At 62.7% G+C, this 53,835-nt stretch carries 58 protein-coding genes, 1 tRNA gene and 1 pseudogene; 24 read left to right on the forward strand and 36 right to left on the reverse strand.

Annotation, left to right across the window (positions count from 1 at the left end; translation table 11 throughout):
• Positions 1 to 128 precede the first annotated feature (128 nt).
• Complete coding sequence (locus NKJ94_RS25935) at positions 129 to 1,247, reverse strand: CobW family GTP-binding protein (RefSeq protein WP_352529077.1); 1,119 nt, start codon at positions 1,245 to 1,247, stop codon at positions 129 to 131.
• 4 nt (positions 1,248 to 1,251) lie between these two features.
• Positions 1,252 to 2,430, reverse strand: coding sequence for a D-alanyl-D-alanine carboxypeptidase family protein (locus tag NKJ94_RS25940; RefSeq protein ID WP_352529172.1), 1,179 nt, complete (start codon positions 2,428 to 2,430; stop codon positions 1,252 to 1,254).
• Positions 2,431 to 2,700: 270 nt separating this feature from the next.
• Between NKJ94_RS25940 and NKJ94_RS25945 the strand changes: the two genes are divergently transcribed.
• The gene (locus NKJ94_RS25945) at positions 2,701 to 3,864 is read left to right on the forward strand and encodes a M20 aminoacylase family protein (RefSeq protein WP_352529079.1); all 1,164 of its coding nucleotides are present in this window, start codon (positions 2,701 to 2,703) and stop codon (positions 3,862 to 3,864) included.
• Between the two features lie 72 nt (positions 3,865 to 3,936).
• Here NKJ94_RS25945 and NKJ94_RS25950 read toward each other — a convergent pair whose 3' ends face one another.
• The 4 genes from NKJ94_RS25950 to NKJ94_RS25965 all read right to left on the reverse strand — a co-directional run bounded on the left by NKJ94_RS25950 (position 3,937) and on the right by NKJ94_RS25965 (position 5,570).
• Positions 3,937 to 4,083 (reverse strand): glycine zipper domain-containing protein, encoded by a 147-nt coding sequence (locus NKJ94_RS25950; RefSeq protein WP_352529081.1) that lies wholly within the window; start codon positions 4,081 to 4,083, stop codon positions 3,937 to 3,939.
• A gap of 38 nt (positions 4,084 to 4,121) precedes the next feature.
• A complete protein-coding gene (locus NKJ94_RS25955) occupies positions 4,122 to 4,421 on the reverse strand; it encodes a hypothetical protein (RefSeq protein WP_352529083.1) in 300 nt (99 codons plus the stop codon).
• Between the two features lie 170 nt (positions 4,422 to 4,591).
• The gene (locus tag NKJ94_RS25960; RefSeq protein ID WP_352529085.1) at positions 4,592 to 5,122 is read right to left on the reverse strand and encodes a hypothetical protein; all 531 of its coding nucleotides are present in this window, start codon (positions 5,120 to 5,122) and stop codon (positions 4,592 to 4,594) included.
• 121 nt (positions 5,123 to 5,243) lie between these two features.
• Positions 5,244 to 5,570 carry a DUF1330 domain-containing protein gene (locus NKJ94_RS25965; RefSeq protein ID WP_352529087.1) on the reverse strand — a complete coding sequence of 109 codons (327 nt, stop codon included), beginning with the start codon at positions 5,568 to 5,570 and terminating at the stop codon, positions 5,244 to 5,246.
• Positions 5,571 to 5,908: 338 nt separating this feature from the next.
• On the opposite strand from NKJ94_RS25965, the pseudogene NKJ94_RS25970 reads away from it, so the two are divergent.
• Together NKJ94_RS25970 and NKJ94_RS25975 are read left to right on the forward strand one after the other, a co-directional pair.
• Positions 5,909 to 6,600: pseudogene (locus tag NKJ94_RS25970) on the forward strand (winged helix-turn-helix transcriptional regulator).
• Between the two features lie 47 nt (positions 6,601 to 6,647).
• Positions 6,648 to 6,724: transfer RNA gene (locus NKJ94_RS25975), tRNA-Arg, on the forward strand.
• 302 nt (positions 6,725 to 7,026) lie between these two features.
• On the opposite strand, the gene NKJ94_RS25980 is transcribed toward NKJ94_RS25975, so the two are convergent.
• Positions 7,027 to 7,986, reverse strand: coding sequence for a PfkB family carbohydrate kinase (locus NKJ94_RS25980; RefSeq protein WP_352529089.1), 960 nt, complete (start codon positions 7,984 to 7,986; stop codon positions 7,027 to 7,029).
• Positions 7,987 to 8,235: 249 nt separating this feature from the next.
• Here NKJ94_RS25980 and NKJ94_RS25985 point away from each other — a divergent pair, with 249 nt between their 5' ends.
• Entirely contained in the window at positions 8,236 to 9,225 is a 990-nt protein-coding gene (locus NKJ94_RS25985) for a hypothetical protein (RefSeq protein WP_352529091.1), read from the forward strand.
• Between the two features lies 1 nt (position 9,226).
• Positions 9,227 to 10,702, forward strand: coding sequence for an FAD-dependent oxidoreductase (locus NKJ94_RS25990; protein ID WP_352529093.1), 1,476 nt, complete (start codon positions 9,227 to 9,229; stop codon positions 10,700 to 10,702).
• 39 nt (positions 10,703 to 10,741) lie between these two features.
• Here NKJ94_RS25990 and NKJ94_RS25995 read toward each other — a convergent pair whose 3' ends face one another.
• Together NKJ94_RS25995 and NKJ94_RS26000 are read right to left on the reverse strand one after the other, a co-directional pair.
• Positions 10,742 to 11,212: a YbhB/YbcL family Raf kinase inhibitor-like protein gene (locus NKJ94_RS25995; protein WP_352529095.1), complete on the reverse strand. Its 471-nt coding sequence runs from the start codon at positions 11,210 to 11,212 to the stop codon at positions 10,742 to 10,744.
• A 56-nt stretch (positions 11,213 to 11,268) separates the two neighbouring features.
• Positions 11,269 to 11,706, reverse strand: coding sequence for a DUF2267 domain-containing protein (locus tag NKJ94_RS26000; RefSeq protein WP_352529097.1), 438 nt, complete (start codon positions 11,704 to 11,706; stop codon positions 11,269 to 11,271).
• Positions 11,707 to 11,975: 269 nt separating this feature from the next.
• On the opposite strand from NKJ94_RS26000, the gene NKJ94_RS26005 reads away from it, so the two are divergent.
• Complete coding sequence (locus tag NKJ94_RS26005) at positions 11,976 to 12,455, forward strand: Hsp20/alpha crystallin family protein (protein WP_352529099.1); 480 nt, start codon at positions 11,976 to 11,978, stop codon at positions 12,453 to 12,455.
• An 81-nt stretch (positions 12,456 to 12,536) separates the two neighbouring features.
• Here the strand turns inward: NKJ94_RS26005 and NKJ94_RS26010 are convergent, their stop codons facing one another.
• Positions 12,537 to 12,965: a CBS domain-containing protein gene (locus tag NKJ94_RS26010; RefSeq protein ID WP_023677862.1), complete on the reverse strand. Its 429-nt coding sequence runs from the start codon at positions 12,963 to 12,965 to the stop codon at positions 12,537 to 12,539.
• Positions 12,966 to 13,321: 356 nt separating this feature from the next.
• On the opposite strand from NKJ94_RS26010, the gene NKJ94_RS26015 reads away from it, so the two are divergent.
• The 4 genes from NKJ94_RS26015 (at position 13,322) to NKJ94_RS26030 (ending at position 18,118) form a co-directional block, all read left to right on the forward strand.
• Positions 13,322 to 14,074 carry a phosphoribosyltransferase gene (locus tag NKJ94_RS26015; RefSeq protein ID WP_352529101.1) on the forward strand — a complete coding sequence of 251 codons (753 nt, stop codon included), beginning with the start codon at positions 13,322 to 13,324 and terminating at the stop codon, positions 14,072 to 14,074.
• 11 nt (positions 14,075 to 14,085) lie between these two features.
• The gene (locus NKJ94_RS26020; protein WP_352529103.1) at positions 14,086 to 14,769 is read left to right on the forward strand and encodes a dienelactone hydrolase family protein; all 684 of its coding nucleotides are present in this window, start codon (positions 14,086 to 14,088) and stop codon (positions 14,767 to 14,769) included.
• A 127-nt stretch (positions 14,770 to 14,896) separates the two neighbouring features.
• On the forward strand, positions 14,897 to 15,397 hold the full coding sequence (locus tag NKJ94_RS26025; RefSeq protein WP_352529105.1) for a DUF6496 domain-containing protein: 501 nt from the start codon (positions 14,897 to 14,899) through the stop codon (positions 15,395 to 15,397).
• A gap of 189 nt (positions 15,398 to 15,586) precedes the next feature.
• Positions 15,587 to 18,118 (forward strand): NAD-dependent epimerase/dehydratase family protein, encoded by a 2,532-nt coding sequence (locus NKJ94_RS26030; RefSeq protein WP_352529107.1) that lies wholly within the window; start codon positions 15,587 to 15,589, stop codon positions 18,116 to 18,118.
• A 134-nt stretch (positions 18,119 to 18,252) separates the two neighbouring features.
• Here NKJ94_RS26030 and NKJ94_RS26035 read toward each other — a convergent pair whose 3' ends face one another.
• Together NKJ94_RS26035 and betI are read right to left on the reverse strand one after the other, a co-directional pair.
• Positions 18,253 to 19,554: a flavin monoamine oxidase family protein gene (locus tag NKJ94_RS26035; protein WP_352529109.1), complete on the reverse strand. Its 1,302-nt coding sequence runs from the start codon at positions 19,552 to 19,554 to the stop codon at positions 18,253 to 18,255.
• A gap of 76 nt (positions 19,555 to 19,630) precedes the next feature.
• Complete coding sequence (gene betI / locus NKJ94_RS26040) at positions 19,631 to 20,347, reverse strand: transcriptional regulator BetI (protein WP_502896071.1); 717 nt, start codon at positions 20,345 to 20,347, stop codon at positions 19,631 to 19,633.
• Between the two features lie 113 nt (positions 20,348 to 20,460).
• Between betI and NKJ94_RS26045 the strand changes: the two genes are divergently transcribed.
• Positions 20,461 to 20,679, forward strand: coding sequence for a hypothetical protein (locus tag NKJ94_RS26045; RefSeq protein WP_352529177.1), 219 nt, complete (start codon positions 20,461 to 20,463; stop codon positions 20,677 to 20,679).
• Between the two features lie 2 nt (positions 20,680 to 20,681).
• Positions 20,682 to 20,942 (forward strand): hypothetical protein, encoded by a 261-nt coding sequence (locus NKJ94_RS26050; RefSeq protein WP_352529113.1) that lies wholly within the window; start codon positions 20,682 to 20,684, stop codon positions 20,940 to 20,942.
• 54 nt (positions 20,943 to 20,996) lie between these two features.
• Here the strand turns inward: NKJ94_RS26050 and NKJ94_RS26055 are convergent, their stop codons facing one another.
• The 4 genes from NKJ94_RS26055 to NKJ94_RS26070 all read right to left on the reverse strand — a co-directional run bounded on the left by NKJ94_RS26055 (position 20,997) and on the right by NKJ94_RS26070 (position 24,112).
• On the reverse strand, positions 20,997 to 22,055 hold the full coding sequence (locus tag NKJ94_RS26055) for a dipeptidase (RefSeq protein ID WP_352529115.1): 1,059 nt from the start codon (positions 22,053 to 22,055) through the stop codon (positions 20,997 to 20,999).
• Between the two features lie 186 nt (positions 22,056 to 22,241).
• Positions 22,242 to 22,541, reverse strand: coding sequence for a GNAT family N-acetyltransferase (locus tag NKJ94_RS26060; RefSeq protein WP_352529117.1), 300 nt, complete (start codon positions 22,539 to 22,541; stop codon positions 22,242 to 22,244).
• Positions 22,534 to 23,169 carry an alpha/beta hydrolase gene (locus tag NKJ94_RS26065; RefSeq protein ID WP_352529119.1) on the reverse strand — a complete coding sequence of 212 codons (636 nt, stop codon included), beginning with the start codon at positions 23,167 to 23,169 and terminating at the stop codon, positions 22,534 to 22,536. The genes NKJ94_RS26060 and NKJ94_RS26065 overlap by 8 nt, the downstream gene beginning before the upstream one ends.
• Before the next feature lie 10 nt (positions 23,170 to 23,179).
• Positions 23,180 to 24,112, reverse strand: coding sequence for a VOC family protein (locus tag NKJ94_RS26070; protein WP_352529121.1), 933 nt, complete (start codon positions 24,110 to 24,112; stop codon positions 23,180 to 23,182).
• Positions 24,113 to 24,334: 222 nt separating this feature from the next.
• On the opposite strand from NKJ94_RS26070, the gene NKJ94_RS26075 reads away from it, so the two are divergent.
• Positions 24,335 to 25,903, forward strand: a complete 1,569-nt coding sequence (locus NKJ94_RS26075; RefSeq protein WP_352529123.1) for an alkaline phosphatase family protein — start codon at positions 24,335 to 24,337, stop codon at positions 25,901 to 25,903.
• A gap of 52 nt (positions 25,904 to 25,955) precedes the next feature.
• On the opposite strand, the gene NKJ94_RS26080 is transcribed toward NKJ94_RS26075, so the two are convergent.
• On the reverse strand, positions 25,956 to 27,314 hold the full coding sequence (locus NKJ94_RS26080; RefSeq protein WP_352529125.1) for a PRC-barrel domain-containing protein: 1,359 nt from the start codon (positions 27,312 to 27,314) through the stop codon (positions 25,956 to 25,958).
• Positions 27,315 to 27,567: 253 nt separating this feature from the next.
• Between NKJ94_RS26080 and NKJ94_RS26085 the strand changes: the two genes are divergently transcribed.
• Positions 27,568 to 28,488 (forward strand): diacylglycerol/lipid kinase family protein, encoded by a 921-nt coding sequence (locus NKJ94_RS26085; RefSeq protein ID WP_352529127.1) that lies wholly within the window; start codon positions 27,568 to 27,570, stop codon positions 28,486 to 28,488.
• Positions 28,489 to 28,532: 44 nt separating this feature from the next.
• Here the strand turns inward: NKJ94_RS26085 and NKJ94_RS26090 are convergent, their stop codons facing one another.
• The gene (locus NKJ94_RS26090) at positions 28,533 to 28,706 is read right to left on the reverse strand and encodes a hypothetical protein (RefSeq protein ID WP_352529129.1); all 174 of its coding nucleotides are present in this window, start codon (positions 28,704 to 28,706) and stop codon (positions 28,533 to 28,535) included.
• Between the two features lie 146 nt (positions 28,707 to 28,852).
• Between NKJ94_RS26090 and NKJ94_RS26095 the strand changes: the two genes are divergently transcribed.
• Positions 28,853 to 30,379, forward strand: coding sequence for a sensor histidine kinase (locus NKJ94_RS26095; RefSeq protein ID WP_502896072.1), 1,527 nt, complete (start codon positions 28,853 to 28,855; stop codon positions 30,377 to 30,379).
• 58 nt (positions 30,380 to 30,437) lie between these two features.
• Here NKJ94_RS26095 and NKJ94_RS26100 read toward each other — a convergent pair whose 3' ends face one another.
• Both NKJ94_RS26100 and NKJ94_RS26105 read right to left on the reverse strand, forming a co-directional pair.
• Positions 30,438 to 30,917 (reverse strand): hypothetical protein, encoded by a 480-nt coding sequence (locus tag NKJ94_RS26100; RefSeq protein WP_352529131.1) that lies wholly within the window; start codon positions 30,915 to 30,917, stop codon positions 30,438 to 30,440.
• A gap of 10 nt (positions 30,918 to 30,927) precedes the next feature.
• On the reverse strand, positions 30,928 to 31,254 hold the full coding sequence (locus NKJ94_RS26105; RefSeq protein ID WP_352529133.1) for an ElaB/YgaM/YqjD family protein: 327 nt from the start codon (positions 31,252 to 31,254) through the stop codon (positions 30,928 to 30,930).
• 301 nt (positions 31,255 to 31,555) lie between these two features.
• On the opposite strand from NKJ94_RS26105, the gene NKJ94_RS26110 reads away from it, so the two are divergent.
• The gene (locus NKJ94_RS26110) at positions 31,556 to 31,876 is read left to right on the forward strand and encodes a response regulator (RefSeq protein WP_502896073.1); all 321 of its coding nucleotides are present in this window, start codon (positions 31,556 to 31,558) and stop codon (positions 31,874 to 31,876) included.
• 31 nt (positions 31,877 to 31,907) lie between these two features.
• Here the strand turns inward: NKJ94_RS26110 and NKJ94_RS26115 are convergent, their stop codons facing one another.
• Together NKJ94_RS26115 and NKJ94_RS26120 are read right to left on the reverse strand one after the other, a co-directional pair.
• Positions 31,908 to 32,459: a sigma-70 family RNA polymerase sigma factor gene (locus NKJ94_RS26115; RefSeq protein WP_023678544.1), complete on the reverse strand. Its 552-nt coding sequence runs from the start codon at positions 32,457 to 32,459 to the stop codon at positions 31,908 to 31,910.
• 3 nt (positions 32,460 to 32,462) lie between these two features.
• Positions 32,463 to 32,666, reverse strand: coding sequence for a NepR family anti-sigma factor (locus NKJ94_RS26120; RefSeq protein WP_023720919.1), 204 nt, complete (start codon positions 32,664 to 32,666; stop codon positions 32,463 to 32,465).
• 216 nt (positions 32,667 to 32,882) lie between these two features.
• Between NKJ94_RS26120 and NKJ94_RS26125 the strand changes: the two genes are divergently transcribed.
• The 5 genes from NKJ94_RS26125 (at position 32,883) to NKJ94_RS26145 (ending at position 36,382) form a co-directional block, all read left to right on the forward strand.
• A complete protein-coding gene (locus tag NKJ94_RS26125) occupies positions 32,883 to 33,677 on the forward strand; it encodes a response regulator (protein WP_352451151.1) in 795 nt (264 codons plus the stop codon).
• A 236-nt stretch (positions 33,678 to 33,913) separates the two neighbouring features.
• A complete protein-coding gene (locus NKJ94_RS26130) occupies positions 33,914 to 34,078 on the forward strand; it encodes a DUF1328 domain-containing protein (RefSeq protein ID WP_352529136.1) in 165 nt (54 codons plus the stop codon).
• A 191-nt stretch (positions 34,079 to 34,269) separates the two neighbouring features.
• Positions 34,270 to 35,304, forward strand: coding sequence for a sensor histidine kinase (locus NKJ94_RS26135; protein ID WP_352529138.1), 1,035 nt, complete (start codon positions 34,270 to 34,272; stop codon positions 35,302 to 35,304).
• Positions 35,305 to 35,727: 423 nt separating this feature from the next.
• Entirely contained in the window at positions 35,728 to 36,054 is a 327-nt protein-coding gene (locus tag NKJ94_RS26140; RefSeq protein WP_352529140.1) for a hypothetical protein, read from the forward strand.
• Between the two features lie 82 nt (positions 36,055 to 36,136).
• Positions 36,137 to 36,382, forward strand: a complete 246-nt coding sequence (locus NKJ94_RS26145; protein ID WP_006328050.1) for a YMGG-like glycine zipper-containing protein — start codon at positions 36,137 to 36,139, stop codon at positions 36,380 to 36,382.
• Positions 36,383 to 36,478: 96 nt separating this feature from the next.
• Here the strand turns inward: NKJ94_RS26145 and NKJ94_RS26150 are convergent, their stop codons facing one another.
• The 4 genes from NKJ94_RS26150 to xylF all read right to left on the reverse strand — a co-directional run bounded on the left by NKJ94_RS26150 (position 36,479) and on the right by xylF (position 41,676).
• Positions 36,479 to 38,119, reverse strand: a complete 1,641-nt coding sequence (locus NKJ94_RS26150; RefSeq protein ID WP_352529142.1) for a CHASE domain-containing protein — start codon at positions 38,117 to 38,119, stop codon at positions 36,479 to 36,481.
• 122 nt (positions 38,120 to 38,241) lie between these two features.
• Positions 38,242 to 39,042 carry an ATP-binding cassette domain-containing protein gene (locus NKJ94_RS26155; protein ID WP_352529144.1) on the reverse strand — a complete coding sequence of 267 codons (801 nt, stop codon included), beginning with the start codon at positions 39,040 to 39,042 and terminating at the stop codon, positions 38,242 to 38,244.
• Positions 39,043 to 39,161: 119 nt separating this feature from the next.
• Positions 39,162 to 40,493, reverse strand: a complete 1,332-nt coding sequence (locus NKJ94_RS26160) for a sugar ABC transporter permease (RefSeq protein WP_352529146.1) — start codon at positions 40,491 to 40,493, stop codon at positions 39,162 to 39,164.
• Positions 40,494 to 40,635: 142 nt separating this feature from the next.
• Positions 40,636 to 41,676 carry a D-xylose ABC transporter substrate-binding protein gene (gene xylF, locus NKJ94_RS26165; protein WP_352529176.1) on the reverse strand — a complete coding sequence of 347 codons (1,041 nt, stop codon included), beginning with the start codon at positions 41,674 to 41,676 and terminating at the stop codon, positions 40,636 to 40,638.
• Between the two features lie 285 nt (positions 41,677 to 41,961).
• Between xylF and NKJ94_RS26170 the strand changes: the two genes are divergently transcribed.
• On the forward strand, positions 41,962 to 43,206 hold the full coding sequence (locus tag NKJ94_RS26170; protein WP_352529148.1) for an ROK family protein: 1,245 nt from the start codon (positions 41,962 to 41,964) through the stop codon (positions 43,204 to 43,206).
• Positions 43,207 to 43,215: 9 nt separating this feature from the next.
• Here NKJ94_RS26170 and phoB read toward each other — a convergent pair whose 3' ends face one another.
• Genes phoB through pstS form a run of 6 tightly spaced genes read right to left on the reverse strand, consistent with a single transcriptional unit; the run spans position 43,216 to position 48,427 of the window.
• Positions 43,216 to 43,905: a phosphate regulon transcriptional regulator PhoB gene (gene phoB / locus NKJ94_RS26175; RefSeq protein WP_031212149.1), complete on the reverse strand. Its 690-nt coding sequence runs from the start codon at positions 43,903 to 43,905 to the stop codon at positions 43,216 to 43,218.
• A gap of 16 nt (positions 43,906 to 43,921) precedes the next feature.
• Entirely contained in the window at positions 43,922 to 44,629 is a 708-nt protein-coding gene (phoU, locus tag NKJ94_RS26180; protein ID WP_352529150.1) for a phosphate signaling complex protein PhoU, read from the reverse strand.
• A gap of 32 nt (positions 44,630 to 44,661) precedes the next feature.
• Positions 44,662 to 45,465 (reverse strand): phosphate ABC transporter ATP-binding protein PstB, encoded by an 804-nt coding sequence (gene pstB / locus NKJ94_RS26185; protein WP_352529152.1) that lies wholly within the window; start codon positions 45,463 to 45,465, stop codon positions 44,662 to 44,664.
• Complete coding sequence (pstA, locus tag NKJ94_RS26190) at positions 45,462 to 46,313, reverse strand: phosphate ABC transporter permease PstA (protein ID WP_352529154.1); 852 nt, start codon at positions 46,311 to 46,313, stop codon at positions 45,462 to 45,464. The genes pstB and pstA overlap by 4 nt, the downstream gene beginning before the upstream one ends.
• A gap of 3 nt (positions 46,314 to 46,316) precedes the next feature.
• Positions 46,317 to 47,306 carry a phosphate ABC transporter permease subunit PstC gene (gene pstC / locus NKJ94_RS26195; protein ID WP_352529156.1) on the reverse strand — a complete coding sequence of 330 codons (990 nt, stop codon included), beginning with the start codon at positions 47,304 to 47,306 and terminating at the stop codon, positions 46,317 to 46,319.
• 59 nt (positions 47,307 to 47,365) lie between these two features.
• Positions 47,366 to 48,427 (reverse strand): phosphate ABC transporter substrate-binding protein PstS, encoded by a 1,062-nt coding sequence (gene pstS, locus NKJ94_RS26200; RefSeq protein ID WP_352529158.1) that lies wholly within the window; start codon positions 48,425 to 48,427, stop codon positions 47,366 to 47,368.
• Between the two features lie 658 nt (positions 48,428 to 49,085).
• Between pstS and NKJ94_RS26205 the strand changes: the two genes are divergently transcribed.
• Positions 49,086 to 49,439, forward strand: coding sequence for a hypothetical protein (locus NKJ94_RS26205; RefSeq protein WP_352529160.1), 354 nt, complete (start codon positions 49,086 to 49,088; stop codon positions 49,437 to 49,439).
• A gap of 91 nt (positions 49,440 to 49,530) precedes the next feature.
• Here the strand turns inward: NKJ94_RS26205 and NKJ94_RS26210 are convergent, their stop codons facing one another.
• Positions 49,531 to 50,526 (reverse strand): DUF2865 domain-containing protein, encoded by a 996-nt coding sequence (locus tag NKJ94_RS26210; RefSeq protein ID WP_352529162.1) that lies wholly within the window; start codon positions 50,524 to 50,526, stop codon positions 49,531 to 49,533.
• Positions 50,527 to 50,857: 331 nt separating this feature from the next.
• On the opposite strand from NKJ94_RS26210, the gene NKJ94_RS26215 reads away from it, so the two are divergent.
• Complete coding sequence (locus tag NKJ94_RS26215; RefSeq protein WP_352529164.1) at positions 50,858 to 51,073, forward strand: hypothetical protein; 216 nt, start codon at positions 50,858 to 50,860, stop codon at positions 51,071 to 51,073.
• A gap of 146 nt (positions 51,074 to 51,219) precedes the next feature.
• On the opposite strand, the gene tolA is transcribed toward NKJ94_RS26215, so the two are convergent.
• The 3 genes from tolA to NKJ94_RS26230 form a co-directional block, all read right to left on the reverse strand.
• On the reverse strand, positions 51,220 to 51,624 hold the full coding sequence (gene tolA, locus NKJ94_RS26220) for a cell envelope integrity protein TolA (protein ID WP_352529166.1): 405 nt from the start codon (positions 51,622 to 51,624) through the stop codon (positions 51,220 to 51,222).
• 350 nt (positions 51,625 to 51,974) lie between these two features.
• A complete protein-coding gene (locus tag NKJ94_RS26225) occupies positions 51,975 to 52,841 on the reverse strand; it encodes a glutathione S-transferase family protein (RefSeq protein WP_352529168.1) in 867 nt (288 codons plus the stop codon).
• A gap of 27 nt (positions 52,842 to 52,868) precedes the next feature.
• Positions 52,869 to 53,450 carry a VOC family protein gene (locus tag NKJ94_RS26230; protein ID WP_352529170.1) on the reverse strand — a complete coding sequence of 194 codons (582 nt, stop codon included), beginning with the start codon at positions 53,448 to 53,450 and terminating at the stop codon, positions 52,869 to 52,871.
• Between the last annotated feature and the right edge of the window lie 385 nt (positions 53,451 to 53,835).

Here is a 53,835-nt window from a genome sequence, read left to right on the forward strand (position 1 = left end):
AGGCGACCCCCTCTGTCGCCTTCGGCGACATCTCCCCCTCAAGGGGGGAGATCGGCAGCTTCACCGACGCCGCCGGCTCCGGAATGTTTGCGATCAGCGTAGAGCGGCGCCGCGTCCGGAAATTGAAGCTACCGCCCAGCGATGGCCAGCGGATTGTTCTCCAGTGCCGCCCGGTCCGGCGTGTCGATCGACGGCCGGTTGGTGAAGGCGGCGAAAAGCCGGCGGACATAGTCTTCCGGCATGTCGAGCGTGATCAGTACCAGCCTGGTGCGGCGCTGGCTGTCCGGCCAGGCCGGCAGTTGCACTGGCGGATGCAGGATCTTCTGCACGCCATGGATGACGAGCGGCCGCGACGGATCTTCTGCAAGCTCAATGACGCCCTTCATCCGCAAAAGGCGCTCGCCATGCGCCGAGCGCAGCAGATCGAGGAACATCTCGATTGCCGAAAACGGCACCGGCCCGTCATGAACCAGCGAATAGGAGCGGACGCGGGAATCGTGCCTGTGGCCGTGACCATGGTGATCGTGGTCGCCATGGTCATGCCCGTCGTGGTCATGCCCGCCGTGATCATGCTCATGACCGGCTTCCTCGCCCAGCCAGCGCCGCACGTCGGCGGATTTGGTGGCCGGATTGTAGAGCCCGCAATCGAACAGGGTCGCGGTGCTTGCCTCGCTCGCGTCGAGCACCACGGCGCCCGGGTTGAGCTGCCTGAGCCGCGCCCGCAACGTCTTGGCATCGCCCGCATCCGTGGCTAGATCGGCCTTGCTGAGCACGATGCGATCGGCGACCGCCACCTGCTTCACCGCCTCGACATGGGCATCGAGCGTCGCATTGCCATTGACGGCGTCGACCAGGGTGATGACGCCGTCGAGCCGGAACGCCTGGACCAGGGCCGGATGCGCCATGATCGATTGCAGCACGGGTGCTGGATCGGCGAGGCCGGTGGTCTCGACGACGACGCGGGCAAGCCGGTCGATGCGGCCGGTCTGCAGCCTGTCGACGAGGTCGGCCAGCGTGTCGACCAGCTCGCCGCGCACCGTGCAGCAGAGGCAGCCATCGGAGAGCTGGATGATGCCGTCGGAAGCCTGCTCGACCAGGAGATGGTCGATCGCCACCTCGCCGAACTCGTTGATGATGACTGCGGTGTCGGCGAGCGCCGGATCCCTGAGCAGCCGGTTGAGCAGCGTCGTCTTGCCGGCGCCGAGAAAGCCGGTGAGCACCGAAACGGGGATCGGGAAGCCGGCCATGCGGCTAGTTCAGCGCCTTGGCCGGCTGTTGGACCTGCGCGGCGGTGGTCGACCCGGCCACGGCCGGCTCGGCGCCGGCCGGCGGCGCCCGGTCCGGTCGCCATGTCGGCAGCGGCACGTCGGCATATTCCTGCCCGGAGACATCGAGCATCGCCTTCGGCCTCGGCCCCGTGGCGCCGCCGAGGCCGACGGCGATCAGCGTCGGTACATGGTCGAGCTTTTCCTGATACGGCGATTTCGGCACGTCCTTGCCCTTGTCACCGACCGCGGGTGCGGCTTCCGACTGCTCTTCGACCGGCTTCTTCTTGCAAATCTCGTCATGCATGTCGTTGGCCGACATGGTGTCGCCGTAGGCCGGCAGGGCCGCGACCGTCAGCCAGCTCGGCGCCGGTGTTGCAAAGCCCTGGTCGAGCAGCTTTGCCGCCGCTTCGGCGCGGGTGACGGCCGATTGCTCGCCAAGGACCACGGCGACAAGGGTGCGGCCGTTGCGGGTCGCCGAGCCGACCATGTTGAAGCCGGACGAGCAGACGAAGCCCGTTTTCATGCCGTCGGCACCCGGATAGCGGCCGATCAGGAGGTTGTAGTTGGAGATCTCCTTGTTGCCGACGGCGAGCCCTTCGATCGAGAACCACGGGGCATATTGCGGGAATTCCTTGCGGATCGCCATGACCAGCAGAGCGAGATCGCGCGCTGTCGTATACTGGTCCGGCGAATAGAGCCCGTTCGGATTGACGAAATGAGACCCGCTCATGCCGAGCCGGAGCGCCTCGGCGTTCATGCGCTCGGCGAAAGCCGCTTGCGAACCGCCGATATTCTCGCCGACCGCCATGGCGATGTCGTTGGCCGATTTGACAAGCATCATCTTCAGCGCATTGTCGAGCCGCATCACCGAGCCCGGCTTGAAGCCCATCTTGCTCGGCGGCTCGCCGGCCGAATGTTTCGTCATCTTGATCGGCGAATCGAGCTGGACCTCGCCCGCGGCAATCGCACGAAACGCCACATAGGCGGTCATCAGCTTGGTCAGCGATGCCGGATACCAGCGCCTGAACGCCTCCTGATGCTGCAGGATCTTGCCGCTGTTCAGGTCGAACAGGATGGTCGGATTGGGCAAGGCAGGCCCGGCCAGCGCCGGAAGCACAGCTGCGCCCGCCACCAACAGTTTGAGGAAATGCCTGTAGCGCATCATGGAACCCGAAATAGCCTCTTGCCGCAGTCGCCCCTGGCTCCGTAAGATTTCGTTACACGATCGCCAGGATAATAGTCCGGCTCTCTGTTCCCGGACCACAGTCGCGGTGCTATTTACTCTATGTGACGTCAACATGGCAAAGTGCTGCCGATCACAATGTGGAAGCAGCAGCACAATGCAAAGCAGCGTGCATGGTTGCAAGGCAGCAGGCACAATTGCAAAGCAGCAGGTCAAGACCGCCTGCTCCAACAGCGAGATGGAACCATCATGCCGATCCTGAACCGAGCCGCCGAAATGCAGGACGAGGTGGCCGGCTGGCGCCGCCATTTGCACCAGACGCCGGAGCTGAATTTCGACGTCTTCAAGACCGCCGCCTTCGTCACCGAGAAGCTGAAGGCGTTCGGCTGCGACGACATCGTGACGGGTTTGGGCAAGACCGGCGTCGTCGGCATCATCCGCGGCCGCCAGGGCGAAGGCTCGACCATCGGCCTGCGCGCCGACATGGACGCCCTGCCGCTCAATGAGATCACCGGCAAATCCTATGCCTCGACCGTCCCGGGCAAGATGCACGCCTGCGGCCATGACGGCCACACCGCGATGCTTTTGGGTGCCGCCAAATACCTCGCCGAAACACGCAATTTCGCTGGTTCCGTCGCGGTGATCTTCCAGCCGGCCGAAGAGGGCGGCGGCGGCGGCAACGAAATGGTCAAGGACGGCATGATGGAGCGCTTCGGCATCTCCAAGGTGTTCGGCATGCACAATATGCCGGGCCTGCCGGTCGGCCAGTTCGCCATCAGGCCGGGCGCGATCATGGCGGCGACCGCCGAATTCACCATCACCGTCAAGGGCCGGGGCGGCCACGCGGCGATGCCGCACGGCACCATCGACCCGATCGTCATCACCAGCCAGCTTGTCGGCGCGTTGCAGACGATCGCCTCGCGCAGCACCGATCCTGTCGAGGCGGTGGTCGTCTCGGTGACGAAATTCCACGCCGGCGACGCCTATAACATCATTCCCGAGGTCGCCGAGATCGCCGGCACCGTGCGCACGCTGAAGAAGGAGGTCGCCAAGAAGGCCGAAGAGCGCATCCGCGCGCTTTGCGAAGGCCTGGGCGCTGCCTTCGGCGCGACAATCGAGGTCGATTACAATGCCAACTACCCCGTCACCTTCAACCATCCGGAAGAGACGGTCTTTGCCAGCGACATCGCGGCCAACGTCGCCGGCGACAGCCACGTGCACCGCGCCATCCAGCCGGTGATGGGCGGCGAGGATTTCTCCTACATGCTGGAAGCGCGGCCGGGCGCCTTCATCTTCATCGGCAATGGCGATACCGCCGGCCTGCACAACCCGGCCTACGACTTCAACGACGAGGTCATTCCGCACGGCATGAGCTATTGGGTGAAGCTTGCGGAGACGGCACTGGCGGCGTAGCCGTTCGGCATCGGCGGGCGGCAGCCGCCGCACCTCTGGGCGGCAAAATCGGGCAGGACAATGCTCTGATAGTCAATTTCGGCCGGATGACTTCCGGGCAAGGCCGAAGGCAATGCCCAGAGCAATGCCGATTCCAATACCCGCAACAATGTTGTCCAACACGACGCCGATGGCCACGCCGATCACGACGCCGAGTGTGATGTGTTTGGCATCTATCATGCCCGGTCATGTAGCGTCGAAGGGGAGAGCCGCAACCGCTACGGCCCACTCTTCGGATCCTCGACTTCCAGCGCCTCCATGACCGGCGCCAGGTCGCTCTCTTCAGCAGGGGCGGCAGTTTGTGGCTGTTCGCCTGTCCTCGCCTTTTTCAGGGCTGCCTCGATAGCTTCCTGGATATTGCCGAGCTCGTCTTCGCGAACCTCGTGACCATAGCCGGCAGCGTCGGCATCCTGCTCGAATTGCTGAGCCAGGACGGCGACGCTCACTTCGCTCTCGGCCGGCAAATTGCCGACATTCTCCTGCAGCCAGGTTTCAAAGAACTCTTTCGTGGCGCTCATGCGGGTCTCTCCTTCGGGACACTAAAGCGCGACGGCATCCCGAAAGTTCCGCTATCTCGATCCCATCTTTGCGTCCCTTGCTGGCAACGGTGGGATGACCGAAAGCATCTGAGCCCTGCTCCCGCAATTCCGCGAGGCCAGGCGGCATTGGCGCCGCCTGGCTCGGTTGCCTACTGGCTAGCGGCAGTCGTCGGTTCGCATGAGACGTCCGGGTTCATGTCGGCGAAGGCGCCGGTGGGGTTGCCTTTCCAGGCCCAGACATGCAGCTCGTAGAACGGGCCGAGGCCATAGCGATTGGGCGCGCTGTTGAAGTTGAACAGATGCCCATCGAGCGATGCCGGGCCTTTCGAGGTGATGTATTCGACCGCGATCAGCTTCAGCGTCCCGTCGGCCATCGGCTCGTACATGACGGCTTCGGGTTTGGTGACGTCGACCGCGTCATCCTTGAGGTAGCCGGGATTGACGTAGTGGATGCCCATGGCGCCGCCGGTGATGCCGCTGGCGCAGGGGATTGGCGCATAGCCCTCGGCGGTCGCCGCCGCCACGTTCTCGAAGCGGCTGTTGACGGCCCGCACCTTGTCGGCCAGCGGATTGGTGCCCGGAGCAGCCGCCGTCTGATGGGCCTGCGCCAACGCCGTGCATGCCGACAGCAGCGCAGCAGCAGCGACAAATCTATTGCGAAAGTTGATTGTCATATTCATTCCATTCTTCTTGAAGAGCCCAACCTGGCCGGCCGCCGGAAATAGGGAGGTCCGGCAGGTGGGCGCTGTGGCTGTTGTTGCTCGGAGATCCCTGTCCCGATGCGACGAACGCCGAGGAGGATCATCCCTTCGGCAGATAGGGGATGGTTCCGGCCAGATCGGAATTGTCGATCAGCTGAAAACGGCTGTCGCTGCCGCCCTGACGGGCCGAAACGAAGGGCGCGTAAGCAGGATCGTCGGTGAAGGCGCGGGCCGCTGCCTCGGTCGGGAACGCCATCAGGGCAATCAGCGTCGTGTCGAGCGGCTTGCCTTCGAGCGTCTTCACATTGCCGCTGCGCGACAGATATCTGCCGCCGTGCTTGTGAACGAGGTCGTGGACCGACGCGGCATAGGCCGGCATCCACTGCGGGTCCCTCACCTTGATGTCTGCGATAACGTAAGCGGTCATGGGTTATGTCTCCTGGTCGTGCACAGGGGTATCCCGTGCAGCGGCCAAGGGGTCGCATGGCAAGGGTCGCGCCAGCCAGTCCGCGATCTGTACTGGTGTGGCGAATCCGAAATTCGCCTTCACTTTGGAGCGGCGCAGCGAGCGAATTTCGGATTCAAAAGCCACACCAGCAAGTGCTTGGATTCCAGTGTGGTTTTGGATTTGAAGTTCCTGAACGCTGATGCCACCCAGAAAGCAGGAACGTCAAATCCACCACACTGGCCGGTACAGTTTCTGTACTCGCCGTGCCGCGGGGAAAGCGTTATGATCCGGGCTAAGTTTGAGGGGAAGACAACATCATGACCCAGTCCGGATACAAGCAGTTCTGCCCGTTATCGATGGCCGCCGAGGTGCTGTGCACCCGCTGGACCATGGTTCTGCTTCGCGAGCTGGTGGCGGGCTCGACCCGTTTCAACGATCTGCGCCGCGGCGTCCCCAAAATGTCGCCGACCCTTCTGTCGCAACGCCTCAAGGAGCTCGAGCTGGCGGGGATCGTCGAGCGCAAGGAGTGCGCGGCGAGAAAGGCATCTTCGAATATCGGATGACCGAGGCAGGCAGGGATCTGCGTTCCGTCGTCGAGGCGATGGGTTTTTGGGGGCAGAAATGGGTCGAGTCCCGGCTGTCCCTGAAGAACCTCGATCCGTCGCTGCTGATGTGGGACATGCGGCGCAACCTGAACGCGTCACCGCTGCCCGACGGCCGCACGGTGATACAATTTCTGTACCAGGAGCTCCCCGCCTCCAAACGGTCGTGGTGGCTGATCGTCGAAAAGCACGGCGAGGTCGATCTCTGCTGGTATGACCCGGGCTTCGATGTCGATCTCTACGTCTCGACCGACCTGCACACCATGACCGAAATCTGGATGGGACTCATTACGGTCGAGAAGGCCGGAGCGAAAGTCGTTCTGACGGGAGACCAGGACATCGCCCGCAAAATGCAGACCTGGCTGGGCCTGAGCCCGTTTGCGGTCGAACCCAAGCGAGCGGCCTAGCTGCCTCTTGGCGAAACGTCCCGAAGCGGTTATGTGTCGGGCGTGATGGTCCCGTAGCTCAGTAGGATAGAGCGGCAGATTCCTAATCTGTAGGTCACAGGTTCGATTCCTGTCGGGATCACCACGTTTTCAATAGGTTACCTGACGGGTAGCATCACTTAGGCTCAGGATAGGCTCACAGATTTTTTCGAGCCTTATCGGCTTATCAGCTTCCCAAGCAAGTCTATCCCGCAGTACTTCATCTTGACCTCCATGGGCTAAAGCCGATTCGGCTTTGCAGAACCCACGCTAACCCCTGCGCCTCCTCCGCGCAGGAAGCCGGCTAGATGATCTTCAGTGCACTTTTTGCCTTGTTCGCGCCGCGTCGCTTCCTGTACCGCTCGGCCAGTCCCGGCATGAGTTCGGGCCGCGTGGTCCCGACACCGGCTACGCCAATTCACGTCCATTGCAACGTTCGACCGATCCGATCATTTGCTGGAATTCTCTCATCGACGGATAGGACTCCTGTGCGCCTTTCTTCCCGACGGCAATGGTCGATGCCGCCACGCCCCAACAGGCGGCGTCATAGGGCGATTTGCCGTCGAGCAAGGCGACCGCCATCGCCGCGATAAAGGCATCGCCGGCACCCGTCTTGTCGACCACCTCTACCGGCGGGGCGAGGATTTGCATTACGTCCTGATCCAGGGCCAGAAAGCAGCCACCCTGTTCGAGCTTGACGCATGCTATCTCGACCCCAAGCGCATTGAGCTGGAGCGCGGCTCGGGCTGCGTCCTCATTGCTGGCAATCCGTACACCAAGCAGATCCGAAGCCTCTTGCTGGTTAGGGGTGACGGCATAGAAGCGGTCAAGCTGCGATCGATCGATTTGGTCGGCAAAGGTGGGATCGGCAAGGATTCGCAAGCCACGCTCTCGCGCCGTCGCGAACGCGGCATTCAGGACTGGCAAGGAAATTTCAAAGTCGGCAACCAGTATCGATCGATCAGGAGCATTCCTGATGGCCGCCACGACGTTCTCAACGGTCGCATCATCCCAGGACATGTTGGCGTTCGATGCGGACAGAATCGATTTCGTGCCGTCCTTCGGAACCGCCACCATGGCAACGCCGGTCGGGATTCCATGTGCGACGCCGACATGCTCCAGACCGAGCCCGGCCTCCTTTAGCGGACCCACTGCGTTCTCGGCGAAATGGTCGTCGCCGACGCGCCCGACAAGCCTCGTCGGAACGCCGAGGCGGTGGGTGAAATAGGCGACGTTGGCGGCCTTGCCGCCGGCGCGTTGGGCGAAGCCGCTGGCCCGCATGTTGCCGCCGTCGCCAAGCGAGCCCTGAACGTCGAATTGCAAGTCGGCGTTGATGCTACCCAGGGAGAGCACGATCGGACGCGACAACGAAACCTCCTCCGTGCGGAAGTGAGCGGCTGGACCCGAAACTCATGATCAGGCGGAGGGTTCCCGGGTCGGGCCGGCGGAAACGGCCAAGGAACCCGCCGCCGATCAGATCGTTTCGCCATATCTGGCCAGATCAACCGGAGCGGAGGAAAGACATGCTCGATATGCCGCATGCTCATAGTCGCATGGGACCGGACATCGGCCAGCTCTGTCATGAGTTCGGCTTCAGTGAGTTCGGGCTTTGGCGCGATGCTGCGTGATGTTGACTACGTCCTGCGGAAACTCGACTGGATGCGCGCGGAAGGCATCTGGCCCAACGGCTTGCGTTATCTCTGGACGGACGCCTTCGGGGTCGTGCTCTACGTCTCGCTTTATACGGAACTTGGCGAAGAGCGCTGGCTGGACGAGGCCGAGCGGCTGGTGGCGGATGTCGAGCGTGTGCTTGGCCGCCGGCGCGGACTGAGGATCGGCGAAGCGGCGGATCGCGACGGACAGTATTTCCACTATCTGGCGATGTGGCTGTTCGCCTTGGCGCGCCTCGGCGATCTGAAGGCGCAATACCGCAAGCGCGGCATTGCGCTGGCGCGGGACATTCATCCGGCTTTTGTGATCCCCGGCCGCGGCGTGATCTGGAAGATGCAGGAGGATTTGAGCAGCCCATATCCCGGCTACGGTCTCGGCAGCATGGACGCCTATGATGGTTATGTCTCTTACCGGATGCTCGATGAGGACGCGCTGGCGCCCGAGATCGCCCAGATGCGTGACCTGATGGAGCGCGACTGGCGCACCCTCGACATCGAGCAGGATCTCGGCCTCGGCATGATGCTGTGGCTCGCCCACTTCTTTCCCGCAGAGCCATGGGCCGAGGACCAGACGAGGCGTTCGCTGCGAACCTTGGAAACGATGTGGGTCGACCCGCCGGGCCATTTCAGCCGCGCCCCATGGCTGCGCGATACCAAGTTCGCCTTCACCAATTACGGCGTGTCGCTCGGCCTGCAAGCCGCTGGTATCTGGCCGGAGCGTGTCGATAGGCTGAACGCCTTCTTCGAGGACTGGCGCTCCGGCGACGAATACGACCGCGAGGCGATCACCTGGGTCATGGCCTGCACCTCGCACCTTCCCGGTGCTTTTCTGACCCGGGGTGGCGAGAGAACGATTGAAAGCGCCGAATCGTCGGAACGTTCCTCTGCCGGCGCGGTTGTCGATGGAAGTGCATCGAGACGCAAGGAACGCGGTTGAAATGGCCACTCTCTTGGGAAAACCGGGAAGCTGTTGGGCGGCGGCCGCCAGCTCTACGAACTATCCCTCGCTCGAGGGCTCGATCCATGCGGACGCCGTGATCGTGGGGGCAGGAATTGTCGGATTGACGACGGCGCTTCGCCTTTGCGAGGCCGGCCGGTCGGTGGTCGTCATCGAAGCCCTGCGCACAGGCGGCCAGGTGACCGGCCGCTCGACGGCCAAGATCACCACGCAGCACGCGCTGATCTATCGCCATCTCATCGACACCTTCGGCCGGGACCTGGCGCAGACCTATGCCGATGCGAATTCCGCCGGCGCCAAACAGATCCGCGATTGGGTTCGCGAGTACGCCATCGCCTGCGATCTTGAGAGCAAGGACGCCTATACCTACACCCGCGACGAAAGCCGGCGCGACAAGATTGCGGCCGAGGCAGAGGCCGCGCGCCAGGTCGGGCTGGAGGCCGAGGTCCTCGACCGCGCGCCTCTGCCTTTCGAAACGGCCGCCGCACTACGGTTTCCCGACCAGGCGCAGTTCAATCCAACGATGTATCTGGTTGGCCTGGCGGAAGCGGTGACAGCCCGTGGCGGTCGGATTTTCGAAAACAGCCGCGCCACCTCGATCGACGAGGCAGACCGCTGGCGCGTCGCCACCGATGGCGGCGCCGTTGATGCCGAGCACGTCGTCGTCGCCACCAACATGACGGTGAAGAGCCCGATCGGCATGGCGAACCGGACCCAGCCGCGCTGCCACACCGCCATGGCATTTCGGATCGATGATCCCCTCACTGTCGACGGCATGTTCATCGGCATCGACGATCCAACGCATTCCATCCGCACAGGCCGCGATGCCGAGGGTCCGCTGCTGGTCGCGCTTGGCCCCAAATTCGACACGGGCTGGGATGGCGACGTGGCGAAGCGGTTTGTCGAACTGGGAAAATGGGCAAGAAAGAACCTTCCGGTCGGCGACCTTGCGTGGCACTGGTGTAATGAGGACTACGATACGTCCGACAGGGTACCGTACGCTGGCGAACCCGATCCCTCCAAGGCCGCTGGCTTCCACATTGCCACGGGCTTCAACGCCTGGGGCATCACCAACGCAACTGCGGTGGGCAGCATGATCGCGGATTTGATCTGCGCCCGCCCAAGCCCATGGCAAAAGCTCTACGATCCGGCGCGGCCCTATCCCAAGGACTTCCACAAGAACGGCCGCAGTCAATCGATAGTCTCGAGCGTCCACGACATTGCGCCCGGCATGGGTGGCGTGATCGTCAGGGGTGACGAAAAGATCGCTGCGTGGAGAGACACCGAAGGCGCACTCCACACGGTTTCGGCGACCTGCACCCACAAGGGCTGCACCGTAACCTGGAACAACGCGGACCACACTTGGGATTGTCCCTGCCACGGCTCGATCTTCGCCGCCGACGGTTCGGTCATCCACGGCCCCGCCCGAAAACCGCTTGCCCAGATTACATTGTGAAGGCGGGCACTGTGAAGGCGGCGACCGATGCCGCCGGCGTCATCCTGGCCGTTCGTAGGTTCCGACCAGCTCCGTCTCCTCCAATGCGTGTTTCTGGGCTTGCTTCCAGACCTGATGCACGCCCGCCTGTCCCGGTACACTGAGGCTCGGCACATCGAGCGCGGCCAGCCGGAAATGGTAATGATGGACGCCATGCCCTACGGGCGGCTGCGGACCATCGTAATAGGCATTGCCGAAATCGTTGGTGCCTTGCCTGAGTGCCGACGGGCCGGGCTTGCCGTCTTCGGCCTCGGCGAGTCCGCCAGCATCCGGCGGGATGTTGAACACCGCCCAGTGCCCGAAAATCCCGCTTGGCGCGTCGGGATCCTGCACGACAAGAACAAGGCTCTTGGCACCATCCGGGACACCGGACCACTTCAGCGGCGGCGAGACGTTCTGGCCGTCACGCGTATACCTTTCGGGAATTTTTCCGCCTGCCGGGAACGCCGGGCTGATAAGGGTGAGTGGCATCTCTATTTCCCCAAGGAGAATTACGATCGAGAACCCGCTTCGAGGACGGGCGCCATTCACGCCGCTTGCTGAGCTTCCGCGACACGTCTGATTTCTCCTGGCAGGGATTCCCAGATCTTGTGCATCTGTCCCTCTCCGACATGACGGGCAAGCACCTTTGACACGACCCTGAACGCATCCTTGGAATCGACCGGACGGGTGAATTCCAGCTCCGCCTTGATCTTGGCCAGAAACTCATCGAGCGACCGCATCTTCTCGGGAGCTTTGGAAGGCTGATATCGGTCGTAGTAGGCGCCGCGCACGAGAAGCGGCAGCTGCGAGCCGAGGTGGGCTGCAACATCCGGCTGCATGCGGTCCCGCAGGGCGTGGAGCACCGCTCCGAGAACGTGCCAGGCGATCTGCCGATCCGGCCCAATCTCGTCCATGATCTCGTCGAGCCAGATGTTCGTGGTCTGCAGTGTCTTGTCGAATACGTCGAGTCCGGTGGCGCTCATCGAAATCCTCCTTCCGTTCAAATCCGATTACGGCGGATGTGACCAAACAGTCCTGCCTGCCGGTTGTTCCCCGATGCGCATTCCGCGGTGCACATTCCCTGTCGTCGGCGGCTCCGTTCTGACGGGATTCGAGCTGGCTTTTGCCGCCGGTTTTCGACCCGCCTTTCTCGGCCGGCGCTCGGAACATCCTCATGGGTGGACGAGTTTTATTTGCTGTCGCCGATCGCATGGCGGCGAGCGATGCAAACAGGAAAGACAGGAGAAGAACCATGGCAAACCGTGACTTGGCGTCCTGGACGCCATCCCGAAGTCTCTATCCATCCGGACGAGATCCGCTTACGTCATTCCACCGGCAGATCGATCGCCTGTTCGACGACTTCTTTGCGCCAATGGCCGAAGCGACTACGGCCGGCGATCTTTGGCCGAGCGTCGACGTATATGAAACAGACCAAGCCTATAAGATTACCGCCGAATTACCGGGGCTCGAGCAGAAGGACGTTGAGCTCAAGCTGCGCGACAACACCCTCTCCATAACGGGCGAGAAGCGTTCCGAGCACAAGGAAGGCGTTGGCGGCCGCACCTATAGCGAACGCAGTTATGGCCGGTTTCAGCGGACCATCCCCCTGGATGTGGAGGTCGATGCCGACAAGGTACAGGCCACTTTCAAGAACGGCGTTTTGGCCGTCGAGCTTCCGAAGAACCCCGCTGCAAAGGACAAGACGCGCCGCATAGAAGTGAAAGCGCGATAGATGCCAAACTGCTGCCTGAGCAGGCGGCGTTCAGCCCGATGGAGAAACGGCCAGCACGGCGGCAACCGCGCGGGCGAGTGTCTAGCGCCGGGGATCGTCCGTCGCCTCGGAAACGCCTTCGAGTGCGATCTTGGCGGCTTCCTCATCGGTCCGACCGAGGTCGGCCAGGGCAATGACGCCGACGAGGCGCTTGTCATGGTTGATCACCGGAAGGCGCCGCACCTGATGCTTGGCCATGATCTTCGCCGCATCGGTGATATCGGCATCGTCGAAACACCAATAGACATGCTCGGACATGACCTCGCGGACGGTCGTGTTGCCGGCTGAGCGCTCCTCGGCGACGCCGCGCATCACGATGTCGCGGTCCGTCACCATGCCGACCAGCCTGTCATTCTCGCCGACCGGAAGAGCCCCGAGATTGTCGGCCCGCATTTTCCGGGCGGCATCCCTGATTGTCGTGTTCGGGCCGACCAGTTCGGTCCGACGGCTCATGATCTCCTGAACTTGCATGGGATATTCCTCTCTCTGATTGCCGAGGCAACAAGTCGCCAAAACGCGGCCGTTGCTGCGGATCGCGAGATTGCCGGGTGGCCGGACGAGGCTTGTACGGATCACTATCTGCAGTCTTCTTCTCGATCCGCGCCAATGCGTGTGCCGGCACCTCGCGATCGAAACTATTCTTGGAACGTCCAAGCAGCGAGCGAGTTCCAAAATAGTGCCGGCGCAGCAGGCTTGCTCACGGGAGTAGCCGCAGGCTTGCTAACGGGAGTAGCCGCAGGCTAGCCGTACTGGTTGACTTGGCCAAGGCTCAAGCAGGCTGTGAAAAACATCCACTGGGAAAAACAGATGCACGCGGATTGAAGATCATGGCTATCATCTTTTCAGATCGCCGCGAGGCCGGGCGGCGACTCGCCGGGGAGCTCGTTCGCTTTGCCGGGCGCGACGACGTCATCGTGTTGGCGCTGCCCCGAGGCGGCGTGCCGGTCGGCTACGAGGTCGCGCAGACACTCAAGGCACCGCTCGACGTCTTCATCGTGCGCAAGCTCGGCGTTCCCGGTCACGAGGAGCTGGCCATGGGGGCGATCGCGCCCTCCGGCGTACGTGTCCTGAACGACGAAATCGTCAGCGGTCTCGCGATCCCGCCACATGTCGTCGACGCGGTCGCCGCAAAGGAGGAAAAAGAGCTTCTGCGCCGCGAGCACCTCTATAGGGGCGGGCGGCCCCCACCGCAGTTGAACGGACAAACCATTATCCTCGTGGATGACGGGCTTGCGACCGGATCGACCATGCGGGCGGGGATCAAGGCGCTTCGAAAAAGCCACGCCGCCCGTATCGTCGCGGCCGTTCCCGTCGGCAGCCCCGACACTTGCGACGCGATGCGGGCAGACGCCGACGAGGTCGTTTGCGCGACGACGCCGGAGCCGCTCCTCGGTGTCGGCCGGTGGTACGTGGATTTCTCACAGACAAGCGATGAAGAGGTCCGCGTGCTCCTCGCCAAATCCGTGCCCAAGCCCGCTGCTTCCAAAGAGGTCTCGCTATCCGAAGAGGCCCCGCTATCCGAAGAGGCATCAGCCGGGCACGCGGCCGCCGGCTCGGTGCGCAGCAAAAGATCAACGTAGCGGAGGTGGGAATGGACCGGGTTTCACTCAGCGAGCAGGTCGTGCGTGTTCCCGCGGGTCGCGTAACGCTTGAGGGCAATCTGTCGTTGCCCCCGGATGGCCACGGCCTTGTGCTCTTCGCCCATGGCAGCGGAAGCAGCCGCCACAGCCCGCGCAATCGCTACGTGGCCGAACGGCTAAACGAGGCGAACCTCGCCACGTTCCTCGTCGACCTGTTGACGGCCGAAGAGGAGCGGATCGACCAAGTCACGGCCGAGTTGCGCTTCGATATCGGGCTGCTCGCGGACCGGCTGGGCGGCGTCACGGCCTGGCTCGGCGCCTCGCCGGACACGTCGGTGCTGCGTCTTGGCTATTTCGGCGCGAGTACGGGCGCCGGTGCCGCCCTGGTGGCGGCGGCCGAGCGGCCCGACCAGGCCGCGGCCGTGGTTTCGCGTGGTGGCCGGCCCGATCTTGCAGCGCTCGCCCTGCCGCACGTCCGGGCGCCGACCTTGCTCGTCGTCGGAGGCGCGGACACGCAGGTGATCGCGCTCAACCGCTCGGCGCTGGCGGCGCTCCACTGCGAGAAGGAGCTCGCCATCGTCCCTGGCGCGACGCATCTGTTCGAAGAGCCTGGCGCCCTGGACGAAGTCGCGGACCTCGCGAGCCGATGGTTCTTGCGCCATCTGATTTCGGAGAGATCGGCGTCGACGTCCTGACGGCTGGGTCTTGGATCACCAGCTCTGGGATCATTTGCGTCGTCAACGCGTTAGGGCCTCCGATAGGACAGAGACAGCGCGCACTCGCAACCCGAATGGCTGCCGCAACCTGTATGGGAGAAGGGCAATGCCGGACAAGAAAACCATCGAGAAGGCCCGAAAGGACAAGCGCGAGGGCAAATCGCCGAGCACGCAGGCTGGCGAGTTCGTGCACGAGGAGATCGACAAAATCCGCCACGGTGAGCACGGCGCACGCTCAACCCAGCAGGCCATCGCCATCGGGCTTTCCGAGGCGAGACGCGCAGGCGTAGACCTGCCCCCGCCCAAAAAGGGCAAGGTGAAGGAGAGCACGCGCAAAAGCGCCGAATACGCCTATGAGGCCGGCCAGGGCGAACGCAGGCCGAAACGCCGCCCGCGGGTCTCGAAAGCCGTCTCCAAGGTGCTCGAGCACGAGCCGAAGAGCACGGCGTCGCACGAGGCGCTCTCGCAGCAGGCCAAGCGTGCGGCCTCGCGCCGGACGGCTGAGGAGCGCTCGGCCGCCGCGAAGAAGGCCGCCGAAACGAAAGGCGCTCGCGGAAGGAAGCAGGCAGCGCAGAAGGCCGCCAGAACGCGGGCACGCCACGCATAGTTCACGACGGCAGTTCGCCTCCAGGAAACCCGATATGGCCCGAACGACCGATATAGAGCTCCGTTCCGGCAACATGATGCCCTGCATGGGCCTTGGAACGTGGCAGCTCACGCAGGACATGAACGTCGCGGCCTTGGTATCGGCAATAGTCGGCAGGAGACCGGTCAAGGCAATCGAGTGTGCCTCGAGATGACCGGCAAAACCCGTCCCACCGTCCTGATCACAGGCAGCAGCGGGTTTCTGGGCCAGGCGATCGCTCGCGGCCTGATGGAGCGCTACGACATCATCGGCCTTGATGTTGCCAGGCGGTCCTTGCCCGGCGTCGAGACGATCGAGATCGACATTACCTCGGACGCGAGCGTGGCGAAGGCGCTGGCCGAGGTGCGCGAGCGGAGCGGCGGCCGCATCGCGTCGGTGATCCATCTCGCGGCTTATTACGACACGACCGGCGAGGACAATCCGAAGTATGGCGCGGTGACCGTCGAGGGGACGCGCCGGCTGCTGAACGCGCTGAGGGGGCTCGAGACGGAGCAGTTCGTGTTTTCGAGCACGTTGCTGGTGCATGCGCCGAGCCCGGCGAAGGGCGCCAAGATCGACGAGGAGTCGCCAATCGATCCGGCCTGGGCCTATCCGAGATCGAAGGCCGAGACCGAGACGCTGATCCTGAAGGAGCACGGCGACATCAAGATTGCGATCCTGCGACTGGCGGGTGTCTATGACGAGGATTGCCACGCGGCCTTCATCGCTCAGCAGATCGCCCGCATTTTCGAGCGCATGCCGACCGCCTATCTCTTCACCGGCGACATCACCACCGGCCAGCCCTACCTGCACCTGGACGATCTCGTCGACGCCGTGGTGCGCACCGTCGACCGCCGCGACGAGCTTCCCGACGAGACCGTACTGCTGATCGGCGAAGAGCGGACGCCGTCTTACGACGAGATGCAGAAGCAGATCGGGCGACTCTTGCATGGCGAGACCTGGCGGACCCTGTCCCTGCCAAAAGAGGTGACGAAGCTCGGCGCCTGGATGCAGGAGAAGATCCTCGACCAGGAGACCGACATCAAGCCATGGATGATCGAGAACGCCGACGACCACTATGAGATCGACATCTCCCGCGCCGGGCGCCTGCTTGGCTGGAAGCCGCGGCACAGCCTGACCGCTACCTTGCCGCAAATGATCCGGCGGCTGAAGGCGGACCCCACCGACTGGTACAAGAAGAACAAGCTCGAACCGTCGGCGGGCGCCGCTTCCGCGCCCGAACTCGACCAGGCCGCCGAAAGGCTGCGGCGCCCGCTCGAGCGCTCGGACGACGAGGTCGAGGCGGAAACCGAACGCCACCGGGCCGCAACCCTCTGGGCGCCGCTGACCAACATTGCGATCGGGCTGTGGCTCGTGGCATCGCCCTTCACGCTCGGCCTGTTCGATCCCGCCGCGGCGCCGATTCCGCCGGCGCTCGGGCATGAGATCGCCTCGCCGGAGATGCGAGACGGCAGGCTCGGCATCAGCGAGATCGTATCCGGCCTCGCCATCCTGTCGCTGACGCTTCTCGGCATGCGCCGGCGCTGGCACGGCCTGCAATGGATCACGGCCACGATCGGCGTTTGGGTGATGTTCGCGCTGCTCCTGTTCTGGACCACCAGCGCCGGGGCCTACGCGACCGACACGCTGGCCGGCATGCTGATCGTCGCGTTCGCGGTGATGATCCCGCCGACGCCGGGCATCAGCCGGCGTGCCCCTGCCGCCGATGACGACCGGCCGCTCGGCTGGAGCTATTCGCCCTCCCTCTTCACCCAGCGCATCCCCATAATCGGCCTCGCCTTTGTCGGCCTGTTCGTCTCGCGTTATCTCGCTGCCTATCAGCTTGGCCACATCGATGGCCTTTGGGATCCGTTCTTCGATCCGGGCGAAGCGCCGGCCGGCAATGGCAGCGAGGCGGTGGTCACCTCCTGGGTCTCCAAGGGCTTTCCGATCGCCGATGCCGGGCTGGGCGCCTTCGCCTATGCGCTGGACATCCTCGCCGGCGCGATCGGCGATCGCCGTCGCTGGCGCACCATGCCGTGGATGGTGCTGCTGTTCGGCTTGCTGGTCATCCCGCTCAGTGTGGTCAGCGTCGGCTTCATCATCATCCAGCCGCCGCTCATCGGAGCGCTGTGCACGCTCTGCATCGTCCAGGCCGCCGTCACGGTCGTGCTCATCCCCTATTCGGTCGACGAGGTGCTGGCGAGCTGTCAGTATCTTTGGCGTGCGAAACAGGCGGGAGAGCCGTTCTGGCGCACATTCTGGTGCGGCGGTCCGGCACTTTCGGAGGACCAGACGCCGACGCCGGATCTCGACCGGCCGCTATCGGCTGTGGCGCGGGACTTCGTCACCGGCGGTGTGAACTTCCCGTGGACCCTTGTCGCGAGCACGCTCGCCGGCGCCCTGCTGATGATCACGCCGCTTGTCTTCGGCACAAACCCGCCGCTCTACTTCAGCGACCATGTCACCGGCTGCCTGATCATTATGGTCGCCGTTACGGCGATGGGCGAAGTGGCGCGCGCCGTTCGCTTTCTGAACATCGCGCTTGGAGCCTGGGTTGCCTTCTCTCCCTTCATCCTCGCCGGCGGCGCGGCTGCGAGCCTCGCCAATCTGGCGATCGGAGCGCTGCTGGTCGGGCTCAGCCTGCCGCGCGGCACGCGCAGCGCTGCCCATTATGGCGGCTGGGACCGGGCCATCGTCTGAGGACATTCGGCAGCGCCGGACGTGTCGAGATGAGAGATCGCCGAGGCTAGTCAAAGTAGGGTCGGCGGCTTGACCAGCAGGCCGAGCTGTGGCAATGCGCGTCGATCCCGCTCGGCACCTCGATACCGCCTCGCTTATGACCCCGAGGCTCTGCTGGCGATGGCCGACTTAATAATTTTTCGAGCAGCAATGCGGCCGGCGACGATGGCGCCCTCGACATAGCCCGGAAATGATGGCGACAGCTCCGACGAGGCGAAATGGATCGGCGACGCGCCGGCGCGGATAATGCGTTCGGCATCGGTTGCCGTCGCATCGACAATCAGATCGCTGTAACCGCCGCCGCTCCAGCGATCCCCAGTCCAGTCGCGATAACTGAGATCGATAATGCCAGCCGCCTCGATACCAAGCGCCTCTTCCAGCTTTGACGTCACCTTTGCGCGTAATGCCGCGTCGTCCAGATCCCGCCAGCGCTGCGCCAGCGGCCCGCCGATGAAGACGACAAGTGCTGCATGATCCTCGTCCCTACTGGCATCGCAGGCAAAAAGCCCGTGCGGGTCGCGCCACATCACCATGCCGCTCAAGCCCCTGTCGCGCCAGAAAGCCCTGGGGTAGCGCACCAGCATTTTGATCACCGCGCCGCTTTGCCAGAAGCCGAGGGCTCTCTTCAGCACAGCCGGCAGCGGCGGCACGAAATCCACTCTCGAGGCCATCATCGGCGGTACGGCGACCAGTACCGCTCGTGCCTCGATCGCGCCGGCAGGCGAAACGACGCGAACCCCTCCCGGCCCGTGCTCAATGGCCTCGACAGCTGTATTCAGCCGCAGTCGATCGCCGAGATCCCGCGCAAGATCATCCGCCAGCGAATGCATGGTTTCGCCCACGAAATACTGCAGCTCCGACACCTCGTTGGTGATGCGGCGATCATTGTCGATCAAGTACCACAGCGGCAGCCTTTCCATTGCCAGGCACCACAGGCCCTCGATCATCGACCGAAAGGCGGCCTTCGCATCATCGGGATCGGCCTGGCGATCGAGCCATGCCGCGACCGTCAAGCCGGCAATGGTCGGGTCGTTCGGTGCGATCGCATTCATCCGCTCGCGCATTCGCATCGCGGTGCCGTAAGTGCGCCCGGCTTGCGCCTCGCTCATTCGCGGCTGCGTGACGAATTCGCCTGCGACATGGGTCTCGACCAATGTCTTGCCGCGCGTTCGCACCAGCGCCATCAATTCCGGCATGTCTTCGCACAGGAACTGGCCGCCGCTGTCGATCCGCTCGCCGAGCCCGTTCTGCACGGCTTCGACGCGGCCGCCGACACGGTCGCGGGCTTCGAGCAGCACGACATCGATCCCGGCGTGGTTCAATTCACGCGCGGCCGACAGGCCGGTGAAGCCGGCGCCGACAATGGCCACATCGGCTCGTTCGATCTTGAACTTCATTAGCCGGCCTTGATCTTCTCGAATGTCAGGGGCCGGATCATTGTCTTCATTGCTGGTCCACCCTCTTTTTGATGGTTCACGCCGGCCTGGCACCGCGGGCTGCAGAGTTCGGATAGTGCTTGGGGAATGCCGCAGACAGGAACTCGTTCGCGGCCCGCAGCGCCACCTCGCGTGTGCTGCCTTCGGTGCCCATCATCAAACGCAGCCACAGACCATCCAGCATGGCGCTGAGCGCCAGCGCCATGACTTGCGGCTCATAGGCATAGAAGCCGCTCTGCTTGAGCGCCGCGCAAAGATCGATGAAGATGTTCTGGTAGACGGCATCGCGTGCGCTGCTCAGCGCCTGATATTTCGGTCGCGATTTGGCCTCGCCCCAGAAGGCACACCAGGCAGCCAGCTTGCGCTTGTTGCAGATCGAGCGGTCGAAATCGGCCGCCACCAATGCCTGCAGCTGGCGGGCGGGATCATCGCCGGCCTTTTGCAAGGCGCTGCGCCAATGCGCCGAATACTCGTCATGCATGTATTGCAAAGTGGCGACGAGCAGCTTCTCCTTGCTCTCGAAATGGAAATTGACGATGCCGCGCGACAGGCCGGCGCCGTCGGCGACGTCGGCCATAGTCGTTTCCGAATAGCCGCGCTTGGCCAATGAATCGATAGTCGCTTCGATCAGTTGAACCTGCCTTGTCTCTTTCGCCGCTTTGCGGCCGCGCTTATCGGAATCGCTTTTTCGCGCCGGTTCGAGGAGGGCTTTGCGCGCCTCTGTTGTCTTCATCGGGGTGATGGTCTCCAGCATCGCCGGCTAGCCGACTGGCTTCGGCCGCGAAGATCAGTGGGACGGTGTTTGGCACTGTCAAGCACCTTCTGCATGGCAGCCCATATTCGAATGTTCTCGTCGAGATTGCATCCTTGGAGAAAACGACGTCGAAGGCACCGTCGGCGAAAGGCAGCGATCCCGGCGATGCAGACCAGATCAGCGCCGCCGAGCCCGCCTGCAGCGGACCTTGGGTCGAGATCTACGCCAGGCGCGAGCTGCAATATCAAAAGCTGCTTAAGCGTGCCAAACTGGTGCCGCGGCTGGTCGTCAGGCTCGACCGCCGCACTGCCAATCCGCCTGCGGATTTCTGAATATGGCCGACGACACCGACAGTCACGAAATCGATGCCGAGGCCGCCGAGCAGTGGCAGCTGGTCAACACGCCGCTCGGCGAAAAATGGTCGGGACGCACCCGCTACGCCGCGGCCATGTTCTTCTACAAGCGCGGCGAGATGAACGCTGAAACGCTGGAGGTCTATCGGATCTGCGCGCGGCTGGATTCGACCGATCCGCTGCCGATCATCCGCGACCGCGGGGTCGGCCAGGACTGGCTGAAGCGCATGGGCTTCGAATAGCCCAGGGCATGTTGAAAATCACGTCAGGCCTGCATCACTGAATATCGACATGCCCTAGCCGATGGTCTTTTCCAGCATGCCGAGCCAGTTGCGATAGGCGATCTTCTCGATCAGCGCGCGCCCGAAGCCGCGGGCTGCGAACGCGTCGAGCAGCCTTGGGAGGCCGGCGACATCGCCGATCGCGGCCGGGATCATGGCGCCGTCGAAATCAGAGCCGAGACCGACGCCGTCTTCGCCCAGCGCCTGCAGCAGCGAATCGACATGGCGCACCATGATATCGAGGCTGGTGTCGGCGTTCATCCTGCCATCCTCGCGCAGGAACCCGGTGGCGAAGTTCAGCCCGACCATGCCGCCCGTCTCGCGGATCGCGCCGAGCTGCCATTCGGTGAGGTTGCGGGAATGTCCGCAGATCGCGTGCACGTTGGAATGGGTCGCAACCAGTGGCGCATCGCTGATCTCAGCTACATCGCGAAAACCTTTTTCATTGAGATGCGAAAGATCGATCATGATCTTCAGCTGGTTGCAGGCTTTCACCAGCGCCTTGCCGGCATCGGTCAGCCCGGGCCCAGTATCGGGCGACGACGGGAAACGGAACGGCACGCCGTGGCCAAACGCATTGGGACGGCTCCAGACGATGCCGAGCGAGCGCAGGCCGGCTGCATGCAGGACGTCGAGCATGGTGAGCTCGGGGTCGATCGCCTCGACCCCTTCAATATGGAAAACCGCCGCGATCGAGCCTTGCGCCATCGCCTTCCTCACGTCGCCGGCGCTGCGGCAGACGGTGAGCGCCGAAGTCCGCTCCAGCCTGAACAGGATCGAGGCCATTGCCACGGTGGAGTTGAGCGCATCGGCGCGCGGAACCTCAGGCGGCAGCGGCTCGCTGTCGCTCGGCGCCAGCGGCACCGCGCCGCGTTTGGATTTCTCGACAGGCGGCGGGAAGATCGCGAACATGCCGCCGGCAAATCCACCTTTCTTCGCGCGCGGCAAGTCGATATGGCCACCCGGCGTTCCCTCGATGAACAGCTTTTCGACGTCCGCATCCTTGGACTGGTAGAGCCTGAGCAGCGTATCGTTGTGGCCGTCGAAGACGGGAACGAGATCGGATTCGGTCATGGAGGGCCATTCGGTTGAAGTGGTCGGGCCGCGCTCGGCGAGCCGGTTTGCTGGCAATACTTAGGCAAGACGGGCGCTGTGCGCAAATCCCGCATATTTGCGGTCGTGTTTGTACGCCTCCAATGGCCGAAGGGGCACGCGGTAAAGCCGCGCACCCTTTCTTCCGTCATTCGTCGAGGGCTGTCCTTACCGTTTCAGCACGTCCGCCCATTCCGGATGGCGGCGAAACTGGGCGTTGGCGAACGGGCAAAGCGGGATGATCTTCTTGCCCGCCGCGCGCGCGTCCTCGACGGCGCGGGTGACCAGGCGAAGCCCCGCGCCCTGGCCCCGAAATGCATCCGGCACTTCGGTATGGTCGATGATGATCTGGTGCTCGCCGATCTTGGTGAAGGTCATCTCCGCCTCGGCGCCGTCCGGCCCACACAGGAGGTAGCGGCCCTTCGAGCCGCGGTCCTCCAGCTCGATCTCCGGCAATAGGTCAGACATGGCTTACGGTCCTTTCGTCCGGCGCAACGGCGAACAACCGCCGCGCCGCCTCGATCTCATTCGGCCGCACCTCATGGCCGCCGTCATGCCACTCGACTGTGACATCGGCGCCATCGGCGCGCAAATAGGCTTCGAGCCGCGCCGTCAAATTAGGCGGGCAGATCGGGTCCCGCCTGCCGGCGGTGACCAGGATGCGGCTGCCGCCAAGGCTGCCCTCGACCTCCGGCTCGAACGGGATCAGCGGATGCATCAGCACTGCCGCGTCGAACAGCGACGGTTCGGCAAACAGCACCGAAGCCAGGATGTTGGCGCCGTTGGAGTAACCGAGGCCGAGCACCGAAGATGGTTTTGCCGCCTCGACATGCGCCTTGACGAAGCCGGCCATCTTGTCCGTCGCTCGCGTGAGGTCGCCCATGTCGTAGACGCCCTCGCCGGCGCGGCGGAAGAAACGCGCAGCGCCTTGTTCCGAGACATCGCCGCGCGGCGAAACGACCGTCGCTTGCGGCGCAAGATCGCGCCCAAGCGACAGAAGCTGGGTCTCGTCGGCTCCGGTGCCATGGAAGACGAAGAGCAGCGGTCCGCCCGGCGAACCGGGCAGCACCTTGTGAATATACGAATCCTTGCTCATGACTTGGCCCTCAGTCTTCCAGTTTCTGCAGATGCTGCTCGAGATAGGGCCGCAAATGCTGGTGTTGCGACGGCAGCTTCAGCGCCTCGCCGAGATGGGCGGTATCCTCGTCACGGTCGAAGCCGGGCTCGTTGGTGGCAACTTCGAACAGCACGCCGCCCGGCGTGCGGAAATAGATCGCCCAGAAATAGTCGCGGTCGATCACCGGCGTCACCTGGTAACCGGTGTCCATCAGTGCCTTGCGCACTTCGAGCTGCTTGGCGCGGTTCTCGACGGCGAAGGCGACATGGTGGACCGAGCCGGCCCCGAGATTGGCGACGCCGGCCCCCGGCAGCGATTCGATGTCGACGACATCCGCGCCATTGCCGTTCTTCACCGCCAGCCGCCTGACATTGCCGGATTTGTCGACCTCCTCATAGCCCATGAACTTCAGCAGCTCTTCGGTGGCGCCGCCGTCTTTCAGCCTGAGCGATACGGAATGAAAGCCGCGGATCGCGTCGTCGGTCGGAATGCCACCCTTCGCCCATGGCGCACGGCTGTCCACTCTGTCCTCGACCAGCGCAAAGGCGTCGCCGTCGGGGCCGGCAAAGGCAAGACGCTTCTCGCCGAACGTCTCCTCGCGAGAGAGCCCATTGACGCCTTGCTCGGCAAACCGCTTTTCCCAGTAGCCAAGCGTGCCCTCAGGCACCGAGTAGGCGGTGGTGCCGACTTCGCCGACGCCATGGCGGCCCTTGCCGATGTTGGGGAACGGGAAATAGGTCATCACCGAGCCGGGCGTGCCAACCTCGTCGCCGTAGTAGAGGTGATAGACGTCCGGCGCGTCGAAGTTGACTGTTTTCTTGACCCGGCGCAGGCCGAGCTTGCCGGTGAAGAATTCGTTGTTCTGGCGCGCATCGCTGGCCATCGAGGTGACGTGATGCAGGCCCTTGATCTGCTCGAGCATGTTTCTGCTCCTTCCCTTGTGCTGGTGCGGCCCTTGCCGCTGTCCACGCCAATATGAGCATCCGCCTCCTGGCCGCAAAGGCGACAAACACAGAATGGACTGTGCTGTTAAAGTGAACGATCAAGCGCGTTTTGTTCACATTCGGCAAACCGGACCGGCTTGCATGCTCGCCGAAATTGGGCTCCATGAGCGAGGCATGTAGCCAGCGTGAGGATACCGCGGTTGACTGGAAAACGCCCCAACATTCTCCTGATCACATGCGACCAGTGGCGCGGCGACTGCCTGTCGGCTGCTGGCCACAAGGTGGTAAGGACGCCGAATGCCGACGCGCTGGCTGCCGAGGGCGTTCTGTTCAAAAAGCACTATGGCGGCGCCGCACCTTGCTCGCCGGCGCGCGCCTGCCTCTACACCGGCCTCTACCAGATGAACAATCGTGTCTGCCGCAATGGCACGCCGCTCGACGCCCGCCACGGCAACATAGCGCTCTGGGCGCGCGTCCTCGGCTATGATCCTACTCTGTTCGGCTATACCGACATGTCGCGCGATCCGCGCACGCTGTCGCCTGGCGACTCGCAGCTGAAGAGCTATGAAAGCGTGCTGCCGGGCTTCACAGTGCGCCAGGTTCTGCCCGAGCACCAGAAGCCCTGGCTGTCATGGCTCAAGGCGCGCGGCGTCGATGCCAGCGCCGGCTCTCCCGACATCCACCGCTCGGCGGGCGAAATCCTGGAAAACGACGGCGGGGTTAGCAATGCCCCGCCAATCTATTCGAAGGACGAGACGCCGTCGGCTTTCCTAGCCGGCGAATTCATCCGCTGGCTCGGCGAGCAGGAGCCCGATGCCCCGTGGTTCGCGCACCTTTCCTTCATCAGTCCGCACCCGCCCTTCATCGTACCGGCGCCTTACAACGCCATATACGATCCGGCCAGCGGTCCGGCTTTCCATCGCGCCGAAAGCTGGCAAGCCGAAGCAACAAGCCACCCCTATCTCGCCTATGAATTTGAACGGCAGGAACGGTCGAAATTCCGTCCCGGCGCCACAGGCAGGGTGCGCGACTGGGGCGACGATAATTTTCGCCGCATCCGAGCGCTCTATTACGGCATGATCTCGGAGGTCGATGCGCAGCTTGGCCGTGTCTGGCAAGCGGTCAAGGCAGCCGACGCATGGGACGACACCGTCATCGTGCTGACCTCCGATCATGCCGAGCTGATGGGCGACCATTTCATGCTGGGCAAGGGCGGCTTCTTCGACGGCAGCTTCCATATTCCGCTGATCATTCGCGATCCGCGCCGCCGCAAGGCTGCCGGCACCAGCGTCGAGCGCTTCACCGAGGCGGTGGATTTGGCGCCGACCTTGCTCGAGCTCACTGGCGGCGAAGTGCCGCCGCATCTCGACGGCCGCCCGCTGGCGCCCTTCCTGGACGCAGCGGAGCCGGACAATTGGCGCGACGCGGCGCATTGGGAGTTCGATTTCCGCTCGATCGCGGATGGCGATGCCGAACGGTATTTCGGCATCGGTCCGCGCCAGTGCAATCTCGCCGTCATCCGCACGCAAAAGTTCAAATACGTGCATTTCGGCGGTGGCCTGCCGCCCTTGCTCTTCGACCTGGAGAAAGATGCCGGCGAGCTGACCAACGTCGCTGACGACCCAGCCTATCTGCCGGCCCGGCTGGAACTTGCCGAAGGGCTGCTTGCCTGGCGGGCGGAGCATCTCGACCAGTCGCTGGCGCTCGCCGAATTAACGCAGGGTGGCATTGCCGGCGATGTCGCCGGCCTGCCTTTTCCCTCGACATGAGGAAACCCGCGCCGTTGCCGGCGCGGGCTTATCTGTTCGACCAATATGCAGCTTAGCGCATAAGCATGCGCTGTTTGTCGCGGTTTTGCGCATAGGTGCCCTTGTCATAGGCGGCCTGCGCCTCGAGCTGCTCCTTGGTGAAGTTCGTGTAGAGATAGCGCTTGCCGTTCTTGTCGGTCATGAATTTGAGGTTGTCCATGCCGACCGCCACCTCCTTCTCGCCGATGCCGAGGAAGCCGCCGACGTCGATGATGACTGCATCGACCTTCTTGTCGCCGCTCAGCACGACGTCGCCGATCTCGCCGACATTGGCGTCGTTGGCGCCGTAGACGGTGGTTCCGACCAGATCCTCGGCCCGGATTTCGCCGATCGGCATTTCAGTCAGCGTCGACTTGTCGATCGACCCGGTCTTGGTCTGGTCTGCCGTCGTTGCGGGCGCTGGGGCATTTTGAGCCGTCTTACTGGCCTGGTCAGTGTTGTTGGTCGTCGCAGTGTTATCGGTCGTGGTAGTGTTGTTGGCCGTCACGGTAGGCGTGACGATGGCCGGCGCATTAGCCGCGGCATCGTTCGACGCTGTGGTCGCCGGGGCCGGATCATAGGGCTTGCGGTTGAAATCCGGCTGCGCCGTCAGCTCTTCCCTGGTTGTTTGGGCAACCAGCCAGCGATCGCCGTTCCTCTCGGCCCACTGGGCCTTGTCGAAATCATAGGCGACGTTCTTTTCGCCTAGACCGAGGAAGCCGCCCACGCCGATGACCAGCGATTGCGCCTTGCCTTCCTTGTTGAGCACGATGTCGTTCACGTCGCCGATATTCTGGGCGTCGTCGCTGGTGCCGTTATAGACGCTCTCGCCGATGATATTGGTGGCAAGATTGCCCTCGGCTCGCTTCACCGGCTCGGCTGGTGCTGCGGGCGCAGGCGCTGTGTTTTGCGCGCTGGTCGTAGTCGAAGGCGCGGCCGGCACCGCATTATCGGTCGAAGCTGCTGCCGGAGCCGGATCATAGGGCTTGCGGTCGAAATCCGGATGAGCCGTCAGCTCATCCTTCGTCGTTTGCGCTATCAGCCAACGGTCGCCATTTCTTTCGGCCCATTGCAGCTTGCTGTAGTCGAAGGCGACGTTCTTGGTCCCTATGCCAAGAAAACCGCCGACGCCGATGACGACGGATTTTGCCTGGCCGCGCTCGTCGAAGACGACATCGGTGACCTTGCCGATATTCTCTGCATTGTCGCCGGTGCCGTTATAGACCGATTCGCCGATGATGTTGGTGGCAAGGCTGCCCTCGGCACGTATTGCCGAAGCAGAGTCTTGGACGGCGGGCGCTTGCGCCGGCGCCGGGGTCGTCGCCGATTGCGCAAATGCACCCGTCGCAATCAATGTTGCGACTGCTGTCGTGGTTAAAAGGGTGCGGATCATCTTAGTGTCTCCTCGTCGGTGATTTCGTGCACGCTATTCCCGCTTGGCGTCGCTGCGGGCGCAGCGTCTTCTGCATGTTCACAACGTTGTGACCACACTGTTGTTCCGAAAAAAGCCGTGGCGCACCCGGTGCGATGTCGGCGGTTCTCGGATTCGCCGCGCTGGTCGAAAGGAACATTTTCTCGGCCGCCCCGTTCCACTCCCGGCTGGGGCCCCGTCCCGGCCGAATAGGTGCTGGAAAAATGGAGCGGGCATGCGCTTTGCAGCGGTGCTGAACAAGGACGGCGGCACCCTGCGCAGCATCGATCTTGAGGCCTTCGCCGGCCGGATGCGCGGAACGCTTGAGACTGCCGGTCACTCGATCGATATCGAAATCGTCGCCGGCAAGGATATCGTCGCCACGCTGGACGGCGTAGCTTCCAGGCGCGGCATCGACGTCGTGCTGGCGGGAGGCGGCGACGGCACCATCTCGGCCGCGGCAGCTCGTTTGATGAATGGGGAGAAGGCGCTGGCAATCCTGCCGGCTGGCACAATGAACCTTTTTGCGCGCGGCCTCGGCATTCCGCAGACCCTCGATGCGGCACTGAAATCGTTTGCCGACGGCGAGGTGATGGCGATTGACATTGCAACAGCCAACGGCCGGCCTTTCGTGCATCAATTCTCGATCGGCATGCACGCCAGGATGGTGCAACTGCGCCAGAAGATGGAATTCGGCTCGCGGCTGGGGAAGATGCGTGCCTCGGTGCGGGCTGCTTGGGCCACGATCAACAACCCACCGGCGATGAGCGTAACGCTGACGATCGGTGAGGCCGAGATCAGAACGCGGATCACCGGCATCGGCATCACCAACAATCTGTTCGGCGAGGGCCATCTACCCTATGCCGATAATCCGGCAGGCGGCGTGCTGGGCATCTATGTCACCGTGGCACGGCGGCGCGGCGAGTTGATCAGGTTCCTCTTTGACGTCGCCCGTGGCAAATGGCGCGGCAACGAGCATGTCGAAATTCATCAGGCAAACCGGGCCGTTTTGAAAATCCATTCGACGAACAGGAAAATTCAGGCCGTGATGGACGGCGAACTGGTAAAGCTCGATCGCGAAACGACCGTCGAAATCCATCCGCGCGCGTTGAATGTTCTCGTCCCGGCGCGCGCCGCTGAGGCAAAGGTTGCGTGATGTGGGGTTGCGTGATGCGAGCTGGCACGACCGATGGGGAGAGCTTAGCCGCTGGGCGTGTTGCCCTGCTCGGTCTTCGGCGTCTCGATCATCCAGCCGTAGATTTCGGCGACGCCCCAGGCGATGAAAACCAGCAACAGCGCTGCGATGAGAATACGAAGGACATGACGACCCCGCCGCCCTTGACGGGCTTTGTTTTCAGGAATGGTTTTTGGCATGGTCTGGCTCCATATTTGGCGCCGGCAGGCGTAGCTAGCGAGGCATTGGCTGGTAACGGCTCCCCGCTGCGAAAGTTCCGGCTCGGCAAGATAGCAAACGGGCCGGTTGGCCTGCCTAATCAGCGGGGCGGGCCGTCGGGGGTGTAGTGGACGACAATAGCCAGAAAACGCCAGGCCTGCCGGTCGATATTCGCAGTGTGGTGGGCGCCGCGGACCGTCTTGCCGTGCTGCACGGCCTCAACGCGCTGGATACGGCTGCCGACCCCGATTTCGATCGCATCAGCGGTCTTGCCGCTTCGGCGATGCAAACGCCTGTCGCACTGATCGCGCTGGTCGATGCCGAGCGGCAGTGGTTCAAATCCTGTATCGGCCTCGACGCGACCGAAACCGCAACCGAGACATCGTTCTGCGCTCATGCCATCGCAGCCGGCGACGAGCCGTTGGTGGTGGCCGACGCCGCGGCGGATCCGCGGTTCAAAGCCAATCCGCTAGTCACCGGCGAGCATCACATCCGCTTTTACGCAGGCGTGCCGATCATGGTCGACGGCGCACTGATCGGCACGCTCTGCGTGCTCGACCGGAAGCCGCACGCACGTCCCTCTTCTGTCCAGCTCGACCAGCTGTCGGCGCTGGCTGGCCTCGCCGCCAGCCTGTTCACGCTGAAGGATGCCACCCGGAGCGCGGCGATTGCCGAGGCCGCACTGGTTCGAGAGGAAAAGCGGCGCGCTATCGCGCTCGACGCGGCTTCGCTCGCCAGTTGGGCATGGGATATCCGTAGCGACATGATCGACTGCGATGTGCTGCTGCCCGAATTGTTCAATCTGCCCAAGTCGAACAGGCTGAGGGCGCGCGACATCTTGACCGCCATCGACCCGCGCGACGTTCACCAGACCGAAACACGCTTTCGCGACGCGCTGACCGGCAGCGATGATTATTTTGGCGAATACCGTGTCAAAGGCCTCGATCCGCCACGATGGATCGCAACGCGCGGCCGCGTCATAGAGCGCGACGGCGAGGGCAAGCCGACGCTGATCTTCGGCGTCAATTACGACATCACCGAACGCAAGCTTGGCGACGAACGTCAACGGCTCTTGTTGCGCGAGCTCAATCACCGGGTCAAGAACACCTTGGCAACCGTTCAGGCGCTGGCGACGCAGACCGTTCGCCATGCCCGTCAGCCAAGCGAATTTCTCGAGGCATTCGGCGCCCGGCTGCAGGCGCTGGGCGTCGCGCACAGCCTGCTATCGGACCGCGAATGGCGCGGCATCGGCATCCACGAGCTGGTGGAGATCGAGGTAAAGCCGTTCCAAACCGTCGGACAATCGCGTGTAGCTATCTCCGGCGCCGACGTCCTGCTCTCCCCCGACCAGGCAGTAGGGCTCGGCCTGATCCTGCACGAACTGGCCAGTAACGCGCTGCAATACGGGTCGCTGTCGGCTGCTTTCGGAAAGGTCGATCTCGATTGGAAGGTACAAGGCAAGAAGGGTGCACGGCGTCTGGTGCTGGCCTGGCGTGAAAGCGGCGGCCCGCGGGTTGCGCCGCCCGAACGCCATGGCTTCGGCTCGATCCTGATCCGCCGCAGCCTGGCCAAGGTCATTTCCAGCGAGGTGACCCATGAATTCCGGCCGGACGGCGTAGTCGCCGAAATATCGATGCCGCTCGAAGATTTGTGACGCGAAGATTTTACGACCGGGCGCCAGAATCGTTCGCCCAGAACTATCCCCCTCCGAACTATTCCCCTTTGCCGGTATCCGGATCGTCGGAGCCGGGCTTCATGTTCTCGCGGTAGATGGCGTAGGCTGCGAGTGCTATCGCCGGGACGAGAATGGCGCCCAGTCCGGCCTTCCCCGAGCCACCTTTGCCCTTGAGCAGCGCCGGCAGTACGGCGAGTGCTGCGGCGATGCCGACCGCCTTCATGTCGGCGTTGCGTCGCTTCGCCCGGCGCCTGGCGCGCGAGCCGGCCGACATCCGGTAGACGAGCAGGATGAGACCGGCGATTGCCAAAAAGGCGATCCCGAAGCTCAGCGAGGCTGCCATCGGCCCATAGCGGCCCGCCGTCCAGATATAGGCCGCCCCGACCAGGAAGCCGAGGCCGCACAGCGCCGCGAGCGCTGCAACCGTATAGACCATCGCAGCGACGCGCGCGCGTTGCACCGCCGCAATGGTTTCGCCCGAGGCGAGGCCCGAGATCAGCGATGCAAGCATTCGCATGCGTGCAGAACTAGCGGCGCGCGAGGAGCGCGAAGAGGAATCCGACGCCTGCGGCGATCGCCAGCGAAGTCACCGGCTTTTCGCGCATATGGGCTATCATCTGCGCTTCGATGTCCTTAGCGTTGCTGCGCAGGCTGTCGAAGGCTGCTTCGCCCTGGGCGCGCAGTTGCTCGACCCCTTCGGTGGCGGCGCGCCGCGCCGTTCCGTAGCCGTGTTCACCGGTCTTGGCCAACTGCTTGGTGAGTTGTTCGATATCGGCCTTCAGTTGTGCAATGTCAGCCTCAAGATCCGAATTCGTACGGGCTTCGTTCGCGGCCTTTCCTGCGGCAGTCGCCATTGCTTCGCTCTCCTTGTTTTGCTCGGTCGAAACGCTCGACAGACCCCAAGGTTCCGGCGCGAACCTCTTTGAACCTTATCTCCGGCAGCGCTCGTTGCAAATGCCTTGCAAGGGCCGAGGCCAACGTATCCGCGCCAGCACGTCTTTTTAAATGACAGCATGCCAATTAGCGATCATGACTTCCCCGGTTTCAAGATCCCCCGTTTCAAGATAGAGACGCATTTAAAGGAGATATTGCTGCGTGCGCCCATCGCTTGACGGTTTGCGGATTCTTATCCTGGAAGATGAGTTCCTGATTGCCATGGATATCGAGCAGCTTTGCCGCGACTACGGCGCGCTCGATGTGGTCGTCGCCCGGGATCTGGCTGATATCGAACAGCAAGACGTTGCCACTCAGTTCGATGCGGCCATCGTCGACCTCATGCTGAGCGGCGTTTCGACGCTCCAATTTGCTTCGCGGTTGCGTGAAGCGGGCATCCCGTTCGTCTTCGCGTCGGGCTATTCGGATATCGACGAGATCAAGAAATCCTTTCCCGGAGTCAGACTGGTCACCAAGCCCTATTCGGGAGACGATCTCGTCGAGGCAGTGGCAGTGGCCTGCGAGCGAAGGCCTCTCCCCTGAGGCGCGGGAGCGGTTCGAACACCTCCACGCTTCACGCAGCCGTCGACCCCGTCACCTGAGCCGAAATTGCGTCCGGGCCATACTCGTCTTCACCGGAGATTTTCAGGATTTCCTGCAGCCGCGTGCGGGCGCGGCTGACGCGGCTCTTGATCGTTCCGACGGCGCAGCCGCAGATCTCGGCCGCCTCCTCGTAGGAAAAGCCCGATGCACCGATGAGGATAATGGCTTCGCGCTGGTCTTCGGGCAGCAACTCGAGCGCGCCGCGAAAGTCCTCGAGATCAAGCTGGCCGTGCTGGGCCGGATGAACGGCAAGCCTGGCCGTCATGACGCCATCGCTGTCCTGCACCTCGCGGCCGCGCTTGCGCATCTGCGAATAGAATTCGTTGCGCAAGATCGTGAACAGCCATGCCTTAAGATTAGTGCCGGGCTGGAAGCTTTCATGCTTGTCCCAGGCCTTGACCAATGTTTCCTGCACCAGATCGTCGGCCTTGTCGGCGTTTTGCGTCAGCGACACGGCGAAAGCCCGCAGGCTCGGGATCGAGCCGAGCAAATCGGTCTTGAAGCCCTGGGAGACGGCCGCCATGCCTCAGTCCTTCTTCTGTACAGGTTCGGCCTTTTCCAACTGGCTGAGCAGTTGGGCGAAGCGATCCGGCACATTGTCGGAGACCAGCTCGTCGTAGTATTGTTTGAGTTTGCGGCCGATTTCCGAGTTCGGCCCAAGCGGGTCGCGGGAAGCAGCCCGGCGCCCGTTGCCAACGCCAGCCGTGGTAGCTTTCGTCATGTTCTTCATTTCGCCCTTCGTCCCAGCCTTAAGCCGCCCTTCAACACATAACGCAAGGCAAGCGGCAGCCTCGTCTGGTTGCCCAACCCGCCCTTAAACGCCAGCCCCACATATTAGTTCCGCACGATTGGAACCTTTTTCAAGGAGCCAGCGTTTTATCTACTAGGCTTGCAAACCGCATTTAGCTGTAACATGCAATCACGTCATATGAGGGAGACGTCCAATATGAGCCTATCAGCAACCATCGCTCCGCACCTGCCGTTCCTGCGCCGCTTCTCGCGCGCCGTATCCGGATCGCAAGAGAGCGGCGACGCGCTGGTCGCCGCAATGCTCGAGGCCATCATTGCCGATGTCGACATCTTTCCGGACGCATCGAACGACCGCATCGCGCTTTACAAGGTCTTTGCCAAGCTCTTCACCTCGGTGGCCATTCGCGTTCCGCAAGAGCATGCCCAGTCGGCATGGGAGCAGCGCGCCGCGGCCAATCTGAATGCAATCGCGCCGCGTCCCCGCCAAGCCTTCCTGCTGGTCGCCGTCGAAGGCTTCAGCGAAGACGAGGCGGCGGAGATTCTCGACGTCGACGAACAGCAATTCTCCGAACTTCTCGCTCAGGCGAGCAACGAGATCTCCCGTCAGGTGGCGACCGACGTGCTGATCATCGAGGATGAGCCGCTGATTGCCATGGATATCGAGGAAATGGTCGAAAGCCTCGGCCACCGCGTCGTCGGAACGGCGCGCACCCACGCCGAGGCGGTGGCGATGTTCGGCAAGGCGCGGCCAAAGATGGTGCTTGCCGATATTCAGCTTGCCGACGGCAGTTCGGGCATTGCGGCCGTGAATGAGATCCTGTCGTCCACCTCGGTGCCGGTGATCTTCATCACCGCCTTTCCCGAGCGCCTGCTCACCGGCGAGCGGCCGGAACCGGCTTTCCTCGTCACCAAGCCGTTCAATCCTGACATGGTCAAGGCTCTTATCAGTCAGGCCCTGTTCTTTGACCGGCACGCGAAGGCCGCGGCATAAAACAGCTAGCGGTCGCGCTGCGGCCGCCAGGGTGTGGGATAGCCACTCCTCTTGGATCAGAGGGGGCGTAATTCACTGGCAACCAACTGGTGCCGAACCTGAGAACCTGACAAGAAGCTTTTCGCACACCGCAACAATTCGGGCCGTAAAGATTTTCAGCATCGTCTTTTTCGGGAAATGGTGGAACAAACGGAGGCGAATCACGTTTTCACCGCAGCATTGGAAGGAGATGGATCATGCTTTACTGGGCGCTCGTATTTCTCGTCGTGGCGATCATCGCCGGTGCGCTTGGTTTCGGCGGCATCGCTGGCACCTCGGCCGGCATAGCGCAGATATTGTTCTTCGTCTTTCTCGCTTTCCTGATCATATCGCTTATTGCCGGCCTGATCAGACGAGCGTGAATGCCAAGCGGCCATTTAAGCGAACACTGGAAGCCGCACCCCTCAAACGGTTTCCAGCCACCGCCGGGCAGTGTCCTCCAACGGGACGCCGCTCGGCGGACCGCTTTTTAAGGCTTTATACGAAGCGCCTCCTTTTGGAACCCATTTCTCCGCGAGCCGTTCAGCCCGACATGGGTTGAGCAAGATGACCGATGCGTTCCAGAGTCGGAAAGATGAAAGACCGCGGCCAGAGTGATGAGATCATCGCTTTGCATCCCGCCGAAAGCGGAATGCAGCTTGGCCGAGCCCTTCTCCACGCCCTGCACAATGCCGGGATTTCCGTTCTATACCAGGATCGCGAGATGAAGACGGTGTGGGCGCGCAACATGCGCGCACCATGGACCTCCGATGCCTCCGATAATAACGGCATCTTGCCGCCTGCGCAGGCAGCGCGTATCGGCGCCGCCAAGCACGACGTCATCGTCTCCGGCAATCCCCAACACCTCGAACTCAGCGTGCCGGCCGATGATGGCGCCCGCTGGTTTCAGGTGTGGATGGACGCCGACCGCAACGAGACCGGCGCAGTGCAGGGCGTCGTGACCACCATGGTCGAAACGACCGAGCAGAAACGCCGGGAGCAGACGCTGAAGGCGCTGCTGCGCGAGGTCAGCCACCGCTCCAAGAACCTCTTGGCCATCATCCAGAGCATCGCCACCCAGACGGGCCGCTATTCGGGCAGCATTGACGATTTCCTGACGCGTTTCCGGGGCCGATTGCAGTCGCTGGCCTCCTCGCAGGATCTGGTTACGTCATCCAACTGGCGGGGAGCAGCGCTGCGTGAGCTGGTTTCCGGTCAGGTCGGCAGGTACGGCGCGGACCCCATGCACAGCCTGCGTTTCCGCGGCGCAAATCCGTATCTCAATCCCAATGCTGCCTTGCACATCGGCTTGGCCATGCATGAGCTCGCCGTCAATTCGGTCAGCTATGGCGCACTGTCGCGCACCGATGGCTTCGTCGAGGTCACGGCTGATCTGACGGCCGCTTCCGCTGGCGAGCCTGCTCTGTCACTGACATGGGCCGAAGTGATCGGAGCCAACGACAATCAGCGCAGCGAGAAGCGTTTTGGCAGCGTCGCGCTTGAACGCGTCGTGCCCACATCGTTGAATGGAACGGCGACACTCGAAATCACGGGCAACCGCCTCGAATACCGCCTTGTCGTTCCTCACGGCAATTTCGAGACGGATTGAACGAACGGCGGCCGCCCGGAAGAAGGCTTGCTGCGCATCGCCCCACCTTAACCGACTGTTCACCATAAAGTCCGATCCTGTCTGAACGTGCCGATCCGCCGGATCTCGATCGCAGTTTGGCGCAATATGAAAGGAATAGGCCTTGACGGCTGCAGACTTGAACAGAATGGAACAGGCCGCTCGCATTTCGATGGGCGGGTTTCAGGACCCCGACGCGTTCGCAGCGCCCGTGCCTCGCGCTTCGCCGCTCCGCTTTGCCGTTTACGCGCTCATAGCCGCGCTCGTCCTGGCGGCCGCGTCCCAGTTGATTTGATCGAGCTCGCCAAGATTGCCGGCAGCTTCTGCCTGCTCACGTCGGCTTGATCGCACTGTCCAGGAACTTTGAGGGATTTGGACCGTTTCCGTGGCGAGAGGTCCCTTGCCATGGAGCACATTGCCGCTTTGCTGTTGGTTGTCGGCTGTTCGAACGGCATGACCGCGTGTCGTGAATTGCCTACGCCGGTAAGCGTTTTCGAAACCGAGGCGGAGTGCATGGCCGCGCGCCCGCTTGCGGTGACCAACCTCCGCGATCAAGCCCAGCATATCGTCGCCAAATGCCTTGCCGTCGATCCGGCGCTCGAGGACGATTATGACCGGATCGTCTGGAGCGTGCGTCCGGACGGCACGCTCGATGCCTCCTTGGAGATTTCCAACTTCATGGTAGCATCGAACGCCGCGCGCCCCGAAAAAGACTATCTTAATCAACAATGAAATCGTGCGGGCAAAGGCCGTGCTTTCATGCTAAATGGCGGCTGGAGCTTACTAAAGTGAGGACAAAGTGAGGAGTGACTTCATGCGGAAGATGATTATTGCCATGGTTGCCGTGGTTGCGGTCAGCGGCTGCACCACCACGGAGGAGAACGTGGGTATCGGCACTGTGGGCGGCGCGCTCATCGGTGGCGCCGTCGGCGGCGGCAAGGGCGCTTTGATCGGTGCTGGCGCTGGTGCGATTGGCGGCCTGCTCGTTCGCCGTCTGCAGAATGGCTATTGCCAATACAGAGATCGTCACGGCCGGATCTACACAGCCCGCTGCAACTAGTTTCGAAAAACAGGCCAACGTCAAACGCGGAGGCAGATATGTCTCCGCGTTTGCGCGCGCAAAGCGCTCTCGTGATGCGGCTCATGGAATGAAGTTTCAGGCCGGCAGCGGAATCCTGATCTCCACGTTCAGACCGTCCTCACGAAAGTCGCGCCTGATCGTACCGCGTAATTCGCGCGTGACGTTGAGATCGATCAGTCTGGTTCCAAAACCGCTCTTTGCCGGTGTCTTGAGCTTTTTCTGCCCGGCCTCACGCCAGTTGAGGACCAGTGTGCGGACGCGTCCGCGGCCTTCGAGCGACCAGTCGACCTTGAGCGCCCAGCCGCCCTTGAGGGTGTTGGCCGAATTGCCGGCTTCGCCATATTTTAACGCGTTCGTCGCCAGTTCGTGAAAGACGAGGCCGAGCGCCTGCGTCGTCTTCTCGTCGAGAAGAACCTCCGGTCCCGACAACAGCTCTTCGGGAAGCTCATTGCCGAACACTTGGCCGAGCTCGATGCGCAGCAGGTCGCCAAGATCGGCTTTCTGCCAGCGTGAGCGCGTCAGCATGTCCTGGGAAGCCGCCATTGCCTGCAGCCGGGCCGAGAAAGACGTCGAGAATTCCTGGACGTCGGCGGCGTGCGATGCTGTCTGGCGCGCGATTGCCAGCACCCGCGTGATCGAGTTCTTGATGCGATGCTTCATCTCCTGCAGCATCAGGTCTTTTTCCAGTAGGCTCTTCTCGGTCGTTTCGTGAAGCAGCGAGACCGCCTCATAGGCCCGCTCCTGATAGCGGGCCACCAGCGCGATGGCGCCGGCAAGCAGCAGGCCGAACAATCCCAGCATCACCGGAATGGCGCGCGAGGAAGGTTGCGAAAAAGCACTTGTCGGCCTGAACAGGACAGTCCACGGCCGGCCGGCAACAGTGATTTTGCGGGTGACCAGCAGCCTGTCGCCGAGGGCCGAAACAGGCGGCGTTTCCGACTGGAACAGCAGATTGTCGCTGTTCACCACGCCGTCGTAGACCTCGGTATTGACCGGCAACAGTGGCGCCCGGCTGAGCGCGGCCTGGAACAGGTCCCGGGAGCGGAAGGCCGCATAGAGGAAACCGGCAGTTGAGGATCTCGACGCGTTGACGGCGTCCGGCGCGGTTTCGACATTAAGCCGGACGAAGACGAAGAACCCGGTGAAGGTCTGCGCGGCACCCGTTTCCTTGCCGAGCTGCGCAAGCCCGCTGGCATGCTGCTGGTCGTCGGCCAACGCTTTTTCGATCGCCTCGCGCCGCACCGGCTGGGTGAACATGTCGTAGCCGATGCTGGATTTGTTGGACGGATCCAGCGGCTCGAACAGCACGATGGGCGTACGCCAGGGCAAGTTCGTGTCGGGATAGATCGCATGGCTTGCGCCGTGGTCGTGCAGGATGTCGCGCTCGACCGCCGCGTCGTTTTCAGTTTTCGCCAGGCGGAGGAAGCCGATGCCGCGCAGGCCGGCGAAATTATTGTCGATGTCGAGTGCGTTGAAGAAAGCCTTGAACTCGCCTTGCGAGATACCGCCATTGCGCGCATCGAACAGCGCCTGGGTCGAGCGCAGCAGCGACAGGTCCAGGTCGATGCGGCTTTCGATCCGGTTGAGCGCGTCGTCTGCCGTCGCCTCGAATTTTATGCGGGCCGCTTCCTGGGTGGCAAAATAGGCAAAACCCGCCATCGTCAGGCTGATCAGCGCGACGGCGATGAAAGCGACGGTCGGAAAGAGCTTTTTCAATTGCTGATACGGGCCATGGAAGGTTCTTTATGGGCAAGTCCCGGCGTCAACACAATGGCGAGGCCAAAGCATGGTGACGACTGGCACATTACGCCGCATTTGATTAGCCGGCTAATTCTTGTTCAAGCGGCGATCTTCAGGGCCCCCGGGCCCGGTATGGCGCCGGGCGGGCATTTGCCGAGAATGATCATGCCGAGCACCTCGTCCTGGGTGACGTCGGTTGTGCGCGCCGTGCCGACAACCCGACCGTTCTTCATGACGCAGACGCGGTCGGCAAGCTCGAACACGTCGTGAATGTCGTGGCTGATCAGGAAGATGCCGATGCCGTCGGCCTTGAGCTGCTTGACCAGTTCGCCGACCTGCGCAGTTTCTTGCGGCCCCAGTGCCGCCGTCGGCTCGTCCATGATCAGGATGCGGGCGTTGAACAGGATGGCGCGGGCGATCGCAACCGACTGCCGCTGGCCGCCCGAAAGCCTTATTACCGGCTCCTTGAAGCGTTGGAAACGCGGATTGAGCCTGCCCATCACCTTGCGCGCCTCGGCCTCCATGGCGACGTCGTCGAGCGTACCCCAGCCGGTCATCAGCTCGCGGCCGAGAAACAGGTTGGCGGCCGCGTCGACATTGTCGGCCAGCGCCAGCGTCTGGTAGATCGTCTCGATGCCGTACTTTTTGGCGTCGCGCGGGTTGGAGATCGAAGCCTCCTCGCCGTTGACGAAAATCTGGCCCGCATCGCGCTTGTAGGCGCCAGACAAGATTTTTATCAACGTCGATTTGCCGGCACCGTTATGGCCGAGCAAAGCCATCACCTCGCCCGGGAAAAGATCGACCGAGGCATCGTCGACGGCGCGAATGCCGCCGAAGGCGATGGAAATGTTGCGCATCTCGATCAGCGGCGTGCCCGTGGGAGCGGTCTTGTCTGCCATGCTCGTTCCTCCTCCCTATAGATCTTGCTTGAGCATGATCTTGTCCGAACCGAAGGTCAGCGGCAGCAAAAACCGGTTTCCACTTTTCGCTGACGCGGATCTTCGGTTCGGGATCATGCTCAGACCCGTTTGCGATAGACGGTATCGAGCCACACCGCGACCACCAGCACGGCGCCGACAACGATGCTCTGCAGCGGCGAATCGATGCCGAGCAGCACCATGCCGGATTGCAGCGACTGCATCAGAAGCGCGCCGAGCATGGCGCCGAGCACCGTGCCGGAGCCGCCGGCGAGCGACGTGCCGCCGATCACGGCCGCCGCGATGACCAGGAGCTCGTCCAGGGTCCCCAGCGCATTGGTCGACGCGTTGAGGCGGGCCGATGCGATCGCCGCACTGATCGCGGCCAGCACGCCCATGATCATGAACACCTTCATGGTCACCCAGCGTGTGTTGATGCCGGCGAGATTGGCAGCCTCCGGATTGCCGCCGATGGCGAAGACATAGCGGCCGAAACGGGTGCGCCTGGTGATGAAGGTCATGACAATGCCCGCGGCCACGGCCATCAGCACCGGTATGGCGATGCCGTGGGCGATGAACAACCCGCCCTCGGGAATGGTGATGCCGTTCTGCTGGGCATATTGGCGTACGATGCCGACCGGCCAAGGATAGGAATTGGCGATCCAGACGGCGCCAAGGATGGCGGCGCAGGCTATCACGCCGAGCAAGGTTTCCGCCCAGACAGGGCGCAGCGGGAACTTGAACCGCTTGCGCTGCGAGCGGCCGTTGAAGAGCACGAAGGCAACGGCCGCGCAGGCGACGACACCGACGATCCAGCTCCAGGTGGCGCCGATCGAGCCGCGTGGTCCGCCGCCCATCAGCTGGAAGGTCCTGTCCAGCGGCGCAACGGTGCGCCCGCTGGTAATCAGCCATGCCATGCCGCGCCAGATCAGCAATCCGCCGAGCGTCACGATGAAGGCAGGAACCTCGAGATAGGCGATGATGAAACCCTGAAACGCTCCGATAGCCAGGCCGAGCACCAGGCCGGCGGCCAGTGCAATGACCCACAGCCAGGGGCTGCCAAGCTGAAACCCCATGACGCGGACGAGGAATTCGGCCTGCGCCACGCCCATCACCATGCCGATCACGCCTTCCACCGAACCGACGGAAAGATCGATGTTGCGCATCACGATGACCAGCACCATGCCTGTCGCCATGATCGCCACCGAGGAGGTCTGCACGGAAAGGTTCCAGAGATTGCGCGGCGTCAGGAAGAGCCCGCCTGACAATATGTGGATCCCGACCCAGATGACCAGCAGCGCGCCGACCATGCCGAGCATGCGCGTGTCGAGTTCGGTTGCCTTGAGAAATCGGGCAACGACGCCGAGCTCGGATTCACGCGCCCGGTCTGCGGTCGAGCTGTCGACCGGCGTGTTGGAAGTCGTGTCGGTCATGATGTTTCTCCCGCCGGGTTGCCGTCTGCCGCGGATGCCGGAAGCAGCCTAGAAGTTATCCGCCGGAAGCGGAAAAACAATTCTTCTTGAAAAAACGCCGCGGCGAGCAGCCGCGGCGTTCGGACTTCTCGGAAACGTCGGATCAGTTGCAGACCGGAACAGTGCCCGCCGCCACGCCGGCGCAGACTTCTTCTTTCTTGATCCAGCCGGCGTCGATGACGACGTTGAGGTTGTCCTTGGTGATGGCGACCGGGGTCAGGAACAGCGACTTGACGGTGTTGCCGCCGGGCGTGGTGAAATCCTTAACGCCCGCAACGTCGGTCATCTGCTTGCCGTCGGCCAGTTGCGAGGCGATCTCGGCGGCGTTCTTGCCGAGCTCGCGCGCGTCCTTCCACACCGACACGGTCTGTGTGCCGAGCGCGATGCGGTTCAGCGCGGCGTGGTCGCCGTCCTGGCCCGAGACCGGAACGGATCCGGCCAGCCCTTGCGCCGTCAGCGCGGCGACGACGCCGCCGGCGGTGCCGTCATTGGCGGCGACTACGGCATCGACCTTGTTGTCGTTCGCGGTCAGGAACTGTTCCATGTTCTTCTGGGCGTTGGCCGGCAGCCAGCCGTCGGTATAGGCCTCGCCGACATTCTTGATCTTGCCGCTGTCGATGGCGTCCTTCAGCACTTCCATCGAACCGGCAAACAGGAAATCGGCATTCGGATCGGCGCCCGAGCCCTTGATGAAGACGTAGTTGCCTTCCGGCTTCACCTTGAACACTTCGCGGGCCTGCATGCGGCCGACCTCCTTGTTGTCGAAGGTCAGGTAAAAGACGTCTTTGTTCTCGATCAGCCGGTCGTAGCCGACGACCGGAATACCTTCGTCCAGCGCCTTCTGCACAGCCGGCCCGATCGCCGAGGCGTCCTGCGCCAGGATGATCAGTGCGTTGGCACCCTGCGAGATCAGGCTCTCGACGTCGGTGAGCTGCTTGCCCGGGTTGGACTGTGCATCGGCGGAAATATACTTGTCGCCGGCGGCCTCGATGGCGGCCTTCATTGCGGCTTCGTCGGTCTTCCAGCGCTCCTCCTGGAAATTCGACCACGAAACGCCGATGACCTTGTCCTTAGCCTGCGCCACCGACGCGAGCGTCAGCGTCATGGCGACACCCGCCAGAATGGCGGTCGTGAATTTCTTCATCATATCCTCCCTGCGCCGCGTACGGCGTGACCAATTGGCCCAAAGACCAGCTAGAGGCGTTAATTTTTTCGAGCCTCGAAAAAATACTGACCCGATCTCCGGCTGCTGTCAACATCGATTCTGATGGATTTTGATGACTCTCCGAGTTTTTTCGAGTGTCGGAATAAACGATGACAGCGCCGCCGGCATCTGACACTATTTGCCTGTATCTGACACTATTTGTCGGACATTACCGACGGCTTCCGGTTCATGAGCGGCCGCGGCAACCGGGAGGAAAGCAAAACGATGTCGGTCGGAATCCGCCATGACGATTTGCGCCGGCGCAACCGGGCGATGGTGATCTCGGCGGTGCGCCGGGCCAGCCAGCCGTCGCGTACGGAGATCGCTGCAACCACCGGCCTCAGCCATTCGACCATATCGGCGATCTCCTCCGACCTGATACGGGAAGGCATCCTCGCCGAGAGCAAGGCAAACGAGCCCGTTTCGTTGAAACGCGGTCGTCCGCAGGTCGGCCTCGCCCTCAACCCGGAAGCGGCGGCGGTGCTGACCGTGGTGTTGTCGCTGAATTTCCTGTCGGCCGCCATCATCGACTATGCGGGACAGGTGGTCGTCGAGGAACAGCGCCGGCTGGACACGCTGACCATGCCGCGCGACGAGCTGATCCGCGAATGCATGGCCATCGTCCGGCGCCGGCTGGAAGATCCAGACCTTGACGTCCGCAGTGTCGCCCGCATCGCCCTGGCGATTCAGGGAATTACCGACTCCCCTGCACGCGCCATGCTGTGGTCGCCGATCACGCCGCAGACGGACATCGCCTTTGCCGACATGCTGGAAGACGAATTCGGCATCCCGGCCACGGTGGAGAACGATTGCAATATGATGGCGGTGGCTTTGCGCTGGCGCGATCCGGATCGCTATCGCGACGACTTCATCGCCATCCTGCTTTCGCACGGCATCGGCATGGGGCTGGTGCTGAAGGGCGAGCTGTTCACCGGCACGCATTCCTCGGGCGGCGAGTTTGGCCACATGATCCATCGTCCAGGCGGCGCGCTCTGCCGTTGCGGGCGGCGCGGCTGCATCGAGGCCTATGCAGGCAATTACGCCATCTGGCGCAACGCTACGGGGATGAGCGAAGACAGCAAACCGGTCGCCGACGTCAGCGACGCCGACATGCGCGCGTTGGCGGCCCGGGCCCGCGAGAAGGATGGGCCGGAACGCGAGGCCTACCGCAGGGCCGGCGAAGCGCTGGGTTTCGGTCTCGGCTCGTTGTTCGCGCTGATCGATCCAGCACCGGTCGCGATGGTCGGCGTCAGTGCCGCCGCCTTCGATCTGATCGAGCCGGCCTTGCGCAAGGCCATCGCCCAGACCGCCGGTGGCCAGCATTCGAGCTCGATCTCCTTCGACACCGAGCCGAACGAATTGCCGCTGATCCGCGAAGGCTGCGCGATGCGGGCGTTAAGCTTCGTCGACCAGGAGATTTTCGCGCCGGGCGCGCAAATGAGGCCCGGCATCAGAAAGAACGTAGCCTGACCAGGCAGGTCAATCTTCCCTGATCGCATAGCCGGCACCGCGGATGGTGCGGATGACATCCGGCATGCGGCCGTTATTGACGGCTTTGCGCAGCCGCCCGACATGCACGTCGACGGTGCGTTCGTCGATGTAGATCGTCTCGCCCCAGACATTATCGAGCAACTGGCTGCGCGAGAAGACGCGGCCGGGATGCCGCATCATGAATTCGAGCAGCCGGAATTCGGTCGGCCCGAGCCGGATTTCGCTCTTCTTGCGATAGACCCTGTGCGATTCGCGATCGAGCACGATGTCGCCGACCTTCAGCACGCTGGACAGCACTTCCGGCTTGGCGCGGCGCAGCAGCGCCTTGACCCTGGCCATGAATTCCGGTGTCGAAAACGGTTTGACCAGATAGTCGTCGGCGCCGGTCGAAAGACCGCGCACCCGGTCGCTCTCCTCGCCGCGCGCGGTCAGCATGATGATCGGCAGCCGCTCGGTTTCGGGGCGCACCCGCAACCGTCGGCAGAGCTCGATGCCGGAAACCGCTGGTATCATCCAGTCGAGCACCAGAAGATCGGGCACATTCTCCTGCAAACGGATCTCGGCTTCGTCGCCGCGTGTCACCACCTCGACCTGGTAGCCTTCGGATTCGAGATTGTAGCGGAGCAGCACACCCAACGGCTCCTCGTCCTCCACCACCATTATGCGTGGTGCGATCATCGGCTGGGCACCCCCATCATGTCACCGGTGCGGACATTGTCGTTTCGTCCTGCTTCGGACGATTGACAGGCAATTGCTCGCCGGTCAGCACATAATACGCATTTTCGGCGATGTTGGTGACATGGTCGCCGATCCGCTCCAGATTCTTGGCGCAGAACAGCAGATGCGTGCAAGCGGTGATGTTGCGCGGGTCTTCCATCATGTACGTCAACAGCTCGCGGAACACGGACGTGTATTTGACGTCGATGCGCTCGTCGGCGGCGCGTAGCTTGGCCAGCGCGGCCGCATCGCCGGCAGCATACTCCTCGATGACGCCCTGCACCTGGATGAGCACCAGCTGCGCCATCGCATCGATGGAATGCGATAGGTCGCGCGGCGTGACGCTGAGGCCGACCGCACTCACACGCTTGGCGATATTCTTGGCAAGGTCGCCGATGCGTTCGAGGTCGCCGGCCATGCGGATCGCCCCGACGACATGGCGCAGATCGTGGGCCATCGGCTGGCGCTTGGCGATCAGGGTGATGGCGCGGTCGTCCAGTTCGCGTTGACGCGCATCCATGATGGCGTCGTCCGAAACAACGCGCTGCGCCAGCGCATTGTCGGAATTCAACAGGGCCTTGGTCGCCCCGCCGACCATCGAACCGGCGAGGTCGGCCATGTCGCGGATCAGCTTGCTGATCTGCTCGAGATCCTCGTCGAAAGACGCGACTGTATGTTCGGCCATGATATTGTCCTCGTCTGCGTGATCGGCACCGCTCAGCCGAAGCGGCCGGTGATGTAGTCCTGCGTGCGCTTCTCGCGGGGCGACGTGAAGATCTTCTCGGTCCGGTCGAACTCGACCAGCTCACCCAGATACATGAAGGCAGTCTGGCGCGACACGCGCGCCGCCTGCTGCATGTTGTGAGTGACGATGACGATCGTGTAGTCGGCTTGCAATTCGTCGATCAGTTCCTCGATCTTGGCGGTCGACAGCGGGTCGAGGGCCGAGGCCGGTTCGTCGAGCAGAATGACTTCCGGCTTCACTGCCACGGTGCGGGCAATGCAGAGCCGCTGCTGCTGGCCGCCGGAGAGGCTCAAGCCGCTGGCGTTGAGCTTGTCCCTGACCTCGCCCCAAAGCGCGGCACGCTTCAACGCCTGTTCGACGCGGCCGTCCATCTCGGACTTGCCGAGATTCTCGTAGAGCCTGACGCCGAAGGCGATGTTCTCGTAGATCGACATGGGGAACGGCGTCGGCTTCTGGAACACCATGCCGATCTTGGTCCTGAGCAGGTTGAGATCCTGCGACCGGTCGAGAATGTTCTTGCCGTCGAGCAGGACCTGGCCCTCGGCTGTCTGTTTCGGGTAGAGCTCGTAGATGCGGTTGAAGACGCGCAGCAGCGTCGACTTCCCGCAGCCCGAAGGCCCGATGAAGGCCGTGACACTGCGCTCGGGCAGCGACAGGCTGATGTCCTTCAGCGCCTTGCTCTGGCCGTAGTAGAAGTTGAGGTTCTTGACCTCGATCTTCGTCTTCTCGGCGACCGTTTCGGTCATCGTCATGTCCGGGGACAACATCTGTGTCATCTGTCCTCTCTGCGTCCGGTAAGGCTGCGGGCGAGGATGCTCAAGCCCAGAACCGTCAGGGTGATTATGAGTGCGCCGGTCCACGCCAGCTGCTGCCATTCCTCGTAAGGGCTGAGAGCGAACTGGAAGATGGTCACCGGCAGGCTGGCCATCGGCGCGTTGATATTGCTGCTCCAGAACTGGTTGTTGAGCGCGGTGAAGAGCAGCGGCGCCGTCTCGCCGGAAATGCGTGCTATCGACAGCAATATGCCGGTGACGATGCCGGACAATGCGGCGCGGTAGGCGACCGAACGGATCACCACCCAGCGCGGCGCGCCGATCGCGGCGCCGGCTTCACGCAACGCGTTCGGCACCAGGTTGAGCATGTCTTCAGTAGTGCGCACGACCACCGGAATGACCAGGATGGCAAGCGCAACGGCGCCGGCAATCGCCGAGAAATGCCCCATTGGCCGCACCATCAATTCATAGACGAACAAGCCGATGATGATCGACGGCGCCGACAACAGGATGTCGTTGATGAAGCGGACGACGGTGGTGATGCGCGAAAAGCGTCCATACTCGGCCATGTAGGTGCCGGCCAGAACGCCGATTGGCGTGCCAACGATAACGGCGATGACCGTCATGACCAGGCTGCCGGCGATGGCGTTGAGCAGGCCGCCAGCTTCGCCCGGTGGTGGCGTCATCTCGGTGAAGACCGCGAGCGAAAGCCCGGCTGTGCCCTTATAGACCAACGCGCCGAGAATGAGCGCCAGCCAGGCAAGCCCGATGCCGGCGGCGACGACGCAAAGCGTCATCATCACCGAATTCCTGGCTTTGCGGCGGCTGTGGAGCGATGAGGATGTCGACATCGGTCAGGCTCCCGTACGGGCGTCGATCCGCATCAGCATATAGCGGGCGGCGGCAAGGATCAGGAAGGTGATGACAAACAGGATCAGGCCGAGCGAAACCAGCGAAGAGGTGTAGAGGTCGCCGTCGGCCTCGGTGAATTCGTTGGCGATGGTCGCCGAGATGGTCGTGCCCGGAGCGAACAGGGAGGCGCTGATGCGGTGGGCGTTGCCGATAACGAAGGTCACCGCCATGGTTTCGCCGAGCGCGCGGCCGAGGCCAAGCATGACGCCGCCCATGATGCCGATGCGGGTATAGGGAATGACCACGCGCCGGGTCACTTCCCATGTCGTGCAGCCGATGCCATAGGCCGATTCCTTCAACACCGCCGGCACCGTATCGAAGACGTCCTTGGTGATCGAGGTGATGAAGGGCAGCACCATGATGGCAAGGATCAGCGCGGAGGTCAGAAGGCCGATGCCGTAGGGAGGGCCGGCGAAAAGGCTGGATAGTCCCGGCACACCATGGAAGAGGTTGATGACGAAGGGCTGTATCGTCGTCTGCAGGAACGGCGCGAACACGAACAGGCCCCAGATGCCATAGATGATCGAGGGAATGCCGGCCAAGAGCTCGACCGCTATGCCGATGGGGCGCCTCAGCGGACGCGGGCAGAGTTCGGTGAGAAAGACCGCAATGCCGATGCCGATCGGCACCGCGATCAGGATGGCGATGGCCGCCGTGACGATGGTGCCGTAGATCGGCGCCAGCGCGCCAAATTTTTCCGTGACCGGATTCCAGCTTTCGGTCGTCAGGAAAGAGAAGCCGAAGGCCGACAGCGCCTGCCACGAGCCGGCAAACAGCGACATCGCGACACCGCCGAGGATGACCAGCACAAGAATTGCAGAAGCGCGGGTGAGTCCGCGGAATATGGCATCTGTGAGCGCGAAGCGCCGCACCGTAGCTTCCCTGGCCCGGGCTGCTGCAGATGATGGCATGGCATCGGAAGCGATGGTCATTGGGTCCTCGCGATTGAAGGCAACAGGGAGGGCGCCGTCGACGCCCTCCCTGGAGGAGATTACATAGCCGAGTAGAGCGGCTTGCCGTCGCTGCCGACGACTTCCTTGGCCCACATGGCCTTGACGCTCTCGACCACCTTGTCAGGCATCGGAACGTAGTCCAGCTCGCCGGCCATCTCATCGCCCTTGTCATATGCCCAGGCGAAGAATTTGAGCGCTTCGCCGGTGGTCGCGGCATCGTCCGGCTTTTTGTACAGGAGGATCCACGTCGCCGCCGTCATCGGCCAGGACTCGGCGCCCGACTGGTTGGCGAGGATCACGCCATAGCCTGGCTTCGAGCTCCAGTCGGCGTTGGCTGCGGCCGCCGAGAACGCCACTGCGGTCGGCTCAACCTTCTTGCCGTCCTTGTTGATCAGATCGGTGTAGGTGAGCTTGTTCTGCTTGGCGTAGGCGTATTCGACATAACCGATCGCGCCGCCGGTCTGGGAGACGTTGTTGGCAACGCCCTCATTGCCCTTGGCGCCGATACCGACGGGCCATTCCACTGCCTTGTCGACGCCGACCTTGTCCTTCCAGTCCGCACTGACGTCGCCAAGATAGTATGTGAAGTTGAACGTGGTGCCCGAACCGTCGGAACGGTGAACGACCGCGATCGCCTGCGAAGGCAGCTTGACGTCGGGATTGAGCTTCTTGATCGCCTCGTCGTCCCACTGCGTGATCTTGCCGAGGAAGATGTCGGCCAGCGTCGCTCCGTCGAAAACCAGCTCGCCCGGCTTGACGCCTTCCAGATTGACGACGGGAACGATGCCGCCCATCACCATCGGAAACTGGGCCAGTCCGGACGATTCAAGCTCGTCGCCGCTGAGCGGCGCATCCGAAGCGCCGAAGGTAACCGTCTTGGCTTTGATCTGCTTGATGCCGCCGCCGGAACCGATCGACTGGTAGTTAAGGCCAATGCCGGTGTCTTTCTTGTAGGTGTCGGCCCACTTCGCATAGATCGGGTAGGGGAAGGTGGCGCCGGCGCCGGAGATGTCCGCGGCGAGCGCGGCGGACAGGGTGAGGGTGGTCGTCGCCGCAGCCATTGCAATCGCAACGGCCGCCGAGCGGATGAAATGTCTCATGTGGCCTGCTCCTGTTCGGAATATGGTCTCTCGGCGCCATTCCTCCGGCGCCCGCTGAGGCCAATAGCCCTCGATTATTACAGTCGCATGACAGTTTCATGTCGCTCCGGTAACGTTGTCCAGCCGGGGTAAGAAGGAGCGGCCGCGGGCTTTGTCGGAATGGCCGCGGTTTGCCGCTGGAATCAGCAGCTTGCGTGAATTCCGGCCAACATTATCCCCTCGGAGATCGCAGCAATCGGCCTCGAAAAGAAAAACCGGGCGAGAGCGCGTTGCATGCAGCCAGAAGGTGTCATGGCCGCGCCATCGCCGAAACAGGTCCGTTGGGGTAAATCTGACCCTGTTTCTTGCCGGCGGTCGCTGCTCCCGCCCGTAACTGGAGGAGCGGAACTTCGAATATCCTATTGTCGCGACTGAGCGCGGCATTGGTATGGTGCGATCGCACCATGGCCTTACGCTGGAAGCGTTGACGAATCGCAAGGTTTAACTCGCCTCGCGCTGGATCTCGCCATCCGCGCCCGACCCGGTGCTCGATCTTTCGAGCAGAGCCTTCGACTGGAAGTGCGACGATTTCTACTTCACCGTACCTACTCCCTCTGCACTATTCCGCCGGTTGTCGGTTAGGCCGAAGCGGCGTTATAAGCTTGCAGGGGTGTTGCTGATGTCTCGACGGATTCCGCCTGTCTTCCTGTGCCTGGTGCTGCTTTTGGGAAGCGGCTGCGCGCGCAGCTATGATGGTACCGTGATCATTCCCAAGCCGCTCGACGTTCGCCGTTTCTGGGACCGGCCTTCTTCGCAGGCGCAAGCCGATCAGTCGCAGTTGGAGACCGACGTCTTTCCCGTGGCGCCGCAATCGCCGAAAAGGCCGGCGGTGCGCAGGAGCGCAGCTTCCGTTGCAGCGCCACGGAGGGGGGTCGCCAACAACCCGCCCATGCTGTCGTCGGAGCCGGCAAAGCCGCTCACCTGCAGGAATGTCAGCGAACCCGGCAAACGGGCCCGTATGGTCTGCGAATAACCAACCGGCCGTCCGTCGATGCGTGGGGCTTTACGCCTTGAAGCGGCTATCCGGCCACCCGTTCGCCGTCTCGGACCATCGCCCGCCTTGGTCAGTCCGCCGGGAAAAAGGCCGGCCCGACCACTCTCACCGGCCGCGCGCTAATCGCTCTTTCGACCGACTGATGCTGGGCAGCCCCTTGCACCTCGGCAACCGGCGTTTTTGCCTCTGCGAGAGCGGCACCGGCAGTTTCGATCCCGGATTCAGGAATTTCCGCGACGATGCCAAAATCCGGCTTTGCCGTGGGCAACGGAATGAGGGCGTTGGTCATATTGGCCGGTGTCACGGTTCGTGCCCTGAGTTCGGCGACGCGCTGGTAATAGCGCTTGACGTCGCAGGCCTTGAAGTTCGCGTCGTCGCGGTAGCTGAAGGCTGTCGCAAGCTCCACATAGGGCCTTTGGGTCTCGAGCGCGATCATCTCTTCAGTTTCGCGGGTGGCATCGCTCAGCGTATAGAGTTCGATGCCGGCATCGTCGCAGATGTAGCGGCACTGATCGACCGTTTCCTTCAGATCGTCGTTCTTGGCGAACTGCGATTTTGGCGCGGGGAAGAAATATCCGTCCGACAAGCGAACGCAAAACAGCATCCGATTGCCACCCATTGTTGCGCCTGCGGACTGGGGTTTGGGTGCTGTGCGCGGCTGTGCCTGCCGTTGGTCTTGCGGCGCTTGCTGCTGCTTCTTGGCAGCGGGTGCGGCGCAGCCCAGCGCGACGAACCTGGCCTTCAGGCCGGACGTGTCCCTTCCCGAATTCGACAGTCTGGCGATCTGCCGTTGCACCTCCGCCTTGCTGCTGACCAGGTCGGCGCAGGGATTGAAGAAGAACCCGGCCGTTTTCGCCGTGCATCGACGCTGTCTCTCCAGCCTTTGAATCGCGGCGAGTTGACGGCGCAGTTGGGCAAGCTCGGGGCTGGTCCCGCCGCTGCGCCCCGCCGAAAGCAATTGGCTCTTGATGGCGCCGCAGCTATCCGCGTAGGAGGAGGACGTGCCGAGCGCAACGGCTATTGCCGCCACCAGCATCAGAATCGTGAGAGGCCAGAGGCGTGTCATTGGAGCGACCATTGTGCTTGTTGCGCCGAGAACAGGATTTCTTTGTCGACTATGAATAAGAACTAGCTAAATCAGTTTTATCTAATTGAAGAGGGCCACATCGCCGCCAGAGACTTTGGTTCTAGTGTATTATATCTACTCGCGTAAATTCAATATTACATTTTTATTTCAAGATTGAGACGAACCGGCAACAACGCCGCGACTGCCGCCACGGCGAAGTTTGAAGCGCCCGGCGGATTCCGCACCACGATCAATCCGGCGTTACCGGCCGCCCCCTGCTGAAACCTTAGTCCCAAGTTCGACGTTGAGCGGTCAAAGGAGGAGACCGCAAATGTCGATCCACTTCACTGTCTCGGAGCTGACCAAAAATCTGTTCCATTCACTTGGGCTGGACCGTGAGCGCGCACCGAGGCCACTTGACCACGAGCAAAGGCTTTTGCTGGAGTGCTATCTCGCCGGCCAGATTCCGGAATCGGCCTGGAGCGACTATGTCTTCGAAATGCCGGAACTAGCACGACATGTCGAGGCCAGACGAAGCCGCCACTAGAGCATGATCCCGAACCGAAGGTCCGCGTCAGCGAAAAGTGGAATCCGGTTTTCGGAAAAGATCATGCTCAAACAAACAGCTATTCTAGAGCTCCATCCCGAATCTATCGCGGCTCTGAGATCCCTCGAACGCATCTGGCCCGCTCTTCAAGGCGAAGTCTGCACTCGCGGTGCAGGCTGTTTTTGTTTGGGCGAGTTGAATTGCAGAGTGAACACCTTGCCCGGGATGCCTTGAGCCAGCGCTGGTGAAAAGCTCAACGGCAGGCAATGTTCCACGGCTGCGGTCGCCGCGTCGACAAAAGCTTGCCGCGCCTTCTCGTCGCCGGCAACGCGGATGGCGGTCGGCTTGGGCCGGCCGATCAATGTACCATTGCGCCTGAAGCTGAAGCTCAGGGTGACGGTGGAATTCCCGGCATTCGCCGGCGGTGTCCAGCACGCCTGGATGGCAGCCCCGACCTCGGGCATGGTGTTGAGCGTCGCTGCGTTCGATTGACTGGTTGCGTCCACCAGCATGGCGCCTGCAATCACAATCATTCCAGCAATGCTTTTCATGGCAGGGCCTCTGTCCTTGAACCGCCCTCGAGGACGGGACTAACTTCGATGGTAGGGCCAACATCGGCGATGACAAGATGGCGACGCGGTTCATCAGCCATGCAGGCGTCGTGAAGCGCCGTCAGGCGCAACTTCGGCAGGGGCTGGAACAAGCAAAAGGCCGGCGCGCAGCCGACCTTTGCTTCCCATCCGCGCCAGTACATCCGTGGTCGCGGGCTGGAGGTGGATTCAGTAGAAGGGGTTTAGGTTAACGAAACCTTAAGCTCCCCACATCGTGCAAACAGGGGAGATTAAAAAAAGTTCATTACCGGCTCCTGCAGACGTGCGGACGACCGCTATTGGCATGTGCCTCAGGCGTTGGCCTGCGACCTCACATAGGCGATATAGCCGCGCACGTCGCCGGCCGGCTCCGCATAGGCCTTGCCGAGCTTCTTCTCGATCGCCGCCATATAGTCTTTTGCCCATTGGGGCAGCGCGTAGTCGATGACGGCCAGGAATTCGAGCGTCGCCGCCAGGCGGATGTCGGCGATCGACGGGTTCTTGCCGCCGATGAACGGCTTGCCGTTCCTGAAGAAGCTGTGGAAGACCTCCAGCGGCTCGGCAATTGCGGCCGCCGCGGCTTTCTGGGCTTCCGATTTCCTGTCGGGGTGGGCATCGCTGTGGCCAACCTCGCCGGCATATTGCGGAAAATTCAGTGCAGGATAGGTGGCGCGCGCCACATAGGGGTAGAGCGTGCCGATCAGGTAGAACATGGCGCTGTCGATCATTGCCCGCTTGGCGGGCGCCTTAGGATATAAGTTCTCCAGCCCGTGCTTGTTGGCGAGGTACTGCATGATGGCGCAGCTTTCCCACAGGACACCTCTCGGCAGACCCTTGTCCTCGATCATCGGCGTCAGATGGGCCGGGTTCCGCCCCATATATTCGGGCGAGCGCGTTTGGCCCCATACGTCGGTCTCGGAATGGTCGAGCCCGGCGGCGCGTGCAAACACCCGAACGCTCATATTGTTGACGCTCGGCTTCAGCATGCTGAGCGTGAGCGCGGGCTTTTTCGCCGGTTTCGCCTTGGCCTTCGGCGCCAGCTTCTTGGCGGAGACCTTGGCCGCCGGCTTTGCCACTTTCGCCGCTGACTTGGCGGCGGCTTTGGCCGCAGGTTTCGCTCGGGGCGTGGCTGTCTTGGCCACGGGCTTCTTCGCGCTCTTCGTTGCTGTCTTTGCCATTATATCCTCCCTTTGTTTGGCGTGCCGTCAGTACGGATTTTTCGGTGCGCGATCCTCCGACAAGGTCGCGCGGGAGCGCTCGACGAGCGCCTGGATCGCATCGGCAAGGTGCACTTCGGCGATGTTGTAATCGCCGCGCGCGACGCGGACCTTGTGCGCCTGCATCAGAACGTCGGCATGGGTGAAGCCCGCCGGCGGCTCGAAACGGTAGGAGGCGAGTTCGATCAGCAGGCCGAGCGGATCCTCGAAGTAGATCGAGTCCATAAAGCCGCGATCCTTGACGCCGCTGTGCTTGATTTCACGCTCGTCGAGCCGGGCGACCGCCTGCAGAAAGGTGACGCGCGACACCGCGAAAGCAATGTGATGGACGCAGCCCGTATCGGTCGGCGTGCGCCGCTTGACCGGCGTCCGGCTCTCGTCGGTGAAGACCGTGATCAGCCGGCCGTCGCCCGGATCGAAATAGAGATGGCTTTCGCTGGCCTTGTCGAGGTTGGGCTGCTCGAAGGTGAAAGGCATGCCAAGCACGCCCTCCCAGAAATCGATCGAGGTCTGGCGCCCGGCGCCGACCAGCGTGATGTGATGAACGCCCTGCGACTGCAGTTTCTGCATTGGCCCTCTCCTCCCTGCGATCTCGTCATATGACACGGGCGACATCGATCCGTGCCGATCAAGTTGCGGCAGCGCTCCACACGATCGGCAATCCGCATTGCGGATACGGGTGATCGCCTATCCGGCCTCTCGAGCCGTTCCCTGCCCGGCGTTCTGTGCGCCGGTTTGAGCCTCCCGGCTCATAGTTCATGACGTGATGCTAATTCAATTGCGGGCGCTGCGCCAGAAGCGTCGCCCGGCATGGCCAAGCCGATGCCGGCGCATATGAATATTGTGAGATCTTGGTACGCCCAAGGGGCGTGCTTGTTTCTCGTAAGATCAAGCACTTAGGTTGCCCAACCGGTCGCAGGGCCCCCATTGAAAACATTGCAGCTTTCGCCGCGAT

The organism is Mesorhizobium sp. M0060, from assembly GCF_040323155.1.
Lineage (GTDB): Bacteria > Pseudomonadota > Alphaproteobacteria > Rhizobiales > Rhizobiaceae > Mesorhizobium.

Coding starts and splice junctions, on each gene's coding strand:
- NKJ94_RS25935 (WP_352529077.1), bottom strand. CDS start 1,247: ATGGCCGGCTTCCCGATCCCCGTTTCGGTGCTCACCGGCTTTCTCGGC.
- NKJ94_RS25940 (WP_352529172.1), bottom strand. CDS start 2,430: ATGCGCTACAGGCATTTCCTCAAACTGTTGGTGGCGGGCGCAGCTGTG.
- NKJ94_RS25945 (WP_352529079.1), top strand. CDS start 2,701: ATGCCGATCCTGAACCGAGCCGCCGAAATGCAGGACGAGGTGGCCGGC.
- NKJ94_RS25950 (WP_352529081.1), bottom strand. CDS start 4,083: ATGATAGATGCCAAACACATCACACTCGGCGTCGTGATCGGCGTGGCC.
- NKJ94_RS25955 (WP_352529083.1), bottom strand. CDS start 4,421: ATGAGCGCCACGAAAGAGTTCTTTGAAACCTGGCTGCAGGAGAATGTC.
- NKJ94_RS25960 (WP_352529085.1), bottom strand. CDS start 5,122: ATGAATATGACAATCAACTTTCGCAATAGATTTGTCGCTGCTGCTGCG.
- NKJ94_RS25965 (WP_352529087.1), bottom strand. CDS start 5,570: ATGACCGCTTACGTTATCGCAGACATCAAGGTGAGGGACCCGCAGTGG.
- NKJ94_RS25985 (WP_352529091.1), top strand. CDS start 8,236: ATGCTGCGTGATGTTGACTACGTCCTGCGGAAACTCGACTGGATGCGC.
- NKJ94_RS25990 (WP_352529093.1), top strand. CDS start 9,227: ATGGCCACTCTCTTGGGAAAACCGGGAAGCTGTTGGGCGGCGGCCGCC.
- NKJ94_RS25995 (WP_352529095.1), bottom strand. CDS start 11,212: ATGCCACTCACCCTTATCAGCCCGGCGTTCCCGGCAGGCGGAAAAATT.
- NKJ94_RS26000 (WP_352529097.1), bottom strand. CDS start 11,706: ATGAGCGCCACCGGACTCGACGTATTCGACAAGACACTGCAGACCACG.
- NKJ94_RS26005 (WP_352529099.1), top strand. CDS start 11,976: ATGGCAAACCGTGACTTGGCGTCCTGGACGCCATCCCGAAGTCTCTAT.
- NKJ94_RS26010 (WP_023677862.1), bottom strand. CDS start 12,965: ATGCAAGTTCAGGAGATCATGAGCCGTCGGACCGAACTGGTCGGCCCG.
- NKJ94_RS26015 (WP_352529101.1), top strand. CDS start 13,322: ATGGCTATCATCTTTTCAGATCGCCGCGAGGCCGGGCGGCGACTCGCC.
- NKJ94_RS26020 (WP_352529103.1), top strand. CDS start 14,086: ATGGACCGGGTTTCACTCAGCGAGCAGGTCGTGCGTGTTCCCGCGGGT.
- NKJ94_RS26025 (WP_352529105.1), top strand. CDS start 14,897: ATGCCGGACAAGAAAACCATCGAGAAGGCCCGAAAGGACAAGCGCGAG.
- NKJ94_RS26030 (WP_352529107.1), top strand. CDS start 15,587: ATGACCGGCAAAACCCGTCCCACCGTCCTGATCACAGGCAGCAGCGGG.
- NKJ94_RS26035 (WP_352529109.1), bottom strand. CDS start 19,554: ATGAAGTTCAAGATCGAACGAGCCGATGTGGCCATTGTCGGCGCCGGC.
- betI (WP_502896071.1), bottom strand. CDS start 20,347: ATGCTGGAGACCATCACCCCGATGAAGACAACAGAGGCGCGCAAAGCC.
- NKJ94_RS26050 (WP_352529113.1), top strand. CDS start 20,682: ATGGCCGACGACACCGACAGTCACGAAATCGATGCCGAGGCCGCCGAG.
- NKJ94_RS26055 (WP_352529115.1), bottom strand. CDS start 22,055: ATGACCGAATCCGATCTCGTTCCCGTCTTCGACGGCCACAACGATACG.
- NKJ94_RS26060 (WP_352529117.1), bottom strand. CDS start 22,541: ATGTCTGACCTATTGCCGGAGATCGAGCTGGAGGACCGCGGCTCGAAG.
- NKJ94_RS26065 (WP_352529119.1), bottom strand. CDS start 23,169: ATGAGCAAGGATTCGTATATTCACAAGGTGCTGCCCGGTTCGCCGGGC.
- NKJ94_RS26070 (WP_352529121.1), bottom strand. CDS start 24,112: ATGCTCGAGCAGATCAAGGGCCTGCATCACGTCACCTCGATGGCCAGC.
- NKJ94_RS26080 (WP_352529125.1), bottom strand. CDS start 27,314: ATGATCCGCACCCTTTTAACCACGACAGCAGTCGCAACATTGATTGCG.
- NKJ94_RS26085 (WP_352529127.1), top strand. CDS start 27,568: ATGCGCTTTGCAGCGGTGCTGAACAAGGACGGCGGCACCCTGCGCAGC.
- NKJ94_RS26090 (WP_352529129.1), bottom strand. CDS start 28,706: ATGCCAAAAACCATTCCTGAAAACAAAGCCCGTCAAGGGCGGCGGGGT.
- NKJ94_RS26100 (WP_352529131.1), bottom strand. CDS start 30,917: ATGCGAATGCTTGCATCGCTGATCTCGGGCCTCGCCTCGGGCGAAACC.
- NKJ94_RS26105 (WP_352529133.1), bottom strand. CDS start 31,254: ATGGCGACTGCCGCAGGAAAGGCCGCGAACGAAGCCCGTACGAATTCG.
- NKJ94_RS26110 (WP_502896073.1), top strand. CDS start 31,556: ATGGATATCGAGCAGCTTTGCCGCGACTACGGCGCGCTCGATGTGGTC.
- NKJ94_RS26115 (WP_023678544.1), bottom strand. CDS start 32,459: ATGGCGGCCGTCTCCCAGGGCTTCAAGACCGATTTGCTCGGCTCGATC.
- NKJ94_RS26120 (WP_023720919.1), bottom strand. CDS start 32,666: ATGAAGAACATGACGAAAGCTACCACGGCTGGCGTTGGCAACGGGCGC.
- NKJ94_RS26125 (WP_352451151.1), top strand. CDS start 32,883: ATGAGCCTATCAGCAACCATCGCTCCGCACCTGCCGTTCCTGCGCCGC.
- NKJ94_RS26130 (WP_352529136.1), top strand. CDS start 33,914: ATGCTTTACTGGGCGCTCGTATTTCTCGTCGTGGCGATCATCGCCGGT.
- NKJ94_RS26135 (WP_352529138.1), top strand. CDS start 34,270: ATGCGTTCCAGAGTCGGAAAGATGAAAGACCGCGGCCAGAGTGATGAG.
- NKJ94_RS26140 (WP_352529140.1), top strand. CDS start 35,728: ATGGAGCACATTGCCGCTTTGCTGTTGGTTGTCGGCTGTTCGAACGGC.
- NKJ94_RS26145 (WP_006328050.1), top strand. CDS start 36,137: ATGCGGAAGATGATTATTGCCATGGTTGCCGTGGTTGCGGTCAGCGGC.
- NKJ94_RS26155 (WP_352529144.1), bottom strand. CDS start 39,042: ATGGCAGACAAGACCGCTCCCACGGGCACGCCGCTGATCGAGATGCGC.
- NKJ94_RS26160 (WP_352529146.1), bottom strand. CDS start 40,493: ATGACCGACACGACTTCCAACACGCCGGTCGACAGCTCGACCGCAGAC.
- xylF (WP_352529176.1), bottom strand. CDS start 41,676: ATGAAGAAATTCACGACCGCCATTCTGGCGGGTGTCGCCATGACGCTG.
- NKJ94_RS26170 (WP_352529148.1), top strand. CDS start 41,962: ATGTCGGTCGGAATCCGCCATGACGATTTGCGCCGGCGCAACCGGGCG.
- phoB (WP_031212149.1), bottom strand. CDS start 43,905: ATGATCGCACCACGCATAATGGTGGTGGAGGACGAGGAGCCGTTGGGT.
- phoU (WP_352529150.1), bottom strand. CDS start 44,629: ATGGCCGAACATACAGTCGCGTCTTTCGACGAGGATCTCGAGCAGATC.
- pstB (WP_352529152.1), bottom strand. CDS start 45,465: ATGACACAGATGTTGTCCCCGGACATGACGATGACCGAAACGGTCGCC.
- pstA (WP_352529154.1), bottom strand. CDS start 46,313: ATGTCGACATCCTCATCGCTCCACAGCCGCCGCAAAGCCAGGAATTCG.
- pstC (WP_352529156.1), bottom strand. CDS start 47,306: ATGACCATCGCTTCCGATGCCATGCCATCATCTGCAGCAGCCCGGGCC.
- pstS (WP_352529158.1), bottom strand. CDS start 48,427: ATGAGACATTTCATCCGCTCGGCGGCCGTTGCGATTGCAATGGCTGCG.
- NKJ94_RS26205 (WP_352529160.1), top strand. CDS start 49,086: ATGTCTCGACGGATTCCGCCTGTCTTCCTGTGCCTGGTGCTGCTTTTG.
- NKJ94_RS26210 (WP_352529162.1), bottom strand. CDS start 50,526: ATGACACGCCTCTGGCCTCTCACGATTCTGATGCTGGTGGCGGCAATA.
- NKJ94_RS26215 (WP_352529164.1), top strand. CDS start 50,858: ATGTCGATCCACTTCACTGTCTCGGAGCTGACCAAAAATCTGTTCCAT.
- tolA (WP_352529166.1), bottom strand. CDS start 51,624: ATGAAAAGCATTGCTGGAATGATTGTGATTGCAGGCGCCATGCTGGTG.
- NKJ94_RS26225 (WP_352529168.1), bottom strand. CDS start 52,841: ATGGCAAAGACAGCAACGAAGAGCGCGAAGAAGCCCGTGGCCAAGACA.
- NKJ94_RS26230 (WP_352529170.1), bottom strand. CDS start 53,450: ATGCAGAAACTGCAGTCGCAGGGCGTTCATCACATCACGCTGGTCGGC.